Origin of the sequence: Pseudomonas sp. 10-1B (assembly GCF_000935045.1) — a bacterium.
Taxonomy (GTDB): domain Bacteria; phylum Pseudomonadota; class Gammaproteobacteria; order Pseudomonadales; family Pseudomonadaceae; genus Aquipseudomonas.
Genome location: NZ_JYKS01000062.1, coordinates 1 through 41,999, shown reverse-complemented (window position 1 = coordinate 41,999; position 41,999 = coordinate 1). Strand labels below are relative to the sequence as shown.

General features: G+C 62.7%; 36 protein-coding genes, 2 tRNA genes and 1 pseudogene. 13 read left to right on the top strand and 26 right to left on the bottom strand.

What is annotated here, in order from left to right:
• Window positions 1-305 precede the first annotated feature (305 nt).
• Window positions 306-569 carry a DUF3077 domain-containing protein gene (locus tag TZ03_RS25570; RefSeq protein WP_051101156.1) on the bottom strand — a complete coding sequence of 88 codons (264 nt, stop codon included), beginning with the start codon at window positions 567-569 and terminating at the stop codon, window positions 306-308.
• A 642-nt stretch (window positions 570-1,211) separates the two neighbouring features.
• On the opposite strand from TZ03_RS25570, the gene TZ03_RS31780 reads away from it, so the two are divergent.
• Genes TZ03_RS31780 through TZ03_RS25555 form a run of 3 tightly spaced genes read left to right on the top strand, consistent with a single transcriptional unit; the run spans window position 1,212 to window position 3,925 of the window.
• Window positions 1,212-1,868: a YcaO-like family protein gene (locus TZ03_RS31780; RefSeq protein WP_177328506.1), complete on the top strand. Its 657-nt coding sequence runs from the start codon at window positions 1,212-1,214 to the stop codon at window positions 1,866-1,868.
• Window positions 1,840-2,301 carry a YcaO-like family protein gene (locus tag TZ03_RS31775; RefSeq protein WP_177328505.1) on the top strand — a complete coding sequence of 154 codons (462 nt, stop codon included), beginning with the start codon at window positions 1,840-1,842 and terminating at the stop codon, window positions 2,299-2,301. The genes TZ03_RS31780 and TZ03_RS31775 overlap by 29 nt, the downstream gene beginning before the upstream one ends.
• A gap of 1 nt (window position 2,302) precedes the next feature.
• The gene (locus TZ03_RS25555; protein WP_051101154.1) at window positions 2,303-3,925 is read left to right on the top strand and encodes an ATP-binding cassette domain-containing protein; all 1,623 of its coding nucleotides are present in this window, start codon (window positions 2,303-2,305) and stop codon (window positions 3,923-3,925) included.
• Window positions 3,926-4,201: 276 nt separating this feature from the next.
• Here the strand turns inward: TZ03_RS25555 and dnaB are convergent, their stop codons facing one another.
• The 7 genes from dnaB to rnr form a co-directional block, all read right to left on the bottom strand.
• Window positions 4,202-5,599 carry a replicative DNA helicase gene (gene dnaB, locus TZ03_RS25550; RefSeq protein ID WP_009681285.1) on the bottom strand — a complete coding sequence of 466 codons (1,398 nt, stop codon included), beginning with the start codon at window positions 5,597-5,599 and terminating at the stop codon, window positions 4,202-4,204.
• A gap of 113 nt (window positions 5,600-5,712) precedes the next feature.
• On the bottom strand, window positions 5,713-6,159 hold the full coding sequence (gene rplI / locus TZ03_RS25545; protein WP_003249568.1) for a 50S ribosomal protein L9: 447 nt from the start codon (window positions 6,157-6,159) through the stop codon (window positions 5,713-5,715).
• Between the two features lie 20 nt (window positions 6,160-6,179).
• Window positions 6,180-7,043 carry a hypothetical protein gene (locus TZ03_RS25540; protein ID WP_051101153.1) on the bottom strand — a complete coding sequence of 288 codons (864 nt, stop codon included), beginning with the start codon at window positions 7,041-7,043 and terminating at the stop codon, window positions 6,180-6,182.
• Window positions 7,044-7,076: 33 nt separating this feature from the next.
• Complete coding sequence (gene rpsR / locus TZ03_RS25535) at window positions 7,077-7,307, bottom strand: 30S ribosomal protein S18 (RefSeq protein WP_003249563.1); 231 nt, start codon at window positions 7,305-7,307, stop codon at window positions 7,077-7,079.
• A 28-nt stretch (window positions 7,308-7,335) separates the two neighbouring features.
• Window positions 7,336-7,761, bottom strand: coding sequence for a 30S ribosomal protein S6 (gene rpsF / locus TZ03_RS25530; RefSeq protein WP_013974420.1), 426 nt, complete (start codon window positions 7,759-7,761; stop codon window positions 7,336-7,338).
• A 306-nt stretch (window positions 7,762-8,067) separates the two neighbouring features.
• Window positions 8,068-8,814, bottom strand: coding sequence for a 23S rRNA (guanosine(2251)-2'-O)-methyltransferase RlmB (gene rlmB, locus TZ03_RS25525; protein ID WP_051101152.1), 747 nt, complete (start codon window positions 8,812-8,814; stop codon window positions 8,068-8,070).
• Window positions 8,811-11,387 (bottom strand): ribonuclease R, encoded by a 2,577-nt coding sequence (gene rnr, locus TZ03_RS25520; RefSeq protein WP_051101151.1) that lies wholly within the window; start codon window positions 11,385-11,387, stop codon window positions 8,811-8,813. Before rnr ends, rlmB begins: the two co-directional genes overlap by 4 nt.
• A 271-nt stretch (window positions 11,388-11,658) precedes the next feature.
• Between rnr and TZ03_RS25515 the strand changes: the two genes are divergently transcribed.
• From TZ03_RS25515 to TZ03_RS25500, 4 genes are all read left to right on the top strand, one after another.
• A tRNA-Leu gene (locus TZ03_RS25515) sits at window positions 11,659-11,745 on the top strand.
• Between the two features lie 87 nt (window positions 11,746-11,832).
• Window positions 11,833-11,919 (top strand) — tRNA-Leu (locus tag TZ03_RS25510).
• A 516-nt stretch (window positions 11,920-12,435) separates the two neighbouring features.
• Window positions 12,436-13,449, top strand: a complete 1,014-nt coding sequence (locus TZ03_RS25505; RefSeq protein ID WP_051101150.1) for an extracellular solute-binding protein — start codon at window positions 12,436-12,438, stop codon at window positions 13,447-13,449.
• Window positions 13,449-15,014 (top strand): ABC transporter permease, encoded by a 1,566-nt coding sequence (locus TZ03_RS25500; protein ID WP_051101149.1) that lies wholly within the window; start codon window positions 13,449-13,451, stop codon window positions 15,012-15,014. The genes TZ03_RS25505 and TZ03_RS25500 overlap by 1 nt, the downstream gene beginning before the upstream one ends.
• A gap of 104 nt (window positions 15,015-15,118) precedes the next feature.
• On the opposite strand, the gene TZ03_RS32095 is transcribed toward TZ03_RS25500, so the two are convergent.
• The 13 genes and pseudogenes from TZ03_RS32095 to TZ03_RS25440 all read right to left on the bottom strand — a co-directional run bounded on the left by TZ03_RS32095 (window position 15,119) and on the right by TZ03_RS25440 (window position 29,637).
• Window positions 15,119-15,907, bottom strand: coding sequence for a methyl-accepting chemotaxis protein (locus tag TZ03_RS32095; RefSeq protein ID WP_414860323.1), 789 nt, complete (start codon window positions 15,905-15,907; stop codon window positions 15,119-15,121).
• 69 nt (window positions 15,908-15,976) lie between these two features.
• Window positions 15,977-16,237 (bottom strand): annotated as a pseudogene (locus tag TZ03_RS32090) (HAMP domain-containing protein); the annotation flags it as partial.
• A 1,113-nt stretch (window positions 16,238-17,350) separates the two neighbouring features.
• Window positions 17,351-18,643 carry an adenylosuccinate synthase gene (locus tag TZ03_RS25490; protein WP_051101147.1) on the bottom strand — a complete coding sequence of 431 codons (1,293 nt, stop codon included), beginning with the start codon at window positions 18,641-18,643 and terminating at the stop codon, window positions 17,351-17,353.
• Window positions 18,644-18,699: 56 nt separating this feature from the next.
• Window positions 18,700-19,887, bottom strand: coding sequence for an ATP phosphoribosyltransferase regulatory subunit (locus TZ03_RS25485; RefSeq protein ID WP_003249540.1), 1,188 nt, complete (start codon window positions 19,885-19,887; stop codon window positions 18,700-18,702).
• Between the two features lie 302 nt (window positions 19,888-20,189).
• Window positions 20,190-21,059, bottom strand: a complete 870-nt coding sequence (gene hflC, locus TZ03_RS25480) for a protease modulator HflC (RefSeq protein ID WP_051101146.1) — start codon at window positions 21,057-21,059, stop codon at window positions 20,190-20,192.
• Window positions 21,059-22,237: an FtsH protease activity modulator HflK gene (gene hflK / locus TZ03_RS25475; RefSeq protein ID WP_051101145.1), complete on the bottom strand. Its 1,179-nt coding sequence runs from the start codon at window positions 22,235-22,237 to the stop codon at window positions 21,059-21,061. Before hflK ends, hflC begins: the two co-directional genes overlap by 1 nt.
• Window positions 22,238-22,333: 96 nt before the next feature.
• Complete coding sequence (hflX, locus tag TZ03_RS25470) at window positions 22,334-23,635, bottom strand: ribosome rescue GTPase HflX (protein WP_051101144.1); 1,302 nt, start codon at window positions 23,633-23,635, stop codon at window positions 22,334-22,336.
• A gap of 12 nt (window positions 23,636-23,647) precedes the next feature.
• Entirely contained in the window at window positions 23,648-23,908 is a 261-nt protein-coding gene (gene hfq, locus TZ03_RS25465; protein ID WP_003258160.1) for an RNA chaperone Hfq, read from the bottom strand.
• A 94-nt stretch (window positions 23,909-24,002) separates the two neighbouring features.
• Entirely contained in the window at window positions 24,003-24,974 is a 972-nt protein-coding gene (gene miaA / locus TZ03_RS25460; protein WP_051101143.1) for a tRNA (adenosine(37)-N6)-dimethylallyltransferase MiaA, read from the bottom strand.
• 1 nt (window position 24,975) lies between these two features.
• Window positions 24,976-26,874 (bottom strand): DNA mismatch repair endonuclease MutL, encoded by a 1,899-nt coding sequence (gene mutL / locus TZ03_RS25455; protein ID WP_051101142.1) that lies wholly within the window; start codon window positions 26,872-26,874, stop codon window positions 24,976-24,978.
• The gene (locus TZ03_RS25450) at window positions 26,871-28,301 is read right to left on the bottom strand and encodes an N-acetylmuramoyl-L-alanine amidase (RefSeq protein WP_051101141.1); all 1,431 of its coding nucleotides are present in this window, start codon (window positions 28,299-28,301) and stop codon (window positions 26,871-26,873) included. Before TZ03_RS25450 ends, mutL begins: the two co-directional genes overlap by 4 nt.
• Before the next feature lie 11 nt (window positions 28,302-28,312).
• Window positions 28,313-28,771: a tRNA (adenosine(37)-N6)-threonylcarbamoyltransferase complex ATPase subunit type 1 TsaE gene (tsaE, locus tag TZ03_RS25445; RefSeq protein ID WP_414860322.1), complete on the bottom strand. Its 459-nt coding sequence runs from the start codon at window positions 28,769-28,771 to the stop codon at window positions 28,313-28,315.
• Window positions 28,772-28,773: 2 nt separating this feature from the next.
• A complete protein-coding gene (locus TZ03_RS25440) occupies window positions 28,774-29,637 on the bottom strand; it encodes an NAD(P)H-hydrate dehydratase (RefSeq protein WP_051101139.1) in 864 nt (287 codons plus the stop codon).
• A gap of 64 nt (window positions 29,638-29,701) precedes the next feature.
• Between TZ03_RS25440 and queG the strand changes: the two genes are divergently transcribed.
• The gene (gene queG / locus TZ03_RS25435; protein WP_051101138.1) at window positions 29,702-30,766 is read left to right on the top strand and encodes a tRNA epoxyqueuosine(34) reductase QueG; all 1,065 of its coding nucleotides are present in this window, start codon (window positions 29,702-29,704) and stop codon (window positions 30,764-30,766) included.
• 300 nt (window positions 30,767-31,066) lie between these two features.
• Here queG and TZ03_RS25430 read toward each other — a convergent pair whose 3' ends face one another.
• Together TZ03_RS25430 and orn are read right to left on the bottom strand one after the other, a co-directional pair.
• Window positions 31,067-31,678: a trimeric intracellular cation channel family protein gene (locus TZ03_RS25430; protein WP_013974442.1), complete on the bottom strand. Its 612-nt coding sequence runs from the start codon at window positions 31,676-31,678 to the stop codon at window positions 31,067-31,069.
• Window positions 31,679-31,769: 91 nt separating this feature from the next.
• A complete protein-coding gene (orn, locus tag TZ03_RS25425) occupies window positions 31,770-32,312 on the bottom strand; it encodes an oligoribonuclease (RefSeq protein WP_051101137.1) in 543 nt (180 codons plus the stop codon).
• A gap of 144 nt (window positions 32,313-32,456) precedes the next feature.
• Between orn and rsgA the strand changes: the two genes are divergently transcribed.
• On the top strand, window positions 32,457-33,488 hold the full coding sequence (gene rsgA / locus TZ03_RS25420) for a small ribosomal subunit biogenesis GTPase RsgA (protein WP_051101136.1): 1,032 nt from the start codon (window positions 32,457-32,459) through the stop codon (window positions 33,486-33,488).
• A 127-nt stretch (window positions 33,489-33,615) separates the two neighbouring features.
• Here the strand turns inward: rsgA and motB are convergent, their stop codons facing one another.
• Together motB and motA are read right to left on the bottom strand one after the other, a co-directional pair.
• Window positions 33,616-34,623, bottom strand: a complete 1,008-nt coding sequence (gene motB, locus TZ03_RS25415; RefSeq protein ID WP_051101135.1) for a flagellar motor protein MotB — start codon at window positions 34,621-34,623, stop codon at window positions 33,616-33,618.
• Between the two features lie 3 nt (window positions 34,624-34,626).
• Window positions 34,627-35,478 (bottom strand): flagellar motor stator protein MotA, encoded by an 852-nt coding sequence (gene motA / locus TZ03_RS25410; RefSeq protein WP_051101134.1) that lies wholly within the window; start codon window positions 35,476-35,478, stop codon window positions 34,627-34,629.
• A 130-nt stretch (window positions 35,479-35,608) separates the two neighbouring features.
• Between motA and TZ03_RS25405 the strand changes: the two genes are divergently transcribed.
• The 3 genes from TZ03_RS25405 to asd are packed head-to-tail and all read left to right on the top strand — an operon-like array spanning window position 35,609 to window position 38,871.
• On the top strand, window positions 35,609-37,144 hold the full coding sequence (locus tag TZ03_RS25405) for an HDOD domain-containing protein (RefSeq protein ID WP_051101133.1): 1,536 nt from the start codon (window positions 35,609-35,611) through the stop codon (window positions 37,142-37,144).
• A 44-nt stretch (window positions 37,145-37,188) separates the two neighbouring features.
• Window positions 37,189-37,998, top strand: coding sequence for a rhodanese-like domain-containing protein (locus tag TZ03_RS31675; protein WP_051101132.1), 810 nt, complete (start codon window positions 37,189-37,191; stop codon window positions 37,996-37,998).
• Window positions 37,999-38,007: 9 nt separating this feature from the next.
• On the top strand, window positions 38,008-38,871 hold the full coding sequence (asd, locus tag TZ03_RS31670) for an archaetidylserine decarboxylase (RefSeq protein ID WP_051101131.1): 864 nt from the start codon (window positions 38,008-38,010) through the stop codon (window positions 38,869-38,871).
• 131 nt (window positions 38,872-39,002) lie between these two features.
• On the opposite strand, the gene serB is transcribed toward asd, so the two are convergent.
• Window positions 39,003-40,217 (bottom strand): phosphoserine phosphatase SerB, encoded by a 1,215-nt coding sequence (serB, locus tag TZ03_RS25390; RefSeq protein ID WP_051101130.1) that lies wholly within the window; start codon window positions 40,215-40,217, stop codon window positions 39,003-39,005.
• A 134-nt stretch (window positions 40,218-40,351) separates the two neighbouring features.
• On the opposite strand from serB, the gene TZ03_RS25385 reads away from it, so the two are divergent.
• Window positions 40,352-41,809, top strand: coding sequence for a histidine kinase (locus TZ03_RS25385; RefSeq protein ID WP_051101129.1), 1,458 nt, complete (start codon window positions 40,352-40,354; stop codon window positions 41,807-41,809).
• The last annotated feature ends 190 nt before the right edge of the window (window positions 41,810-41,999 follow it).

The window sequence follows — 41,999 nt, the reverse complement described above, 5'->3', positions numbered from 1 at the left end:
CCGCCCGCGCGGCGCATCGCCGGCAAGCCGGCTCCCACATCTGTTTCGGGCCAGTTACTCCTGCCTCCTCCGCACTCGCTCCCTGGGTGCATGGCTGGAGATAGCAGAAAAGCACAGGTGACACCTTCGATATCGAAGGGAACAAACAAGGCGGGCAGCGGTAAATTCACAGGAGAGATTGGCCCGAAACAGATGTGGGGGCCGGCTTGCCGGCGATGCGCCGCGCGGGCGGCGCTCGATCTCACAGGCGCTGAAAATGCTGCGGCGAACACCTGGCAGCCCTTATGCAACTTGAAGCCAAACCCTCACTGCCTCCCCCCCAACTCAGCATCATCCATCAGCACCTTGACCATCGCACTCAGGTAATGGGCAGCCCAGATCATCATCGGCTTCTCATCCATCAACCCGGTGATGGTCAATTCGCGCACATACCCCATCAACTCCGAAGACTGCTCGCGGGCATCCCTGCAGGGAATACCGGGCTCGATGCGGAACAGCGGGTGGGTGCCATTCTCGCCTTGGTAAAAAGTGGTCTTGCCGACAGTGAACTGGGTGTCTTCTGTTGTCATTGTTCAATCCCCTGGAAATTCTCGACTGCCTGGGCGGGCCTCTTCGCGGGCACGCCCGCTCCCACAAGGTCACCACAGATTTCGCGACTTGCACTCTACCTGTGGGAGCGGGCATGCCCGCGAAAGGGCCCATCCAGGCGACATATCAATGAAGCCTTACAGCAGGCATCTGCCCCTGCATCGGGTTGTCTTCAATAAAAGCGGGATCGTGGGGACCGCGCCCTCCCCCTGCTGAGCGATCGAAATCCCTTCAGATCTTTACTAAATGTTTAGCCTCTCCAACCCTCAGAAAATGCTAACCGGCTAATTATTAGTACATTTTTTCTAGCTCCTAAAGAATTGTAGGAATCGAACTTCAAGTCTTAGTAAAAAATCCTACGCCAACTTCCCTCAACAAATCCCGAGCAGATCTTGAACCAATAAAAAAACAAGTGATACAACAGTGACGCGCTGAAAGGCGCACTCAAACCAACTCTATAGGAGCACTAGCCATGGGACGTCGTCGTTCTGAAATCCACACTCTGCAGATCCCGCGCGTGATGAACTACACATTCACCGAGTCCGAGGTTGAATTTCTCAACCTTCTGTAAGTGACAAACCAGAAGGGGCTTAGCCCCTTCTGGCTCTACCAAGGAGCAGAGCATGATTACCGAACGCGAGCTAACCATAGAAGAGGCTTACAACCGCCTGACAAGGTTGCATCATCACTTAGGGCTTCATTGGAAAACAAAACTATCAAAAAAGAATAGCTTGGTCGCCACATGCCACTTATACGACAGTGCCTACAAAGAAGTCTCTTGCGGAGCAGGAAAAGGGGAGCATTGCGAGCTAGGAGCCCTTGCCGAGAGCCTAGAACATTACTTCGTCGACAAGAGCACTCCACCACTCATAGAAAGCGACATAATTTTGCAATCGATAGCCCCATTTGACGATTGGCTCCTTAAATCTATACCACCTGACTGCCGAATACCTTATTTCAGTCTTCAGGCATTGAACAGCTACGACGAAATAGCCATTCCCGCGATATTGATAGCCCCCTCCTCCAGAAACATTGATGAAATCGAAAAAACTGCAGCGGGCTTTCTTTCCAAATATGCGACCAACTCTGGCACAGCACTTGGCTGCACGGAGAGCGAGGCTCTGCTCCACGCCATCAATGAAGCTATCGAACGTCACGCACTTTCTATGTACTACCTATCACTTTGTGGCCTGACTTCCCCACCCAAACTTTACCAACCCTCGAGCTCCTTTTTGGAAGAAACATTTGCCCATGATACCGAGCATTGCTGTTTCTCCTAGTAAAAAAGAAGGTTCACTCAGCAGCATAGGCTCCGGCAGCTCCACCAACCCCTCCATTGCAATGTACCGCGCCGTAACGGAGCAGATTCAGTGCGAGCAGCTTTCTGGGGCCACAGAAAAACAAGAAGATCTCTCTGCTGAAAAAATGCTTACTAATTCAACCCGCCTTTCAGCACTTCTACACCCATGCCCCACATATGCTGTACCCGCTTTTCACCCTCCGCGTACCGATCTCAGCGTGCGCGGGCAAGTCAAGCGAACACTGATCAACTTGGAAAAACATAATAAGGTCGCATTCTATCGCACACTTTATGAGCACCCGAATCTCGCTACGGTTGTTCAGGTATTCATACCCGGACTTGAACGCTTCCACCTGATCAGATCAGGTATTCCAGTCGCGCCACAGAGTGCACTCAAAGGCATAAGGCAATGACATGCAAATCTATAGAGGAATTCTCGCTGCCCTAGGCGCGACACTGCTCCTGAAAATCGCGACCGTCGTACCTGCTCTTGTCTTGGCCGACATCATTGACAACCTGGCCACCTCAGCCGCATCTACCCAGCTTCTGCTCGGAGCCTTCATATGCCTTGTCGCATTGCAAGCCTCAATGATCCCTCTACAAGCCTGGTGCCTGGCGCGGCTCTGCCAGGAACGCGTGAAGCAACTTTCCATCCGATGGTGCCGCGAATTGCTGGACAAGCGCTTCGAGGCCTATGGACAACTCCATGGCGGAACACTGGTAAAAGTGCTGGATAGGGGCATTACCGCACAGGAGCGGTGGTTAGGCTTTCTAATTGGCTCGGCATGGCCGGTGCTGGCCGAAGCTGCAGTGCTGATAACGCTCTTCGCTTACCTGGGGGCTACTTCGGTATTGATCGGCCTCATCCCTTTGAGCCTGGCCTACCTGTGGGCCAACGATCGCCTGGTGCGCTGGCGCCGGCCACATATCGAGGCAGTGAACGCGCGCGAGGATGAACTGGCGGAACAATGGGTGGATACCTTCGCCAGCGCGGCAACGGTCAAACTGGAAAAGGCCGAGGATGCCGCAATGCTCCCGGTCAACCAGACACTTTCGCACTATGCCGACTCAGCAGTGCAGGTAGCTCACAGTGGGGGTTGGATTCAGAGCCTGCGCACCCTGTTCATAGGCCTGGGCAGTGGCGGTTTGCTCATGTGGGGTATCCATGATCAGGCTCTGGCAACACCGCAATTGAGCTTGGGCGAGTTGGTTGCTCTCTTCACCTTGGTGAGCGGATTGCTGGCAGGGGTTGCGCAACTTGCTGAGGCCTGGCGATTGCTAGACCAGTTTCGGCTAGACAAACGCAAACTCGAACACTGGCTCCAGCTCCCCTCGTTCGGCCCGGCATGCACTACTGAGGCGAAGTCCCAAGACAAGGACGCTGGCCTGAGCATCGCCCCATGCCAGTTGAGCGCTCGAGATACTGTACAACTGCAAATCGAGGAACCCTTGGTACTGCACAAGGGAGAACGGGTCGCGCTGATCGGACCAAGCGGATGTGGTAAATCGACACTTCTGCATGCACTGGCCGGAACGGTGTTCCAGTTGCGCAAGCATGTTCGCCTGCACGGCAGGTGCCTGGCTGGGCTCGAAGCTTATGAGCAGTTCAGTCGCTTACGGCTCTGCCCTCAAGATGCGCACTTCATACCAGGCCCACTGCCCCGCGCGGTGCTGTTCGAGTATGCGCATGAACGGGCTCAAGTCGAGGGATGGCTTGAGCGACTGGGCCTAAGCAAAGACTGGTACGAACTTGATCTGGATGCACGCGCAGAATCGATTTCGGGCGGCGAAGCACGCAGGCTGACGCTGCTACGCATTCTTAACCAGCCTGGGGAATTCAATTTCTTTGACGAACCTACAGCTGGGCTCGATGTCAGGTCGGCTGAGCGTACCTGGGATCTGTTGTTCGAAGCATTCCAAGGGAAAGGGCTAATTTGCGTGACACATGATCAGAGCGCGCTGTCGCGGCTTGACCGGGTTATCAGCATGAGCGAGGGGCGGATCATCAGCCAAGTGCAAGCGGAGATCGCTTCTTAGAACATTGAGCTAGCCGGCGCTAGCTTGTGGGAGCTGGTTGCCGGCGATCACTGGCGCAGCCGGTGCCATAAATCGCATTGCCTGCTTCGCGGGCTCGCCCGCTCCCACAGGTACTGCGCCGGCCTCGAGTTAACGCTGTACCTGTGGGAGCGGCTTTAGCCGCGAATACCGGCGTAGCCGGTGCCAGCTACCGCGCTGGATTCTTCGCGGCTGAAGCCGCTCCCACAGGGTCCCTGCTAACGCAGTGAGTTATGCGCAGCGTAATGAGAACGGCCGTTACTCGTCATCGTCGAAGTTGTACATCCCCGGCGCAAGGTTCTCAAAGCGGGTGTACTTACCGATAAACGCCAGGCGCACGAAGCCGATGGGGCCGTTACGCTGCTTACCGATGATGATTTCCGCCACGCCCTTGTGCTCGGTCTCAGGGTGGTACACCTCGTCGCGGTACACGAACATGATCACGTCGGCGTCCTGTTCGATCGCACCGGATTCACGCAAGTCGGAGTTCACAGGGCGTTTGTTCGGGCGCTGTTCCAGAGAGCGGTTCAGCTGCGACAGGGCGATGACCGGGCAGTTGAACTCCTTGGCCAGGGCCTTGAGCGAGCGAGAGATCTCGGAAATTTCGTTGGTACGGTTGTCACCAGCCGAGCCCGGGATCTGCATCAGCTGCAGGTAGTCGACCATGATCATGGCGATTTCGCCGTGCTCACGGGCCAGGCGGCGGGTACGCGCGCGCATTTCCGAGGGGCTGATGCCGGCGGTATCGTCGATGAACAGCTTGCGGTCGTTGAGCAGGTTCACCGCCGAGGTCAGGCGCGGCCAGTCGTCATCGTCCAGCTGGCCGGAACGCACCTTGGTCTGGTCGATACGGCCAAGCGACGAAAGCATACGCATGATCAGCGATTCACCAGGCATCTCGAGGGAGAACACCAGCACCGCCTTATCGGTACGCAGCACGGCGTTCTCCACCAGGTTCATGGCGAAGGTGGTCTTACCCATCGACGGACGACCGGCGACGATGATCAGGTCGGCAGCCTGCAGGCCGCTGGTCTTCTCGTCCAGGTCGGTGAAACCGGTCGACACACCGGTGATGTCGCTGTCGGAGTTGAACAGCGTGTCGATGCGGTCGATGGCCATGGTCAACAGCTCGTTGACGCCTACCGGGCCGCCGGTTTTCGGCCGGGCCTCGGCGATCTGAAAGATCTGCCGCTCGGCATCGTCGAGGATTTCTTCGGCGTTACGCCCTTGCGGGTTGAAGGCATTATCGGCGATGTCGGTACTGATGCTGATCAGCTGGCGCAGCGTGGCCCGCTCGCGAATGATCGCGGCGTAGGCCTTGATGTTGGCCACCGACGGGGTGTTCTTGGCCAGTTCGGCCAGGTACGCCAGGCCGCCCACTTGCGAAGACAAACCTTCCTTGTCCAACTGCTCGTGCAAAGTCACCACGTCGAATGGCTGGTTGGCGTCGGCCAACTTGTGCACGGCACGGAAGATCAAGCGGTGGTCATGCCGGTAGAAATCGCCGTCCGACACCTGGTCCAGCACCCGCTCCCAGGCGTTGTTGTCCAGCATCAGGCCACCGAGCACGGCCTGTTCGGCCTCGATGGAATGCGGCGGCACCTTCAGGGCTGCGGTTTGCAGGTCTAGCTGTTCGGAAGTGGTGATCTCGTTCATGGCCACGAAAGAATTCTGGAGTACGAAAAAGACAAAGGGCACGGCCTGTCGAAAACAGGACCGTGCCCGATGTTAACCGCCTGGCCCGCAAGGAGCCAGCCAGTCAGCGCAGCTTAGGCAGCTACGACAACCACGCGTACGGTGGCTTCAACGTCGCTGTGCAGGTGCACGGCTACGTCGTATTCGCCAACCTGACGGATGGTGCCGTTCGGCAGACGAACTTCAGCCTTGGCCACTTCAACGCCGGAGGCGGTCAGGGCGTCAGCGATGTCGTGGGTGCCGATCGAACCGAACAGCTTGCCTTCGTCGCCAGCGGTGGCAGTGATGGTCACTTCCAGCTCGGCCAGTTGGGCAGCGCGGCTTTCAGCCGAAGCTTTCTTGTCAGCGGCTGCTTTTTCCAGCTCGGCGCGACGCTCTTCGAACGCAGCCAGGTTGGCGGCGTTGGCAACGGTGGCCTTGCCGAATGGCAGCAGGAAGTTACGGCCGTAACCAGCCTTAACTTTTACTTTGTCGCCCAGGTTGCCCAGGTTAGCGACTTTTTCCAGCAGGATCAGTTCCATTTGGTAAAACCTCTTAACTTTTAACCTTCACCGTTCGCGGAGTCATTCCCCTTGGGGGACTTGCGACCGCGAAAATCAATCAGGCTGTCGACAATGGCCAAAACCACCAGCAACGGATAAATCAGCTGCATGATCAGCGGCAACGTCACGTACATACCCACCAGCCAGAAACCAGCCAGTCGGCCCTGTGCCACCAGCCCGTGCATCAAGGCGATGCCGGCCAGCACCAGTACCAGGCTGGAAGCCGATGCCAGGATGATGAACTGCGGCCCGATGAACGGCGCCACCACCATCACTGCCACCAAGACCGCCATGGTCTGTTTCGGCAACTTCAGTTCGCGAAACTCGCGACCGAAGCCTCCAGGGTTGTACAACGCTGCCTGCCAATAGCGCGCCAGCATCAACGCCAGCACACTGAACAATTGCACCGTCACTGCTGTGGAAGCGACCAGCACAGGGCGGATCAGCTCACCGGAGAGCACCGGTTGCCCTTCGATTTTCGGCATGGCCTCGGCAAACGCCTTGGCCAGCGCATCGAAGGTTTGCGCCAGCGCCAGATCGAGCACGAGGCTGAAAGCCACGGCGAACACGGCACTGGCGAGCAACACCCGACTCCAGGGATGCTCGGCACGCAACATGGCGGCCAAGGCCAGGGCACCCGCAATCACCAGAAAGGTGATGGGATCGCCCATGACCCACACGGCCAGCCCGGCCAGCAGGCCGCCGGCGATGACCGTAGTAGCATCCTTGAACCCACGCCGCAGCAGCACAAGGCTGCCGGCAGCGGCACTCAACCAGAACAGCAGCGGCAGTACCGCGCTGATGACCACCACCAGGGTGGCCTGCACACGACCGCGCATGATGAAACTTGCTAACGCTCGCATGCTAATCCCTTACTGCTTGTCGACGACCCGGTCTCAGCGGCCGTGGCTGTCGGTGTAGGGCAGCAGGGCCAGGAAGCGGGCGCGCTTGATAGCGGTAGCCAGCTGACGCTGATAACGAGCTTTGGTACCGGTGATACGGCTTGGAACGATCTTGCCGGTTTCGGATACGTAAGCTTTCAGGGTGTTGAGATCTTTGAAGTCGATCTCTTTCACGTCTTCAGCAGTGAAGCGGCAGAATTTACGACGACGGAAGAAACGTGCCATTTAATAGGCTCCTCTAAAGGTCCGTGGATTACTCGTCAGCGTTATCGCTGGAGTCGCTGTCATTGCTGTCGTCGCCGTCGGCGGATTCAGCATGCTCAGGACGCTCACGACGCTCACGGCGCTCGCTGCGGTTTTCTTCAGCCTTCAGCATCTCGGACTGGCCGGTAACGGCTTCGTCGCGACGGATGACCAGGTTACGGATAACGGCATCGTTGTAGCGGAAGTTGTCTTCCAGCTCGGCCAGGGCCTTGCCGGTGCACTCAACGTTCAGCATCACGTAGTGAGCCTTGTGAACATTGTTGATTGCGTAGGCCAGTTGACGACGGCCCCAGTCTTCCAGGCGGTGGATCTTGCCACCATCTTCTTCGATCAGCTTGGTGTAACGCTCAACCATGCCGCCGACTTGCTCGCTCTGGTCCGGGTGAACCAGGAAGATGATTTCGTAATGACGCATGAATGCTCCTTACGGGTTAGTAGTCTGCCAGCGAATCTGGTCAGACAAGGAGTGAATGACACTGTATGTCTTGCACGGAGGGGAGGCACATGTGCGCCTGCCAGCTCGGCAAGGGGCGCAATTGTAGAGAAGCCGGGGCGGACAAGCAAGGTGATTGGTGAATATTTGAACAGCCGGAAACACTTTATGCCTGTTCTGGCCCTATCGCCGGCAAGCCAGCTCCCACAGGTACCCCACCGGGTTCAGCACCTGTGACGATCCTGTGGGAGCTGGCTTGCCGGCGATAGGGCCGGTACAGGCTATGGATCAGCGCTTGGCCTGCCGCTGGCGCACGGCCTCGAACAGGCACACGCCAGTCGCCACCGACACGTTCAGGCTGCTGACGCTACCGGCCATCGGCAATTTCACCAGGAAATCGCAATGCTCGCGGGTCAGCCGGCGCATGCCCTTGCCTTCCGCGCCCATGATCATCACCAGCGGCCCGGTCAGGTCCTGCTGGTAGATCTCCTGCTCGGCCTCGCCGGCGGTACCGACCACCCACAGGCCACGCTGCTGCAACTTCTCCAGGGTACGCGCCAGGTTGGTCACGGCTACCAGCGGAATCACCTCGGCCGCGCCGCAAGCCACCTTGCGCACAACCGGGGTAAGGGTTGCAGACTTGTCCTTGGGCACGATCACCGCCGTGGCCCCGGCCGCATCGGCGGTGCGCAGGCAGGCGCCGAGGTTATGCGGGTCGGTCACACCGTCCAGCACCAGGATCAGCGGCGGAGTTTCTGTGCGCTCAAGCAGCTCTTCGAGCATCAGCTCGCCCCACACCTGGCTCGGGCTGACCTCGGCGACCACGCCCTGGTGCACGCCCTCGACCCAGGCATCCATCTCGCGGCGCTCGGCCTGGCCGACCGCCACGCGGTTTTCCGCGGCCAGCGCCAGCAGGGCCTGCAGGCGCGGTTCGCTGCGCCCTTCCGAAAGCCAGATCTGCTTGACCCGCTTCGGATGGTGCTGCAGCAATGCCTGCACGGCGTGCACGCCGTAGATCTTTTCCAGCTGACTCATGACTTGCTCTTGCTCTTGCGTGGCGCGCCGGACTTCGGCGGGCCTTTACGGTGCTTGGTCGGCTTGCCGGCGGCCTTGCCACCCTTGTCCGACTTGCTGCTGGCATGGCCGCCAGTGCGCGCCTCGCTCATCAGCGCCTTCTTCATTTCGCGGCTCTTGCGCACTTCGGCGTTACGCTGCACGGCGTCTTTCGGGAAGTACGCCTCGGCGGCTTCGCTCTTGCGGCTGCGTGGCTTCGGCGTGGCCTTGGCCTCGACCGGGGCCGGCTCGGCCTTGTCGGCAACCGGCGCGGCGCCACGTTGCTTGCGGCCGATCGGTGCGGCGAGGGTCTGTTGCGACACTTCGAAGTCGATCTTGCGCTCGTCCAGGTCAACCCGCATGACCTTGACTTCAATGGTGTCGCCCAGACGGAAGCTGCGCCCGGTGCGCTCGCCGGAAAGGCGGTGGTGAACCGGGTCGAAGTGGTAGTAGTCGCCCGGCAGCGCACTCACATGCACCAGGCCTTCTACATAGATGTCGGTCAGTTCGACGAACAGGCCAAAACCGGTCACCGCGGTGATCACACCCGGGAAGGTCTCGCCCACGCGGTCCTTCATGTACTCGCACTTGAGCCAGTTGACCACGTCACGAGTCGCTTCATCGGCGCGGCGCTCGGTCATCGAGCACTGCTCGCCGAGTTGCTCGAGGGTGTTCTCGTCGTACGGGTAGATACGCGCCTTGGGGATGCTCATGGCGCCGGCACGCTTGACGTGCGGGGTCTCGACCCTGGAGCGGATGATGCTGCGGATGGCGCGATGCACCAGCAGGTCCGGATACCGGCGGATCGGCGAGGTGAAGTGGGTGTACGCCTCGTAGTTCAGGCCGAAGTGGCCGTTGTTGTCGGTGCTGTACACCGCCTGGCTCAGCGAGCGCAGCATCACCGTCTGGATCAGGTGGAAGTCCGGGCGCCCGGCGATGCTCGCCAGCAGGGCCTGGTAGTCCTTCGGCGACGGGTCCTTGCCCTTGTGCAGGGTCAGGCCCAGCTCGCCAAGGAAGGCGCGCAGTTTTTCCAGGCGCTCCGGCGGCGGGCCGTCGTGCACCCGGTACAGGGCCGGCACGCCGTGCTTCTGCAGGAACTCGGCGGTGGCGACGTTGGCCGCCAGCATGCATTCCTCGATCAGCTTGTGGGCGTCGTTGCGCACGGTCGGGCGGATTTCCGCGATCTTGCGTTCGTCACCGAAGATGATGCGGGTTTCCTGGGTCTCGAAGTCGATGGCACCGCGGGTATGGCGGGCATCCACCAACACCTTGTACAGGTTGTACAGGTTCTTCAGGTCTGGCACGACTGCCTTGTATTCCTCGCGCAGCGCCTTGCCCTCACGGGTGCGGGCGTGTTCGAGCATGCTGCTGACCTTGTTGTAGGTCAGGCGGGCGTGGGAATGGATCACTCCTTCGTAGAACTGGTAGTCGACCATCTGGCCGGCTTTGTTCATGGTCATTTCACAGACCATGGCCAGGCGATCGACGTGCGGGTTCAGCGAGCACAGGCCGTTGGACAGCTCTTCGGGAAGCATCGGCACCACGCGCTCGGGGAAGTACACCGAGTTGCCGCGCTGCTGGGCCTCGACATCCAGCGCCGAGCCCAGGCGCACGTAGCTGGACACGTCGGCGATAGCCACGTACAGACGCCAGCCACCGGAGAACAGGCGCAGCTTGCCCAGCGGTTCGCAATAAACTGCGTCGTCGAAGTCGCGGGCATCCTCGCCGTCGATGGTGACGAATGGCAGATGGCGCAGGTCGACGCGCTTCTCTTTGTCTTTCTCTTCGACTTCGGAGCGGAACTTGCGCGCTTCCTTGATCACGTCCTTGGGCCAGACGTGCGGAATGTCGTAGCTGCGCAGGGCAACGTCGATTTCCATGCCCGGCGCCATATAGTTGCCGATGACCTCGACCACGTCGCCTTGCGGCTGGAAGCGCGGGGTTGGCCAGTGGGTGATCTTGATTTCGACGAACTGACCGATCTTGGCGCCGCCGTTACGCCCGGCGGTCACCAGCACTTCCTGCTGGATCTTCGGGTTGTCCGGCGTCACGTAACCGATGCCGCCCTCTTCGAAATAACGGCCGACCACGCTTTCGTGGGCCCGGGAAATGATTTCGACCAGCACGCCTTCACGGCGGCCACGGCGGTCGACGCCAGAAACGCGGGCCAGGCCGCGGTCACCGTCGAACACCAGGCGCATCTGCGACGGGCTGAGGAACAGGTCTTCGCTGCCGTCATCCGGAATGAGGAAGCCGAAACCGTCGCGGTGACCGGAGACCCGGCCGCAGATCAGGTCCAGCTTGTCTACCGGGGCATAAGTGCCGCGTCGGGTATAGATAAGCTGGCCATCACGCTCCATGGCACGCAGGCGACGGCGCAGGGCTTCGATCTGGTCTTCGTCGTACAGACCGAACTCTGCCGCCAGCTCCTCGCGTGCGGCCGGTTCGCCACGGTCGGCGAGGCGCTGCAGGATCAGCTCACGGCTGGGGATAGGGTTGTCGTATTTTTCCGCTTCGCGAGCGGCCTCTGGATCGAGGGATTGCCAATCGGCCATCAGAAGGGGTTCACCTTGGGGTATATAGATATGAATTCTGGCATAGGCGTATTGAAACCGGAAATGTCAGGCTTGGACAGCCCCACCGGCGTCTCCGGCGAGCAGGAATAGGCCTGCGGAATCAACAAGTTGAATTTTTTGAATTTTTTTTCGACTGGGGGCTTTACAGCCCTCCAGAGCGTCCGTATAGTGCGCACCACAACGACGGACAACCCCGAAGTTGTAGTAGAGATGAACGGCGCTGTAAAGCATCTTGTAGTCTCGAATGTGTGCCCAGGTGGCGGAATTGGTAGACGCGCTGGTTTCAGGTATCAGTGGCTTAACGGCCGTGGAAGTTCGAGTCTTCTCCTGGGCACCAAATATTTCAAGTAACAGATGACCAAGGATCTGTTACTACTGTGTGAAAGCGAACGATAGTCGCCTTCACCAGATGATGCAAAGCTTTGCCCAGGTGGCGGAATTGGTAGACGCGCTGGTTTCAGGTATCAGTGACTTAACGGTCGTGGAAGTTCGAGTCTTCTCCTGGGCACCATACAAAAACCCACTAGCTTGCTAGTGGGTTTTTTCTTGCCTGCGATTTTTGTATCCCCCTCTTCCGGACATCGATTGCCCATAAAGTGCAAACCTGTGCCGGCCTCTTCGCGGCTAAAGCCGCTCCCACAGGTGTTGCACTTACCAGGCCCTGTGGTGACTCTGCGGGAGCAACTGTCTTGTATTGCCCGGACTGGCCTCATCGCCGGCAAGCCAGCTCCCACAGGTACTGCACAGGGCTTGAGGCCTATGCGGTCGAGGTGGGAGTAACTGCCTTGTATTGCCTGAACCGGCCTCATCGCCGGCAAGCCAGCTCCCACAGGTATTGCACAGGGCTTGAGGCCTATGCGGTCGAGGTGGGAGCGGCTTTAGCCGCGAAGAGGCCGGCACAGTCAACCCACCTCCAAGGCTGTTACACCTTTGTCTGCCCATGAATTTCTTGTCACTCAGCCACTTGAGAAACGATTTCGTTTACCATTGTTTCCAAATATGTAGCCGTAAGCGAGGAAGTACCCGCATGACGATCCGCCCGCAACCGCTGATGCGCACCCTGGCCGCCGCCGTGCTGAGCCTGGTCATCGGCGCTCCGGCCGCCATGGCAGACGCACCGGTCACCCTGACCATGTACAACGGTCAGCACAAGGAAATCGGCGAGGCCATCGCCCAGGCCTACGAGGCCAAGACCGGTATTCACATCAACATCCGCAAGGGCAGCAGCAACCAGCTGGCCAGCCAGATCATCGAGGAAGGCGACCGCTCGCCGGCCGACATCATCTATACCGAAGAGTCCCCGCCCTTGAACAACCTGGGCGAGCTAGGCCTGCTGGCGAAGATCGACGACGCCACGCTGAACATGCTGCCCAAGGAATACGTAGCCGCCAACGGCACCTGGATGGGCGTCACCGCGCGTACCCGGGTCGTGGTCTACAACCCGAAGAAGATCGACGAAAAAGACCTGCCGACCACCGTCATGGACTTCGCCGACCCTGAATGGGATGGCCGCGTCGGCTACGTGCCGACCAGTGGCGCATTCCAGGAACAGGCCGTGGCCATCCTGAAAATGCACGGCCGCGAAGCCACCGAAGAATGGCTGACCGGCCTGAAAGCCTTCGGAAAGACCTACACCAACAACATGGTCGCACTCAAGGCCGTGGAAAAAGGCGAAGTCGCCGCGGTACTGGTGAACAACTATTACTGGTACGCCTTGGAGCGTGAGCGCGGCAAGCTCGACTCCAAGCTGTACTACCTGGCCGATGGCGATGCCGGCAACCTGGTGACCATCTCCGGCGCCGCTGCGGTCAAGGCCAGCAAGCACCCGAAAGAAGCCCAGGCCCTGCTCAACTGGATGGCCAGCGAAGAAGGCCAGCGCGTGATCACCCAAACCACCGCCGAGTACCCGCTGCACAAGGGCATGGTTTCCGATCGTGGCCTGAAGCCGTTCGAGGACTTGCGCCCGCCGAAGATCTCGCCGGCTGACCTGGGCAATGCCGAGGAAGCCCTGGAGCTGGAACGCGAGGTCGGCCTGCTCTGATGACCGCCGCCCTGTCCGAACCGGTGCCGGTACGCTTCGTACCGCGCCGCAAGCGCCCCTCCATCTGGGTGGTGCTGCCTGTGCTGTTCCTGGTGGCGATGAGCTTGCTGCCACTGCTGTATGTCGCCATCAAAGCCTGGGAAGCCGGCTGGCGCGAAGCCTTGTACCTGCTGTGGCGCCCCTTTGTCTGGGGGCTGATGCGCAACACCCTGATGCTGATGGTCGGGGTGACGCTGACCTGCATGGTGGTCGGCCTGGCCCTGGCCTGGCTGCTGGAGCGCAGCAACCTGGCGGGCCGCCGGCTGTGGGGCGTGGTGCTGTGCCTGCCGTTCGCCGTACCGTCGTTCGTCAGCAGCTTCACCTGGGTGTCGCTGAGCTCGGACTTCGAAGGCCTGGGCGGGGCGATCATGGTCATGGCCCTGTCCAAGTACCCGCTGGTGTTCCTGCCCGTGGCCGCCACCCTGCGCAACCTCGACACTTCGCTGGAGGAGTCGGCACGTACCCTGGGTTGCAGCCGCTGGGGCGTGTTCATCAAGGTCACCTTACCGCTGCTGTGGCCGTCGATGCTGGGCGGTGCGCTGCTGATCGCCCTGCACATGTTGGTGGAATTCGGCGCCTTGTCGATCCTCGGCCTGCAAACCTTCACCACGGCGATCTACCAGCAGTTCGAACTGGAGTTCAGCAATGCCAACGCGGCCATGCTGTCTGCCGTGCTGCTGGCGATGTGCCTGGTGATGCTGTGGCTGGAGTTGCGGGTACGCGGTAAAGCCCGTCATGTGCGCATCGGCCAAGGCGTGGCACGGCGCGCGCAACCGGTGCGGCTGCGCGGCTGGGCGATGCCGGCGCAGCTGCTCTGCGTGGGCCTGGCAGTGCTGGGCAGCGGTATTCCGCTGGCCATGCTCGGCTACTGGCTGAGCGTCGGTTCGTCGGCGGCATTCCCGGTGGCAGCCATCTCCAAGGCGCTGTTCACCTCGCTGTCGGTGTCACTTGGCGGAGCCGGCTTCTGCGTGCTGCTGGCCCTGCCGATCAGCTTCCTGGTGGTGCGCTACAAGGGCCGCCTGGCTATCTGGGCCGAGCGCCTGCCGTACCTGCTGCACGCCCTGCCCGGCCTGGTGATCGCCCTGACCCTGGTGTTCTTCGCCTTGCATTACGTGCCGGCGCTGTACCAGACCACAGCACTGTTGCTGCTGGCCTATGCGCTGCTGTTCCTGCCGCTGGCCCAGTCGCCGGTGCGTACCGCGCTAAACAAGGCTTCGCCGACGCTGGAAGAGGCCGCACGCACGCTAGGTGCAAGCAGCTTTGCCGCGTTCTGCCGGGTGACCCTGCCGATCATCTTCCCGGCCATGGCGGCGGCCTTTGCGCTGGTGTTCCTGGATGCCATGAAGGAGCTGACCGCCACCTTGCTGCTCAGCCCCACCGGCATGACCACTTTGGCCACCGAGGTGTGGGCTCATACGGCCAATGTCGAGTTTGCGGCGGCAGCGCCTTATGCGGCGCTGCTGATCGTGGTGTCGGGGTTGCCGGTTTACCTGCTGACTACGCGTATGTATCTGAACAAGGCATAACCCCGTTCGCGGGCACGCCCGCTCCCACAGGTATCGCGCCGCTCTCAGGGCCTGCGCCATGCCTGTGGGAGCCGGCTCGCCGGCGATAGGGCCAGCTCAGGCAATCAAGCCCTGAACTGCCCCAGGCTCGCCCGCAGCTGCGCGGCCAGATCATCCAGCACCTTGCTGCTGGCGGTGGTCTGCATCACCACTTCAGCCGAGCGCTCAGCCTGAGCATGGATGGTCTCGACCCGCCCGCGCACTGCCTGCGCTCCATACGCCTGTTGCTCGGCCGCGCGGGTGGCCAGGCCGATGGCCGCATGCACCTGCTCCACTGCCGCCTGCACCGACTGCTGGCGACGTTCGTTGTCGCGCAGCACCAACAGGCCTTCACTGGCCTTGAGCCCGGCCTGGCTGATAGTAGCCACGGCTTCCTTGGCGCCCTTCTGCAACGCGGCGATGTGCGACTGGATATCGCCAGTGGAGCTTTGCGTCTTGCTCGCAAGCGCCCGCACCTCATCGGCCACCACGGCAAACCCGCGCCCGGTCTCGCCTGCCCTGGCCGCCTCGATGGCGGCGTTCAAGGCCAGCAGGTTGGTCTGCTCGGCGATGCCGTGAATAACCGTCAGCACCACTTCGATCTGCTCACTCTGCTTGGCCAGGCGCTCGATCACCTGGGAGCCCGTCTCCACTTGGCCGGCCAGGTTCTCGATCAAGCTCGCCAGCTGGGTCGAGCTGCGGCTGTTCTCGTCGGTGGCCTGGCGAATATCCACCACCTGCTGCAGAGCCGCCTGCATCGCATGGCTTTCGGCCTGGGCTTCGTCAGCCATGCTCGACAGGTCGCGCAGGCTGGCCGCCACTTCATCGCGCTGTAGCGCGGCGGCGGCATCGGCACCGGCATTGCGCTGGGCCATCGCGCCAATCTCCACACCGGTCCGCTGCGCCACTTCACCCGCCTCGCGCACGATAGGCTGCAACTTGTCGACGAAGCGGTTGACCGCCGAAGCCATGTCGCCGATTTCGTCGCGACTGTCGAGGGGCACGCGCTTGGTCAGGTCGCCTTCGCCGGCCGCCAGGTCGTCGAGGGCGGCAATCAACAGGCGCAGTTTGCTCAGCACCCGGCGGCCAAGCACCACCGCCACCACCACCAGCACGCCAAGGCCAACCAGCACCAGGCCCAGGCCGATGCGCCAACGCAGCTCGGCCGCGGCATCGCGCACGGTCTGTGCAGTATTGGCCTGCATGGCGGCAGCGCTGCCCTGCGCCTTCTCCAGGCGCTCGCGCAGGGTCTTGCCACTTTCGGCGGCGGCGCCGACCAAGCTGTCGCCTACCAGTTGTTCGCCACTGGCAATCAAGGCCGCGAAGCGCTGATCGAGAGCCTTGAGCTCCTGCTCGATACCGGCCGTGGAAACCCCCATCAGCACCTTGCCGATTTCTGCGCCATTGGGGTTGATCGAGGCTTCGACGAAGTACACCCCCGGGTCGCGCCGGGCCGCATCAATCACCTTGTCCAGGGCGCGCTCGCCCTGGCCCTTGTCCATCAACGCCTGGTTGATCGGGTTTTGCCGGTTCAGGTAGCGGGTCAGGTGCTGGCCCTGGGCATCGTCGTAGACCACGAACAGAACATTGGGATTGCGCTGGGCGCGCCGGGCGAAGTCGGAGAGCACCGGCACGTCGTTGTCCCAGATCGCTCGCGGGGCAACCGAAGCCAGTAGCTCGGCCATATCGTTGGCGGAGTCCTTGAGGTTCTTTTCCAAGGTTGCGCGCAGTTGCTGCTGTTCGTCCTGCAGGCGGGTGGAAAGGCCCGCGCTCAGGCGCTGGCGGGTGCTGCTGGACAGGCCATCGAGGCCCGAGCGCACATCTTGCCCGGCTTGCTCCAGTTCGCCGGCGAGCTGGCGGCTATCATTGCCCAGGCGTTCGCCAAGGTCGGCTTCCAGGGCGGTGACCGTGCTTCGGGTGAGCGCAACGGCAACCAGCACCTGCACCAAAAGGGCGATACCAAGGGCAACAAACACAGGCCGCAAAAGGCGGCTTCGTAACAGTGAGAGGATGGCAGACACGGTGAAACCCTCGTGTTTTCTGGCGCCACTATTCTGATGGCATCTACAGAAACTTCTTACAGCAAGGGTTGTGCCGGGGTCAGGAGGGATAAATGCCAAGGTTCAGCAATATGCTTGCCTGTACCGGCCCTATCGCCGGCAAGCCAGCTCCCACAGGTACAGCACATACCTTGAGGCCTGTGGAGTACCTGTGGGAGCTGGCTTGCCGGCGATAGGGCCGGAGCAGGCATAACCGCACAAATGAAAACGCCGCAGCCCCTTTCAGGGCCACGGCGTCAGATCAGCCTGGAGGGCAGATCAGGCGAACGGATGACGCAGCACGATGGTCTCGTTGCGGTCCGGGCCGGTCGAGATGATGTCGATAGGCGCGCCAACCAGCTCTTCGATGCGCTTGATGTAGTTACGCGCAGCTTGCGGCAGCTCTTCCAGGGTTTTCACACCCAGGGTCGACTCGCTCCAGCCTGGCATCTCTTCGTACACCGGCTCCAGGCCGATGTAGCTGTCGGCATCGGAAGGTGCGTCGATGACGGCACCGTTCTCGTTCTTGTAGCCAACGCAGATGTTGATGGTTTCCAGGCCATCCAGTACGTCCAGCTTGGTCAGGCAGATGCCCGAGATGCTGTTGACGTCGATGGCGCGACGCAGGATGACGGCATCGAACCAGCCGCAGCGACGGGCACGGCCAGTGGTGGAACCGAACTCGTGGCCACGCTTGGCCAAGGTGGCGCCAGTCTCGTCGAACAGTTCGGTCGGGAACGGACCGGAACCCACGCGAGTGGTATAGGCCTTGGTGATACCCAGGATGTAGTCGAGGTACATCGGGCCAACGCCGGAACCGGTGGAGATACCGCCGGCAGTGGTGTTGGAGCTGGTGACGTACGGGTAGGTACCGTGATCGATGTCCAGCAGCGAGCCCTGGGCACCTTCGAACATGATGTCCTTGCCGGCGCGACGCAGGTTGTGCAGCTCGGCGGTGACGTCGAGCATCATCGGCTTGAGCTGTTCGGCGTAGGCCATGCACTCGTCCAGGGTCTGCTGGAAGTCGATGGCCGGCTCTTTGTAGTAGTTCACCAGCTGGAAGTTGTGGTAGTCCAGCAGCTCACCGAGCTTGGCGGCGAAACGCTCGCGGTGGAACAGGTCGCCCACCCGCAGGCCGCGGCGTGCGACCTTGTCTTCGTAGGCTGGGCCGATACCACGGCCGGTGGTGCCGATCTTGGCTTCGCCACGGGCTTTTTCGCGGGCCTGGTCCAGGGCCACGTGGTACGACAGGATCAGCGGCGCAGCCGGGCTGATGCGCAGGCGCTCACGCACCGGTACACCCTTTTCTTCCAGCTTGGTGATTTCACGCATCAGGGCATCCGGGGCAACGACCACGCCGTTGCCGATCAGGCACTGTACGCCTTCACGCAGGATGCCGGACGGAATCAGGTGCAGAACGGTCTTTTCACCGTTGATCACCAGGGTGTGACCCGCGTTGTGGCCACCCTGGTAGCGCACTACGGCGGCAGTATGTTCGGTCAGCAGATCGACGATCTTGCCTTTGCCCTCATCACCCCACTGGGTGCCCAGGACGACGACATTCTTACCCATTACATTGGTCCTCATTCACGCAAACTTGGTTGCCGGCCTACTGCCGACGCAGAAACTCACTGGGCCAGCGGCAGAACCTGCCAGCGCCCGTCTTGCTGAATCAATTGCCGATCACAATCCGCCTCGAGAGCAGCACTCAACGGCTGGCCAGGCAGAGCCTGGACCACACGCTGGCCCTCGTTGCGCAACTGGCAGACTTGCTGCCAGAGGGCCGCGTCGCCACTGTCCGGCATCCAGATGCCGCCAGTTGGCAATACGACCTCCGCTCGCCCCAGTGTGACCAGGGTCTTCAAATCCGTGGAGAAACCGGTGGCCGGGCGGGCCCGGCCAAAGTCGGCGCCGATGTCGTCGTAACGGCCGCCCTGGGCGATCGATTGACCTTCGCCAGGCACGAACACGGCGAACACCACGCCGGTGTGATAGTGGTAGCCGCGCAGCTCACCGAGGTCGAAGTACAGCGGCAGGTCCGGGTAGCGCGAGGCCAGGCGATCGGCGATCGCCAGCAGGTCGTCCAGCGCCGCCAGCACGCTGGCCGGGGCACGGCCCAGGCGCACGCGGGCTTCGGCCAGCACTTCACGGCCACCGCACAGCTCGACCAGCGCGCGCAGCATGTTGCCCAGGTCCTTCGGCAGGTCGGCAGTCAGCGCCTGCACTTCATCGACGGCCTTGCGTTGCATGGCATCGAACAGTTGCTGCTCGACCGCACCGGACAAGCCGGCAGCACGGGCCAGGCCGCGGTAGATACCGACGTGGCCGAGGTCCATGTGCACATCCGGCACATCGGCCAGTTGCAGCGTGGCGAGCATCAGGCTGATGACTTCCACATCGCTGGTAGGGCTGGCATCGCCGTACAGCTCGGCACCCAGCTGGATCGGGCTGCGCGAGGTGGAAAGCGCACGCGGCTGGGCGTGCAGTACGCTGCCGGCGTAGCACAGGCGGCTTGGGCCTTCACGACGCAGGGTGTGGGCGTCGATACGCGCCACCTGCGGGGTGAAGTCGGCGCGGAAGCCCATCAGGCGGCCGGACTGCGGGTCCACTACCTTGAAGGTGCGCTGATCCAGGTCCTGGCCGGCGCCGGTGAGCAGCGACTCCAGGTACTCGATATGCGGGGTGACGACCAGTTCGTAGCCCCAACTCTGGAACAGGTCCAACACCTGGCGGCGCGCGATCTCGATGCGCGCAGCCTCAGGTGGCAGTACTTCCTCGATGCCATCTGGCAGCAGCCAGCGGTCTACCGTTGCCATTACGCCATTTCCCCTCTGGTCCGGGTGGCTTGCCAGCAGGCGAGCCGTCAGTAAAGCCGGTATCGCGCACAGCAGCAGGCAGCACTGATCCCAGCGCAGCCACCGTACCCAATACCCTCGAATTGCCTTGCGACCTGACCAAACCGTCAACTGGCGCTTTGCCAATCAACCTTGCAGACGCAAAAAAGCCGGGAAATTTCCCGGCTGCCTCATCATACACCCCTTTTCATTCAGGATGCACCCCGCCTGGTGTTTTAGCTGCCAGGCGGGATGATCCCTCATTCAACTCAGGGGCCTGAGCATCAAGGCCTGCTCTTGTCGAGGTAACGGAAGAACTCGTTCTTCGGGTCCAGGACCAGCACGTCGCTCTTGCTCGAGAAGCTCTCGCGGTATGCCTGCAGGCTACGGTAGAACGCATAGAAATCGGCGTCCTGGGTGTAGGCCTTGGCGTAGATGGAGGCCGCCTGGGCGTCGCCGTCACCGCGGGTTTCTTCCGCTTCGCGATAAGCCTCGGCCAGCAGTACACGGCGCTGACGGTCGGCATCGGCACGGATACCTTCAGCCAGCTCGTTACCCTTGGCGCGGTGCTCACGGGCTTCCCGCTCACGCTCGGTGCTCATACGGTCGAACACGCTGCGGTTGACTTCCTTCGGCAGGTCGATGGCCTTGACGCGCACGTCGACCACTTCGATACCCAGCTCCTTGGCGGCCATGCGGTTCAGCGATGCAGTGATGTCAGCCATCAGTGCGTCACGCTCACCGGACACCACCTCGTGCAGGGTGCGTTTACCGAACTGGTCACGCAGGCCGCTTTCCAGACGACGCGACAGACGCTCGTCGGCGATCTGCTTCATGCCGGACGTGGCGGTGTAGAAACGTTCGGCATCCTTGACGCGCCACTTGGCGTAGGCGTCGACCATCACCGCTTTCTTCTCCAGGGTCAGGAACCGCTGGGTCGGGGCGTCGAGGGTCATCAGGCGGGCGTCGAACTTGCGTACCTGGTTCACGTACGGAATCTTCACGTGCAGGCCCGGCTGGACATCCGCCTCGACCACCTTACCGAAGCGCAGCAGTACCGCACGCTCGGTCTGGGACACGATGTAGAAACTGTTCCAGGCCACGATGGCCAGAACCACGGCGGCGATCAGGGCGATCAGCGATCTATTGCTCATCAGCGGCTCTCCCTAGTACGCAGCGGCTGCTGTTGCTGTTGCAGGTCCTGCACCGCGCGTGCGGCCGCATCGTTCACCGATGGCGACACACTGCTTGGCGCGGACGGGTTGCGGCTGCCTTCGACCATCTTGTCCAGCGGCAGGTAGAGCAGGTTGTTCTGCCCGTCCTTGGTGGCCACCATGACCTTGCTCGAATTGCTGTAGACCTCTTGCATGGTCTCCAGGTACAGACGCTGACGGGTCACGTCAGGTGCCTTGTGGTACTCGGCAACCAGCTTGGTGAAGCGGTCGGCCTCACCCTTGGCCCGGGCGATGACTTCGTCGCGGTAACCGTTGGCGTCCTCGATGATGCGCTGCGCCTGACCACGGGCCTCCGGCACCACGCCATTGGCGTAGGACTCGGCCTGGTTGCGGGCACGCTGCTCGTCTTCGCGGGCACGGATCACGTCGTCGAAGGCTTCCTGCACTTCACGCGGGGCTGCCGCGCTCTGTACGTTGACCTGGGTAACGGTGATACCGGTACGGTAGTTGTCGAGGAAGCGCTGCAGGCGTTCGCGGATATCCACGGCCATCTGCTCACGGCCTTCGGTCAGCACCTGGTCCATAGAGGTGGAACCCACCACGTGGCGCAGGGCACTGTCGGTCGCGTGCTGCAGGCTCACCTCAGGCTGGTCGACGTTGAGCACGAAGTCCTGCAGGTTGCTGATCTTGTACTGGACGGTCAGCGGCACCTCGACGATATTCTCGTCTTCGGTCAGCATCTGCCCCTGCTTGGTGTAGGCACGCTCACGCGTGACGTTTTCCATGTACTTGCGATCGATCGGCGGGAAGTAGATGTTCAGGCCGGGACCGACCGTCTCATAGTACTTGCCGAAGCGCAGCACCACGGCCTGCTCCTGCTCGTCGACCACGTACACGGCGCTGTACAGCCAGATGGCAGCCAGCACCGCCAGGCCGATGCCCAGCAGGCCCAGGCCACCGCCCTTGCCGACATTGCGGTCACCGCCGCCACGTTTCTTGCCACTGCCGAACATGCCATTCAGGCTGTCCTGCAATTTGCGGAAGGCCTCGTCCAGATCCGGCGGACCTTTCTTGTCACCGCCGCCGCCACCGCCACCACGGCGGCCGCCCCAGGGATCCTGATTGTTCGAGTTGCCACCCGGCTCGTTCCAAGCCATAGCGCTCTCCATCTGATAAAGCAAAGACGCGCCCACGGCGCGCCGTCCAATGCTACAGAATGCCTGTCACTGCTGCCCGGCGACCTCGACGAGCATTTATTGCAAAGTGTGTTGCTCGACAAACACTTGCGGCTCCATGCCTTCGCGGCTGACCAGGCGATTCAGTTCGACCATGGGCAGTCGCACGCTCAGCAGGCTGCGCCCTTCTTCATCATGCTCCTCACTCTGCACGGCCCCCAGGGCAAAGAATTGCGCGCGCAAGCGGGCAAAACGTTGCTCCAGACACAGGGTACCGACAAACAGATCATCCCCCAGCAACTCGGCAATCGCCTGGCCAACCAGCTCCAGGCCACGCCCATCGCGTGCCGATACCCAGACCCGTTCCGGCTTGCCATCGGCATTGCGCTGGATCTGCGGCTCGACATCTTCGAGCAAGTCGAGTTTGTTATACACCTCGAGGATCGGCAACCCTTCGGCACCAATCTCGCTCAACACGGCCAGCACCTGCTCGATCTGCTCCATGCGCTCTGGCTCGTGGGCGTCGATCACGTGCAGCAGCAGGTCGGAGTTGCTCGACTCTTCGAGCGTAGCCCGAAATGCCTCGACCAGCTTGTGCGGCAGGTGGCGAATGAAGCCCACGGTGTCGGCCAGCACGATCGGCCCCAGGTCGTTGAGCTCGAGCCGGCGCAAGGTCGGATCGAGGGTGGCGAACAACTGGTCCGCGGCATACACCTCGGATTCGGTCAGGGCGTTGAACAGCGTGGACTTGCCGGCGTTGGTATAGCCCACCAGCGACACCGAAGGGATATCCGCGCGCTTGCGCCCACGACGCGCCTGCTCGCGCTGGCTGCGCACCTTCTCCAGGCGTGACTTGATCTGGCGTATGCGCACCCGCAACAGGCGGCGGTCGGTTTCCAGCTGGGTTTCACCCGGGCCACGCAAGCCGATACCCCCTTTTTGCCGCTCAAGGTGGGTCCAGCCGCGCACCAGCCGCGTGCTCATGTGCTCGAGCTGGGCCAGTTCGACCTGCAGCTTGCCTTCATGGGTACGCGCCCGCTGGGCGAAGATATCGAGGATCAGCCCGGTACGGTCGAGCACACGACACTCGAACACACGTTCGAGGTTGCGCTCCTGACTGGGCGTGAGGGTGTGATTGAAAATCACCAGGTCTACCTGCTCGGCATGGACCAGGTCGTGCAACTCCTCGACCTTGCCGCTGCCAATCAGGTATTTGGCGGAAGGCTGGTGCCTTGCCACCGTGACCAGCGAAACGATGTCGGCACCGGCCGACAATGCCAGCTCCTGAAACTCCTGCGGGTCTTCGCGCGCCTCAGGGTTCTGACCTTCCAAGTGAACGAGCAACGCCCGCTCACCACCACCGTGGCGCTCAAAGAACAATGCAGGCTCCTATCAGGCGTTGCCTGGCTCGCTGTCGCCGTGTTCGGAATCGGACGGGCTTGGCAGACGAACCGGACGAGCAGGAACCACGGTCGAAATGGCGTGCTTGTAGACCATCTGGCTGACGGTGTTCTTCAGCAGTACCACGAACTGGTCGAAGGATTCGATCGAGCCCTGCAGCTTGATGCCGTTTACCAGGTAGATGGATACCGGGACCTTTTCTTTTCTCAAGGTGTTCAAGTAAGGGTCTTGTAGCGAATGCCCTTTTGACATATGCCGCACTCCTGTAAGGATAAATAATAGAAAATCAAGAAAATCGATAAATTAGGCCGCCCCTTCGCAAGAATAGACGGCAATCAGCAGGGACTCAGCTCAATATGGAGATGGCCCCAAGGTATTTCAAGGTGCGGGACAGATTGTCGCAGGCCAGGCTGTCGAGCCAATGCACTTCAGGCCAGCCACGCAACCAGGTGAACTGCCGCTTGGCCAGCTGCCTGGTAGCAATGATACCGCGTTCACGCATCTCATTCTCAGTCAGCTTGCCATCCAGGTAATCCCAGACCTGCCGATAGCCCACTGCCCGTATAGACGGCAGCCCGGCGTGCAAGTCACTTCTGGCTCGCAGCGATCGGACCTCGTCGACGAAGCCCTGTTCCAGCATCTGTGAAAATCGTAACGCAATTCGCTGATGCAAAATGTGACGATCTGTAGGAGCAATCGCCAAACTCGCGACAGTATAGGGCAAATGTCCGCCGGCGCCTGCGTCTGCGCCGCGACTTTCCGCGAATTGACGTTGACGATGTGCGGTCATGCTCTCGCCACTCACCCGGTACACCTCCAGCGCCCGAATCAGCCGCTGCGGGTCGTTGGGGTGGATACGCGCCGCCGACTCCGGGTCGACCTCGGCCAGCTGGCGGTGCAGCTCGGCCAGGCCCAGGGCTTCGGCCTGGGCCTCCAGCTCGGCCCGCACCGCGGCATCGGCCGCCGGCATGTCGGCCAAACCATCAAGCAACGCCTTGTAATAAAGCATGGTGCCGCCGACCAGCAGCGGGATCTTGCCGCGCGCGCTGATCTCGGCCATGGCCGCCAGGGCGTCGGCGCGGAACTGCGCGGCCGAGTAGCTCTCGGCCGGATCGCGAATGTCGATCAGCCGGTGCGGGTGGGCGGCGAGAATTTCCTTCGACGGCTTGGCCGAACCGATGTCCATGCCGCGATAGACCAGTGCCGAGTCGACACTGATCAGCTCGCATGGCAGCACTTTGCTCAGTTCGATGGCCAAGTCGGTCTTGCCGGCCGCCGTCGGGCCCATCAGGAATATTGCAGGGGGCTTGCCGCTCATGTCATCGACCGCGCAGGAAGAGTTTGTCCAGGTCATCCAGGCCCATCTGGGTCCAGGTGGGACGGCCATGGTTGCACTGGCCGCTGCGTTCGGTGTTTTCCATGTCGCGCAGCAAGGCGTTCATCTCGGGAATTGCCAGGCGCCGGTTGGCGCGCACGGCGCCGTGGCAGGCCATGGTGCCGAGCAGTTCGTTGAGGTGCGCCTGGATACGGTCGCTGGTGCCGTACTCCATCAGGTCGGCGAGCACATCCTGGACCAGGCGGTTGGCCTCGGCCTGCTTGAGCAATGCCGGGATCTGGCGGATCGCCAAGGTCTCGGGGCCCAGGCGCTGCAACTCGAAGCCCAGGCGCTGGAACCATTGCGCGTGCTCTTCAGCGCAGTCGGCTTCACGCTGGCTCAACGCCAGGGTTTCGGGCACCAGCAGCGGCTGGCCACTGAGGCCTTCGCTGGCCATGGCCACCTTGAGGCGCTCGTACATGATGCGCTCGTGGGCGGCGTGCATGTCCACCAACACCAGGCCGACGGCGTTCTCGGCCAGGATGTAGATGCCCTTGAGCTGCGCCAGCGCGTAGCCCAGCGGGGGAATGTCGCCCTGGCTTTCGGGCAAGGCTGTCGTCGGCGCCGCACCCTCTTGCAACGGCTTGTAGAACTCGCGATACACCGCCTGCGCCTCGGCAGCCGGCAGCGGCTGCGAGGGGCGCGGGGTGTACTGGTACTGGTAGCCCGCGCCACTGCCGCCGTTGGAAAACGACTGCTGCGGGGCACGCGGCTGTTCGAGTACCGGCGAGGCCAGGCGCATTTCGCCCTGCGGCCCGAATTCGCCGGCCTGCTGGCCAGTGGCGCGAACCACTTCAGGCAATGCGGCAGGCGCGGCCAACTGATCTTCCGGGCGTACATCGGCCAGGGCACGGTGCAGGGTGCCATACAGGAAGTCATGTACCGAGCGCCCTTCGCGGAAGCGCACTTCGTGCTTGGTCGGGTGTACGTTGACGTCGACGCCGTTGGGCTCCAGCTCCAGGAACAGCACGAAGGTCGGGTGCCGGCCATTGAACAACACGTCACGGTAGGCCTGGCGCACAGCGTGGGCGACCAGCTTGTCGCGCACCGCACGGCCGTTGACGAAGAAGTACTGCAGGTCTGCCTGGCTGCGCGAGAAGGTCGGCAGGCCGACCCAGCCCCACAGGCGCAGGCCGTTGCGTTCGACGTCGATCGGCAGCGCCTGCTCCATGAAACCCGGGCCGCAGATGGCACCCACTCGCCGCGCACGGGCGGTTTCGTCGTGGGCCTCGTGCAGGCTGAGGATGCTCTTGCCGTTGTGGCGCAGGTGGAAGCCGACATCGAAGCGCGCCAGCGCCAGGCGGCGGATCACTTCCTGCAGGTGATCGAATTCGGTTTTCTCGGCCTTGAGGAACTTGCGCCGGGCCGGGGTATTGAAGAACAGGTCGCGCACTTCCACCGAAGTGCCGACGGGGTGCGCCGCCGGCTGTACCCGCGGGGTCATGTCGCGGCCTTCGGTTTCCACCTGCCAAGCCTCGCTGGCACTGGCGGTACGCGAGGTCAGGGTCAGGCGTGCCACCGAGCTGATCGAGGCCAGGGCCTCGCCACGGAAGCCCAGGCTCAATACGCCTTCAAGGTCTTCCAGTTCGCGGATCTTGCTGGTGGCGTGGCGGGCCAGGGCCAGCGGCAGGTCGTCGGCGGAAATGCCACTGCCATCGTCGCGCACTTTCAGCAGCTTGACGCCGCCCTGCTCCACTTCCACGTCAATCCGCCGGGCACCGGAGTCCAGGCTGTTTTCCAGCAGTTCCTTGGCCACCGAAGCCGGCCGCTCGACAACCTCGCCGGCGGCAATCTGGTTGGCCAGCCGCGGGCTGAGCAGCTCGATGCGTGAACCACCACTCATTGCGAGGCCAACGTGGTAGCAGGGATGTCGAGGCGCTGGCCGACCTTCAGCTCGTCGGTCTTGAGGCTGTTGGTACTGCGTAGGCTGGCGACGCTGACCTGGTAGCGCACGGCGAGCATCGCCAGGGTCTCGCCAGGGCGTACGGTGTGTTCACGCGGGCCGGCTGCGATCTTGCCGGTGTCACGCAGCCAGGCGATGTAGGTGCCTGGCGGCGGGTTCTGCTGGAAGTACTGGCGCACCCCGGTGTGGATCGAGCGGGCCAGCGCCTGCTGATGGCTGGCGGTGGCCAGCTTGGCGGCCTCGTTGTTGTTCGAGATGAACCCGGTTTCAACGAGGATCGACGGAATATCCGGCGACTTCAGCACCATGAAGCCGGCCTGCTCCACGCGCTGCTTGTGCAGCGAGGTAATGCGGCCCATGTTGCCCAGCACCTTCTGCCCCACGTTGAGGCTGGAGCTGAGCGTGGCGGTCATCGACAGATCGAGCAGCACACCGGCCAGCATGCGGTCCTTGTCGTCGAGGCTGACGTTGCCGGCACCACCGATCAGGTCGGAACGGTTTTCCGTGTCGGCCAGCCAGCGCGCGGTCTCGGAGGTGGCCCCGCGGTCGGACAGGGCGAACACCGAGGCGCCGAAGGCGGCCCGGGACGGTGCGGCGTCGGCATGGATCGAAATGAACAGGTCGGCGCCCTTCTTGCGGGCGATTTCCGTACGCTTGCGCAGCGGGATGAAATAGTCGCCGGTGCGAGTCAGCTCGGCGCGGAAACCTTTTTCACGGTTGATCTGGCGCTGCAGTTCCTTGGCGATCTGCAGCACGATGTCTTTTTCATGCTGGCCGCGCGAGCCGGACGCGCCCGGGTCTTCGCCGCCGTGGCCGGCGTCGATGGCAACCACGATGTCGCGCTTGCCGTTAGGCACCGGCGGCAGCTTGATGGCAGGCTGGGCTGGGGTCACCGGTACCGCCGGCGTGGTCGCAGGCGTCTGCACCGGGGTCGGCGCCGGAGTTGGCGCGGTGGCCGCGATGGCGTCGGCTTCCTGGTCGTACAGGTCGACCACCAGGCGGTTGCCGTACTGGGCATTGGGCGCCAGGGTGAAGCTTTTCGGGGTGACCGACTTTTTAAGGTCGACCACCACACGCAGATCGGTCGGGGTACGCTGGGCCGAACGCACGCTGCTGATCGGCGTGTTGGAGGTAGCCACGTTCAATGGCGCGGCCAGGGTCGCGCCATTGATATCGATAACCAGGCGATCAGGTGCGCTCAGGGTGAAGACGCTGTGCTGCACGGGGCCAGACAGGTCGAAGACCAGCCGCGTGTTGTCTGGCGCGCGCCACAGGCGCATGCTCTTGACTTGAGTGACGGCCAGAGCGTCAACGGTCACCGTTGTCAGCAGCAGCCCAACGATGGTGACCAGTGCGCGTATGCGCATACCTACCCCACTTACTGTTTATAGTGTTCGGCCAGTGCCACGCACCAGGCCACGCCGCGAGCCCTCTGCGGCGAAAGGTTCAGCGAGCGTCCGCCCGCTTGGGGGCTTATGGTAATGGTCAGGTCAGGCTTTGGCAAAACGCCCGCACCCTTTTCTGGCCACTCGAACAGGCACAGCGCGTCGCCCTCGAAATAGTCACGAATGCCCATGAACTCCAGCTCCTCTGGATCGACCAGGCGGTAAAGGTCGAAGTGAAAAGCTCGGACCTCGCCAATTTCGTAGGGTTCGACCACGGTGAAGGTCGGGCTTTTCACTGCACCAGTATGGCCCAGACCACGGATCAGACCACGCGACAGGGTGGTTTTGCCCGCCCCCAGGTCACCTTCCAGAAAAATCACGCCGTGACCGCCGGTCACCTCGGCCAGTTGCGCACCGAATTTGACCGTGGCCGCTTCATCGGCCAGAAACAGGTTTAAGCCAGACACGCAGAATGCTCCTCCAACAACTCACGAATGACCGGTGCCAGATCGCTGGCAGCCAGGCCCCTACCCGCTCTTGCGCCCAGACGCTCGCCCGCACAGGCGTGCAGCCATACCCCCAGGCCGGCTGCGTGCCAGGCATCCAGGCCCTGGGCCAGCAGCGCCGCCAGCACGCCGGTCAGCACATCGCCAAGGCCGGCACCGGCCATCGCCGGATGGCCCCGCTCGCACAGCATCAGTTGCCCGGTCGGGTCGGCCACCAGGGTGCCGGCACCCTTGAGCACGCAGACGCTGTTGTAACGGCGTGCCAGCTTACGCGCGGCACCCGGGCGGTCGGCCTGCACCGCCTCGGTGGAAATCCCCAGCAGCCTTGCCGCTTCCCCGGGGTGTGGGGTGAGGATACTGCCACTGGGCAGGGCCAGCGGGGTGCGTGCCAACAAATTCAGGGCATCGGCGTCCCACACCTGAGGCCGCTCAGCATTGGCCACCGCCGACAGCAGGCTACGGCCCCACGCCGCCTGCCCCAGGCCGGGGCCGACCACCAGCACCGAGGCGCGCTCCAGCACGCCAATCAACTGATTGGCCGACTCGACCCCCAGGCACATGGTTTCTGGCATGCGGGTCAGGCCAGCGGCAACGTGTTCAGGGCGCGTTGCCACACTGACCAGCCCGGCACCGCAGCGCAGTGCGGCTTCGGCACTGAGCAATACAGCGCCACCGGTACCGAGGTCGCCACCGACCACCAGCACATGGCCGAAGTCGCCTTTATGAGCATGGGCATGGCGTGCCGGCAGGTGCGCGACGGTCACGCTGCTGAGCAATTGCGGGGCATGGCTGGGCTGTTTGGTCTGCGGCATGGGTCAAAGGCTCCAATGTCTGGCAGAATTATACGCACCTGAGCCCGTATTGCCTTGCCCATCCATGTCTGCCTCTACTCCTGACCTCGCCCAACTGGCCCAATCGATCAAGATCTGGGGCCAGGAACTCGGTTTTGCCCACGTCGGCATCGCCGGGGTCGACCTTGGCGAACACGAACACCACCTGCAACGCTGGCTCGACGCTGGCTACCAGGGCGAAATGGAGTACCTGGGCGCCCACGGCAGCAAAAGGTCGCACCCCGACCAGCTGATTCCCGGCACGGTGCGGGTGGTCTCGCTGCGCATGGACTACCTGCCCGGCGACACGCAGATGGCGCAGCGCCTGGCGCAGCCGGAGAAGGCCTACGTGTCGCGCTACGCCCTGGGCCGGGATTACCACAAACTGGTGCGCAAGCGCGTGCAGTTCCTGGCCGACCGCATCCAGAAAGCCATCGGCCCATTCGGCTACCGCGCCTTCGTCGACAGCGCCCCGGTGCTGGAAAAGGCCCTGGCCGAACAGGCCGGGCTGGGCTGGATCGGCAAGAACACCTTGCTGCTCAACCGCAAGGCGGGCAGTTACTTCTTCCTCGCCGAACTGTTCGTCGACCTGCCGTTGCCGGTGGACGAAGCCACCACCAGCGAGCATTGCGGGCGTTGCCGGGCCTGCCTGGACATCTGCCCAACCCAGGCGTTCGTCGGCCCCTATGTACTGGATGCGCGGCGCTGCATCTCGTACCTGACCATCGAGCTGAGGGGGCCGATCCCTGTCGAATTGCGCTCGATGATGGGCAACCGGGTGTTCGGTTGCGATGATTGCCAGATCGTCTGCCCGTGGAACCGCTTTGCCAAGCACAGCCAGGAACAGGACTTCCAGCCCCGGCACGGGCTGGAGAATGCCGAGCTGGCGGAGATGTTCCTGTGGGATGAAAGGACCTTCCTGCGCAAGACCGAAGGCGGGCCGTTGCGGCGGGCGGGGTATGAACGCTGGTTACGCAACCTAGCGGTGGGGTTGGGTAATGCGCCTTCGACGATTCCGGTGATCGAGGCATTGAAAGCGCGGCGCGAGGATGCCTCGGAGCTGGTCAGGGAGCATGTGGAGTGGGCGCTGGCCCGGCATGGGCTGGCATAGCGCGAGTTGAGGCTGGAGAGCGTTTGCCTCACCGCTTCTAGCGCCTGTGAGATCGAGCGCCGCCCGCGCGGCGCTTCGCGGGCAAGCCCGCTCCTACGTTTGTTTCGGGCCAGTAACGCCTGTGCCAGGCGCGCGCGACCGCCTTGTTCTTACGACGCGATATCGAGACAGGCGCCAAGGCGTTCGCGCGCAAATTCCACAGGCATAACTGGCCCGAAACAAACGTAGGAGCGGGCTTGCCCGCGAAGCGCCGCGCGGGCGGCGCTCGATCTCACAGACACCACAACACCCAAGGCAAACCTATTGCTGGTCGTTGTAATGGAACTTGGGCATTTCCCAGTGGAAGCGAATCGCCAGCAACCGCACCAGGAATCCGCCAAACAAGGTCAACAGCATCGCCTGCTCGGCCGGTACCTTGAAATACACGCAGCCCAGGTAGAACCATGCAGCCGCGAACGACACACTGGCGTACAGCTCGCGACGGAACACCAGCGGGATGTCGTTGCAGAAGATATCCCGCAGGATCCCGCCGAACACCCCGGTGATCACCCCGCTGATCGACGCCACCAGCATGCCCTGCCCCATCTCCAGCGCGGTCATGCAGCCAATCAGGGTAAAGGCCACCAGCCCCAGGGCATCGAGCACCAGGAACAGCGAGCGCAGGCGGCGCATCATCGGCGCGATGAAAATGGTCAGCAGCGCCGCACAGCTGGTCAGCACCAGGTATTCCGGGTGCTTTACCCAGGTCAGCGGGTAATGCCCGAGCAGCACATCGCGCACCGAGCCGCCACCCAGGGCGGTGACGCAGGCGATCAGCACCACGCCGAACCAGTCCATGCCGCGGCGCCCGGCAGACAATGCGCCGGTCATGGCTTCGGCGGTGATGGCGATGAGATAGAGCATCAACAACATGGTGCGGGTCCGTGCGGGAAAGGCGCGCAGTCTAACCAGTTGCCCGAAGCACCAAAAGGGGGCGCAGGGACAATATCTGCGCCCTTTCGGCTCACACCTTGATGAAGTGCTCGCGGTAGTGGCGCAGCTCGGCGATCGATTCGCGGATGTCGTCCAGCGCCAGGTGGGTGTTGCCCTTCTTGAAGCTGTCGCGCACCGTTGGTGCCCAGCGTGCGGCCAGCTCCTTCAGGGTCGAGACATCCAGGTTGCGGTAGTGGAAGTAGTTTTCCAGGTTGCGCATGTGCCGGTAGAGGAAACGGCGGTCCTGGCAGATGCTGTTGCCGCAGATCGGCGACTTGCCTTTCGGCACCCACTGCTCGAGGAAAGCGATGGTCTGCGCCTCGGCCTCGGCCATGCTGACCTTGCTCTCGCGCACACGCTGGGTCAGGCCCGAGGCGCCATGGGTGCGGGTGTTCCACTCGTCCATGCGCGCCAGCACCTCGTCACTGTGGTGGATGGCGATCACCGGCCCTTCGGCCAGGGTGTTCAGCTCGCTGTCGGTGACGATGGTGGCCATCTCGATGATGACGTCGCTGTCCGGATCCAGGCCGGTCATTTCCAGGTCGATCCAGATCAGGTTCTGTGGGTTTTGCATGCAGGGGCTCCTCGTATAGGCAGTCATAGTAGCGTAGTGGCACAGGCACGCCCATGCGCCGCGCAAAGGTAAGCCCAATGGTCCGCGCCTGGCGTGCTAAACTGCCTGCCGTTTTCAACCTGCTCCTCCACGCACGGAACCTCCATGGCCAAACGCCAGCTCAACCGCCGCCAGAACTGGCGTATCGAAAAAATCCAGAACGAGCGCGCTGCGCGTGCGGCCAAACGCGAGCAGCATGCACTGCAGGAACTGGAGGGCGGTGACCTGGGGCCTGAGCAACTGGGCCTGGTGATCGCACACTTCGGCGTGCAGGTAGAAGTGGAAGCCCAGGACGGCGAAGCGGCGGGCCAGGTGTTCCGTTGCCACCTACGTGCCAACCTGCCGGCACTGGTCACCGGCGACCGTGTGGTATGGCGCGCGGGTAACCAGGGCATCGGCGTGATCGTCGCGCAGATGCCGCGCAGCACCGAGCTGTGCCGGCCCAACAACCACGGTCAACTGAAGCCGGTGGCAGCCAACGTCGACCTGATCGTGATCGTCTTCGCGCCGGCCCCGGAGCCGCACCCGAACCTGATCGACCGCTACCTGGTAGCCGCCGAGCACGCCGGCCTGCGTCCGCTGTTGCTGCTGAACAAGGCCGACCTTATCAACGACGAGAACGGTCCCGGCCTGCATGCACTGCTGGAGGTCTACCGCGAACTGGGCTACCCGCTACTGGAAGTGTCAGCGCACCACGGCGACGGCATGCAGCGTCTGCAGCAACAGCTCGACGGCCACATCAGCGTGTTCGTCGGCCAGTCGGGGGTGGGCAAGTCGTCGCTGGTCAACAGCCTGCTGCCGGACGCCGGCACCCGCGTGGGCGACCTGTCGGAATGGTCTGGCCAGGGCACCCACACCACCACCACCGCGCGCTTGTACCACTTCCCCAATGGCGGTGACCTGATCGACTCGCCGGGTATTCGCGAGTTCGGCCTTGGCCACGTCAGCCGCAACGACGTGGAAGATGGCTTCATCGAGTTCCGCGACCTGTTCGGCACCTGCCGCTTCCGCGACTGCAAGCATGACCGCGAACCAGGCTGTGCGCTGCTCAAGGCATTGGACGAAGGGCGTATCACCCCGCAGCGCATGAACAGCTACCGCTCGATCATCGCCAGCCTGACCGAAGACAGCTACTGACATCTATTCAAGGGCAGTGCATAACCTGTGGCACCGCAGTGGATGGCACCGGCTGTGCCGGTGTTCGCGGGCCAGCCCGCTCCCACAGGTTCTGCGCTGGTTTCAGCTACAGCGCGATCCTGTAGGTTTACTGGTCCTTGGCCTCATCCATCTTCAGCGTCCCTTCCTCGAAGATGTTCAGCTTCTGGCGCAGTTCTCGCGGCTGCATCGGCGCTTGCTCGGTCGCTCCCGGCGCCGCATCACTGGCGGGCGGCGCAGGCTCGGTGGCCGGGGTTTCCGACGTGCCCTGCTCGCCTTCGATGTTGCGCTGGGCCTTCTTGGTCAGCACGATGATGTCGATGCGGCGGTTGACCGGGTTGAACGGGTCCTTGCGGTCGAACAACGACGACGAGGCATAACCCACCACTCGCGCCACCTGCCCGTCCGGGTAACCACCGGCCACCAGCGCACGGCGCGCGGCGTTGGCGCGGTTGGCCGACAGCTCCCAGTTGCCGAACTCGCCGCTGCCGGCATACTGCTTGGCATCGGTATGGCCACTGATGCTGATCTTGTTCGGCACCGCCTTGATGGTGTCGGCCATGGCCAGCAGGATATCTTCGAAGTACGGCTGCAAGCGGGCGCTGCCAATGTCGAACATCGGCCGGTTCTCGGCATCCATGATCTGAATGCGCAAGCCGTCCTGGGTGATCTCGAACAGGATCTGGTCCTTGAACTTCTGCAGTTGCGGGTTCTCTTCCACCTTGTTCTGCAGTTCCTGCAGCAGCAACTCGAGGCGCTCGCGCTCGACCTGCTCGGCCATGCTCTCAACCTGGTCCTTGTTCAGCTGGATGCTGGTGTCAGGCGTAGGCTCCGCCTTGGACTCGGGGTTGATGGTCTTTTCCGGCGCCAGCTCAGGCGAGCCACCCAGGTCGATGATATAGGGCGTGCCGCTTTCCGAAAAACCAATCGGGTCCTTGAAGTAACCGGCAATGGCAATCTTCTGTTCCGGCGTGGCCGTGGACAATAGCCACAGCACGAGGAAGAACGCCATCATCGCCGTGGCGAAGTCGGCAAAGGCGATTTTCCAGGCGCCACCGTGATGGCTGCCGCCATAGCGCTTGACGCGCTTGACGATGATGGGCTGATTGTTTTCCATGACTCAGCGACCGCGAACCGCTTGTTCCAGCTCGGCGAAACTTGGGCGGTGCTTGGGGTACAGCACCTTGCGCCCGAACTCGACCGCCAGCGACGGCGGCATGCCCGAGGCCGAGGCCACCAGCGAAGCCTTGATCGATTCGTAGAGGTTCAGCTCTTCCTTGGCATCGTGCTCCAGGCATTTGGCCAACGGGCCGAAGAATCCGTAGGCCGCCAGAATACCGAAGAAGGTACCGACCAGTGCCGCGCCCACATGGATACCGATGGAGGTTTGGTCGCCATCGCCGAGCGAGGCCATGGTCACCACGATACCCAGTACCGCCGCGACGATACCGAAACCAGGCATGCCGTCGGCGATGCCGTTCACTGCATGGGAAGGGTGCTCCAGCTCTTCCTTCATGCTCAGCAGTTCCATGTCGAACAGGCCCTCGAGCTCGTGCGGGGCCATGTTGCCGGTGGACATGATGCGCAGGTAGTCACAGACGAACGCAGTCATGCGCTCATCGGCCAGCACCGTCGGGTACTTGGCGAAAATCGGGCTGGATGCGGCGTCCTCGATGTCGGCCTCGATGGCCATCATGCCTTCGCGACGGCTCTTGTTGAGGATCTCGTACACCAGGCCCAGCACCTCCAGGTAGAAGGCGTGGCTGAAGCGCGAGCCGAACATCTTCAACGACTTCTTGATGACGTGCATGGTCATGTGGCCAGGGTTGGCCTGCAGGAATGCACCAAAGGCCGCACCGCCGATGATCAGTACTTCGAACGGCTGGATCAGCGCCGCGATCTTGCCATGGGAGAGCACATATCCGCCGAGCACGCTCGCGAATACGACGATGATGCCGATAATTTTAGCCATAGGTTCAAAGCACTTGCTGTCGGGGTCAAGGGAAGAGACGGGAGCTTTAAAACTCTTCTTCTACTTATCGGCAGAACTGCGCCAGACTATAGCCACTCAAAGCGAAAAGCCAGTTCGGACTGATGTCAAAATGCCAATCGAAACCAAGGTGCCCGCTCAGGCCCCACGTACGCTAGAAGCCTGGGTAAAGCTGCTGGAGAGTGTTCGCATCCCCGTGCCGAAGCACAGCTACGACCGGGTCATGGCCGCCATCCACGATAGCCGCCGCTCGCTGCGCGATATCGCCGAACTGATGCAAGATAGCCCTGCGCTGGTGCTTTCGGTGATGCGCGAGGCCAATCACCCCACCAATGCCAGCCAGGCCGAACCCGCCGAAAGTCTGGAAGTCGCCCTCAACCGCCTGGGCCTGGAGCGCAGCGAGCAACTGCTCAAGCGCCTGCCTTCGGTGCCCGTCGAAGAAATCCCGCCGGTGCTGTGCCAGTTCCAGCTGATCAGCCAGCACGCCTCGCAGCAGGCCAGCGGCCTGTTCGCCAGCCGCCTGGCGCGCCTGTGGCAGGAAATCCACTGGGGCAGCCTGCTGTTCCTGTCGCCACTCTGGCCGCTGGCACTGGCCTACCCCAAGCTGCTCGACACTTGGGAACTGCGGGTTATCCACAAGGGTGAAGACGCCGCCGATGTAGAAGAAGAGCTGTTTGGCGTGCGCATCATGGCGCTGTGCCAAACCATGGCGGAGTACTGGCGCCTGCCACAATGGGTGACCCAGGGTTACCGCCTGCTACTGGAAGAGCGCGAACAACTGGCACTGGTGCTCAACATCGCCCGCGACCAGGACCTGCTCAGCCAGCAACACCGCATGGACGCCGAGCCCGGCCTGCGCCGCTGGTTCAACCAGCCGGCCAATACCGTGCTGCTGGCCAACAACCTGGCCCTGGCGGCCCAGGTCGGCTGGGACAACCCGCACCTGCTGCGCTGGCAGCTGCTGACCGCGCTGTACCTGCAGATCTCGCTGGAAGACGTGCAGCAGCAGGTACACCAACAGGCCGCCGCCAGCGCCCGCCGCCACGCCCAGCACGCCCTGTTCCACCCAGCCGAAGCGCTGATCTGGCCCTGGCACCAGCGCCGCCCGCACCCGGACATGCTGGCACCGCCACCACCCAACAACGAAGAGCTGGCACGCTGGCGCAAGCTGTGCCAGGACCTGCTGGCCCAGCCCAGCCCGTTCACCAACACCGTGCACCTGGCCACCCAGGCCCGCGAGGCCCTGCTGGCCTGCGGCCTGCAGCGCATCATGCTGCTGAGCCTGGACAAGGCCAGCGACTACCTGCGCGTCCAACAGATCGCCGGCCTGCCCAAGGAAGCCGAAGCACTGGTCCTGCAGGTGGCACAAAACAAACTGCTGCAAAAGCTGATGTCCCAGGCCGGGCAATTGCGCATCACCCCGGAAAACCACAGCCAGTTCTCAGCCCTGCTGCCCACCCCACTGCGCGCCTTGTTCCGCAGCGAGCACGTGCTGCTGCGCTCGCTGGCAGTGAACGGCCAGGTGCTGATGCTGATGGTTGCCGATCAAGGCTGCCGGCCTTTGGCCGACATCAGCGTGCAAGCCTTCGGCAAAACCGCGCAATGCATCGAGCGGGCCCTGTCGGTGTTTGCCAACCGCAAGGCCTGAGCCTTGCGCTACAATCGCCCTTCTTTCCACACTGGAGACCGTGGATGACTGACTTTTCCGGCCTACCCCTGGTGATCGAAGCCGCAGACCTGCTAGCGCGCCTGGATTCGCCGCAGCTGATCCTGGTCGACCTGAGCAACGCCAACCGCTATGTCAGCGGGCATATCCCCGGCGCACGCTACGTCGAAGGCAAGCGCACCCAGCTGGGCCAGCCCCCCGCGCCCGGCCTGCTGCCAGCCCTGGGCGAGCTGGAAAAACTGTTCAGTGAACTCGGCCACCGCGACGATGCGGTATATGTGGTGTATGACGATGAAGGCGGCGGCTGGGCCGGGCGCTTCATCTGGTTGCTCGATGTGATTGGCCACAAGGGTTATCACTACCTCAATGGCGGCATCCAGGCCTGGCCGGCAGACAAGCTCTCCACCGAGGTCCCCACCAGCGGCAACGCCCCGGTGCGGCTGAACATCGACAGCGCCCCCACTGCCACCCGCGAGTACCTGCAAAGCCGCCTGGGCGCCAGCGACCTGGTCATCTGGGACGCCCGCGGCCCACAGGAATTCAGTGGCGAGAAAGTACTGGCAGCCAAGGGCGGCCACATCCCCGGCGCAATCAACTTCGAGTGGACCGCCGGCATGGACCTCAACGACCACTTGCGCATTCGCAAGGACATCAAGGAAGTCCTGCAGAACCTGGGCATCACCCCGGACAAGGAAGTGATCACCCACTGCCAGACCCACCGCCGCTCCGGTTTCACCTACCTGGTGGCCAAGGCCCTCGGCTACCCACGCGTCAAGGCCTACGCTGGCTCGTGGAGCGAATGGGGCAACCACCCGGACACGCCTGTAGAAGTCTAAGGAACCTGCATGAAATCCCGTTTGTTCATCATCAGCCAGTACCTGCTGCCGCATCACCTGCTGTCGCGCCTGGCCGGCTGCATCGCCGAATGCCGCGTGCGCTGGTTCAAGAACGCCTTCACCGCCTGGTTCGCCAAGCGCTACCAGGTGAACATGAGCGAGGCCCTGGTCGAAGACCTGAGCGCCTATGAGCACTTCAATGCGTTCTTCACCCGAGCCCTGAAACCAGGTGCCCGCCCGCTGGACGAAACCCCCGGCGCCATCCTGTGCCCGGCCGACGGTGCCGTCAGCCAGCTCGGCCCGATCGAGCACGGCCGCATCTTCCAGGCCAAGGGCCACGGGTTCAGCGCCCAGGAGCTGCTGGGCGGCGACCCGGCGATGGCCGCGCCGTTCATGGGCGGCGAGTTCGCCACCATCTACTTGTCGCCCAAGGACTACCACCGCGTGCACATGCCGCTGGCCGGTACCCTGCGCGAAATGGTCTACGTCCCGGGTCGCCTGTTCTCGGTCAACCAGACCACCGCGGAAAACGTCCCCGAGTTGTTCGCCCGCAACGAGCGCGTGGTCTGCCTGTTCGATACCGAGCGCGGGCCGATGGCCGTGGTGCTGGTTGGCGCGATGATCGTCGCTTCGATCGAGACTGTCTGGGCCGGGCTGGTGACGCCGCCCAAGCGTGAGCTGAAGACTTTCCGTTACGACGAAGCCAGCCGCGCGCCGATCCATCTGGAAAAAGGTGCCGAGCTGGGCCGCTTCAAGCTGGGCTCGACCGCTATCGTGCTGTTCGGGCCGGAGCAGGTGAAGTGGGCTGAGAGCCTGGGTGCGGGTTCTGCGGTGCGCATGGGGCAGCAGTTGGCGGTGCCTGTGCAGGCCTGATTGCCTGACAGGTCCCCGGGACCGCTTTGCGGTCCTATCGCGACACAAGGCCGCTCCCACAGAGAGAGTCACTTACCCTGTGGGAGCGGGCATGCCCGCGACGGGCTGCGAAGCAGCCCCAAATTATCGGATCAGCCGCGCGCGTCGCGGTCACGCAGCCCCAGCAGGTACAGCACCCCATCCAGCCCCAGGGTGGAAATCGCCTGCTTGGCCGACTGACGCACCAGTGGCTTGGCGCGGAATGCCACCCCCAGCCCGGCCAGCGACAGCATCGGCAGGTCGTTGGCACCATCACCCACGGCAATGGTCTGTTCCAGTTGCAAGCCTTCTTCGCTGGCCAGCTTCTGCAGCAGCTCGGCCTTGCGCTGGGCATCGACGATCGGCTCCACGGCCACTCCAGTCACCTTGCCGTCGACCACTTCCAGTTCGTTGGCGAACACGTAGTCAATGCCCAGGCGCGCCTGCACCTGGCGGGCAAAGTAAGTGAAGCCACCGGACAGGATCGCGGTCTTGTACCCCAGGCGCTTGAGCTCGGCGAACAGGTTCTCGGCACCCTCGGTCAGGCGCAGCGACGCACCGATCTCGTCCAGCACGCCCACATCCAGGCCCTTGAGCAGCGCCATGCGCTCCTTGAAGCTGGCGCGGAAGTCCAGCTCACCGCGCATGGCACGTTCGGTGATGGCTGCCACCTGCTCACCCACGCCGGCTGCCTTGGCCAGCTCGTCGATGACTTCGGCCTCGATCAACGTCGAGTCCATGTCGAACACCGCCAGGCGACGATTGCGGCGGAACAGATCGTCCTTCTGGAAGGCAATGTCGATGCTCAACTCTTCAGCCAGGGCGAAGAAGTCGGCACGCAGGGCCTGGGCATCGCTCGGCACGCCACGCACGGAAATCTCGACGGCCGCCTTGCCCTTTTCGGTCTCGGCATCCAGCGCTACGCGGGCCGACAGGCGTTCGATGCGCTCGATGGTCAGGCCGTACTGGCTGATGACCGCGCTTACCCGCTGCAACTGCTCGGGGGTGATCTTGCGGCTGAGCAGGGTGGCGATATGGCGCGCTTCGCCATGGCCGTCGGCCCAATGCTGGTAATCCGCCTCGGAAATCGGCGTGTAGCGGGCCTGCAGGTTCAGCTCGTGGGCCTTGGCCTGCACGCTTTGCAGCAGGGCGGTAGCCACTTCGTTGTCCGGGATATCGACCAGAATGCCGAACGACAAGGTGCCGTGCATGACCGCCAGGCCGATGTCGAGGATGCTCACACCGCCCTGCAGCAGGACGCCGGTGATGGCCGCAGTGAGACCGGGACGGTCCTCACCGGTGATGTTGATCAGGACGATTTCGCGCACAACCTGCTCCGACTTCGATGAAAAATGCGCATTCTACCGATTTTCCATGACCATCGGGCGCCAACGATACTTTGCCGACAAAACCCGGCTCGCTATACTGCCCCACACTTTCCTGTCATTAAGAGCCGAGCTCAGTGAACCGGCCCACGCCCGTCAAACCAGACAACTTCTTTCTGATGATCTATCGCGCCCTGAGTCAACGTCGCGTGCCGCTAGCGCTGCGCATCGCCTGCACAAACATCTTCCTGGTGGCACTGGCGCTGGTGATCTATGCCTGCGTGATGGGCCTGCAGTTCAAGCAGGCCATGCACGAGCAGGCCGATGCCCTGGGCCAGAGCCTGACTATCCAGACCGCCACCTCGGCGACCGAACTGCTGGTAGCCAACGACATCCTCAGCCTCAACGTGCTGCTGGGCAACCTGGTGAAAAACCCGCTGGTGGCCCATGCGGCGATCTACAGCGTGGATAACCGTATCCTCGCCGAGGCTGGCCAGCGCCCACGCAACAGCCTGCTGGGCGAGGCCGAAGGCGTATACCAGACCAAGATCAGCTTCCAGGACGTGACTGCCGGGCAACTGCGTATCAGCCTGGACATGAGCCAGTTCCAGCAGCCGATGCTGATCAGCCTGCAGAGCATGGGCATCCTGGCCGCCATCCTGCTGGTGCTGGCACTGACCCTGAGCCTGCGCCAAGGCCGCCACATCACCCTGCCGCTGCTGCAACTGCGGGTATGGCTGCGCGACCCGCAACCCTATACCCCGGCCACCGACCGCCAGGACGAGATCGGTGACATCGCCCGCCAGCTGCATGCGCGCCTGGCCCCGCCGCCACCACCGGAGCCGGAGTTTGCCGAAGAGGACGACGAGCAGTTCGACGACCTGCACGATGCGGCCCCGATAGCGAAGGCCGCGCCACGCGCCAAGGTTGCCGCCCAGGCCGACGAGGATGACGACGAAGCCTTCGCCGGGCTGCTGGATGACGACAACGCTCCCCAAGCCGCCGTGGTCGAGTCCGACGAGCCGCAGTTCAGTGCCGTACTCGCCGTACAGCTGGGCTCGCAGGAGCAACTGCGGCGCCTGCCCCGCACGCGCCTGACCGAGCTGACCGAGCGCTACCGCGATTGCCTGGAGCATGCTGCCTCGCTCTACGACGGTGAAACCCACACGCTCAACGACGGCAGTACCCTGCTGCTGTTCCACAGCCGCGATTGTGGCGAGGACTACCTGACCAACGCCATCTGCTGCGGCGAACTGTTGCGCGCCCTGGGCCATGCCTTGCAGATCGAAGTGGCCGACAGCGGCATCACCCTGCAGCTGCAACTGGGCCTGGCGCTGGGTAATGACCTGCATGGGCTGGAACTGGTCGACCTGCTGATGGCCGAAAAGGCCCAGGATGCACTGGCGCTGTCGCAGCACAGCCGCAACCTGCTGCTGGTGGAACGGCAGATCAGCGATGACACGCTGATTCGCCAGCGTGCCCGCATTCGTCCGATTGCCAGCCCCGAGGGAGCTTGCTGCGTGGAGCGCTTGATGGAGCCCTACCCGTCGATGCTGGAACGGCAACTGGCACGGATGCACGAGCGCAGGGCCTGACAGGCCTGCACGACACCTGTGGGAGATCACCCAGCCCTACGGGCTGCGCTGTCGCGGAGAGAACTCAATTCGTAAGCGCGACGCGGCCTGTGTGGGAGCGGGCGTGCCCGCGAAGAATCCAACGCGGTGGCTGGCACCGGCTACGCCGGTGTTCGCGGGCGCGCCCGCTCCCACAAGGACCCTGCTAAAT

Coding starts and splice junctions, on each gene's coding strand:
- TZ03_RS25570 (WP_051101156.1), bottom strand. CDS start 569: ATGACAACAGAAGACACCCAGTTCACTGTCGGCAAGACCACTTTTTAC.
- TZ03_RS31780 (WP_177328506.1), top strand. CDS start 1,212: ATGATTACCGAACGCGAGCTAACCATAGAAGAGGCTTACAACCGCCTG.
- TZ03_RS31775 (WP_177328505.1), top strand. CDS start 1,840: ATGATACCGAGCATTGCTGTTTCTCCTAGTAAAAAAGAAGGTTCACTC.
- TZ03_RS25555 (WP_051101154.1), top strand. CDS start 2,303: ATGCAAATCTATAGAGGAATTCTCGCTGCCCTAGGCGCGACACTGCTC.
- dnaB (WP_009681285.1), bottom strand. CDS start 5,599: ATGAACGAGATCACCACTTCCGAACAGCTAGACCTGCAAACCGCAGCC.
- rplI (WP_003249568.1), bottom strand. CDS start 6,159: ATGGAACTGATCCTGCTGGAAAAAGTCGCTAACCTGGGCAACCTGGGC.
- TZ03_RS25540 (WP_051101153.1), bottom strand. CDS start 7,043: ATGCGAGCGTTAGCAAGTTTCATCATGCGCGGTCGTGTGCAGGCCACC.
- rpsR (WP_003249563.1), bottom strand. CDS start 7,307: ATGGCACGTTTCTTCCGTCGTCGTAAATTCTGCCGCTTCACTGCTGAA.
- rpsF (WP_013974420.1), bottom strand. CDS start 7,761: ATGCGTCATTACGAAATCATCTTCCTGGTTCACCCGGACCAGAGCGAG.
- rlmB (WP_051101152.1), bottom strand. CDS start 8,814: ATGAGTCAGCTGGAAAAGATCTACGGCGTGCACGCCGTGCAGGCATTG.
- rnr (WP_051101151.1), bottom strand. CDS start 11,387: ATGGCCGATTGGCAATCCCTCGATCCAGAGGCCGCTCGCGAAGCGGAA.
- TZ03_RS25505 (WP_051101150.1), top strand. CDS start 12,436: ATGACGATCCGCCCGCAACCGCTGATGCGCACCCTGGCCGCCGCCGTG.
- TZ03_RS25500 (WP_051101149.1), top strand. CDS start 13,449: ATGACCGCCGCCCTGTCCGAACCGGTGCCGGTACGCTTCGTACCGCGC.
- TZ03_RS32095 (WP_414860323.1), bottom strand. CDS start 15,907: ATGGCCCAGCGCAATGCCGGTGCCGATGCCGCCGCCGCGCTACAGCGC.
- TZ03_RS25490 (WP_051101147.1), bottom strand. CDS start 18,643: ATGGGTAAGAATGTCGTCGTCCTGGGCACCCAGTGGGGTGATGAGGGC.
- TZ03_RS25485 (WP_003249540.1), bottom strand. CDS start 19,887: ATGGCAACGGTAGACCGCTGGCTGCTGCCAGATGGCATCGAGGAAGTA.
- hflC (WP_051101146.1), bottom strand. CDS start 21,059: ATGAGCAATAGATCGCTGATCGCCCTGATCGCCGCCGTGGTTCTGGCC.
- hflK (WP_051101145.1), bottom strand. CDS start 22,237: ATGGCTTGGAACGAGCCGGGTGGCAACTCGAACAATCAGGATCCCTGG.
- hfq (WP_003258160.1), bottom strand. CDS start 23,908: ATGTCAAAAGGGCATTCGCTACAAGACCCTTACTTGAACACCTTGAGA.
- miaA (WP_051101143.1), bottom strand. CDS start 24,974: ATGAGCGGCAAGCCCCCTGCAATATTCCTGATGGGCCCGACGGCGGCC.
- mutL (WP_051101142.1), bottom strand. CDS start 26,874: ATGAGTGGTGGTTCACGCATCGAGCTGCTCAGCCCGCGGCTGGCCAAC.
- TZ03_RS25450 (WP_051101141.1), bottom strand. CDS start 28,301: ATGCGCATACGCGCACTGGTCACCATCGTTGGGCTGCTGCTGACAACG.
- TZ03_RS25440 (WP_051101139.1), bottom strand. CDS start 29,637: ATGCCGCAGACCAAACAGCCCAGCCATGCCCCGCAATTGCTCAGCAGC.
- queG (WP_051101138.1), top strand. CDS start 29,702: ATGTCTGCCTCTACTCCTGACCTCGCCCAACTGGCCCAATCGATCAAG.
- TZ03_RS25430 (WP_013974442.1), bottom strand. CDS start 31,678: ATGTTGTTGATGCTCTATCTCATCGCCATCACCGCCGAAGCCATGACC.
- orn (WP_051101137.1), bottom strand. CDS start 32,312: ATGCAAAACCCACAGAACCTGATCTGGATCGACCTGGAAATGACCGGC.
- rsgA (WP_051101136.1), top strand. CDS start 32,457: ATGGCCAAACGCCAGCTCAACCGCCGCCAGAACTGGCGTATCGAAAAA.
- motB (WP_051101135.1), bottom strand. CDS start 34,623: ATGGAAAACAATCAGCCCATCATCGTCAAGCGCGTCAAGCGCTATGGC.
- motA (WP_051101134.1), bottom strand. CDS start 35,478: ATGGCTAAAATTATCGGCATCATCGTCGTATTCGCGAGCGTGCTCGGC.
- TZ03_RS25405 (WP_051101133.1), top strand. CDS start 35,609: ATGCCAATCGAAACCAAGGTGCCCGCTCAGGCCCCACGTACGCTAGAA.
- TZ03_RS31675 (WP_051101132.1), top strand. CDS start 37,189: ATGACTGACTTTTCCGGCCTACCCCTGGTGATCGAAGCCGCAGACCTG.
- asd (WP_051101131.1), top strand. CDS start 38,008: ATGAAATCCCGTTTGTTCATCATCAGCCAGTACCTGCTGCCGCATCAC.